The 57319-nt window shown below is 65.3% G+C and carries 50 protein-coding genes and 1 pseudogene (2 of these 51 running past the window's edge); 14 read left to right on the top strand and 37 right to left on the bottom strand.

Going from position 1 to position 57319, the window contains the following annotated elements:
- The 4 genes from VSR34_RS01415 to VSR34_RS01430 all read left to right on the top strand — a co-directional run.
- Window positions 1–450, top strand: the 3' portion of a protein-coding gene (locus VSR34_RS01415) for a tetratricopeptide repeat protein (protein WP_028210006.1). Its footprint begins 264 nt before the window's first position; 450 of the gene's 714 nt are visible here — the last part of the coding sequence; its start codon lies beyond the left edge, outside the window; the stop codon is at window positions 448–450.
- A 61-nt stretch (window positions 451–511) separates the two neighbouring features.
- Entirely contained in the window at window positions 512–1096 is a 585-nt protein-coding gene (locus VSR34_RS01420; protein ID WP_028210007.1) for a peptidylprolyl isomerase, read from the top strand.
- Window positions 1097–1281: 185 nt separating this feature from the next.
- Window positions 1282–1776: a peptidylprolyl isomerase gene (locus VSR34_RS01425; RefSeq protein ID WP_342961694.1), complete on the top strand. Its 495-nt coding sequence runs from the start codon at window positions 1282–1284 to the stop codon at window positions 1774–1776.
- 31 nt (window positions 1777–1807) lie between these two features.
- Window positions 1808–2605, top strand: coding sequence for a UDP-2,3-diacylglucosamine diphosphatase (locus VSR34_RS01430; RefSeq protein ID WP_028210009.1), 798 nt, complete (start codon window positions 1808–1810; stop codon window positions 2603–2605).
- 94 nt (window positions 2606–2699) lie between these two features.
- On the opposite strand, the gene cysE is transcribed toward VSR34_RS01430, so the two are convergent.
- The gene (gene cysE, locus VSR34_RS01435) at window positions 2700–3521 is read right to left on the bottom strand and encodes a serine O-acetyltransferase (RefSeq protein WP_042289004.1); all 822 of its coding nucleotides are present in this window, start codon (window positions 3519–3521) and stop codon (window positions 2700–2702) included.
- A 210-nt stretch (window positions 3522–3731) separates the two neighbouring features.
- Window positions 3732–4517, bottom strand: a complete 786-nt coding sequence (locus VSR34_RS01440; RefSeq protein WP_238327614.1) for an RNA methyltransferase — start codon at window positions 4515–4517, stop codon at window positions 3732–3734.
- Window positions 4518–4980: 463 nt separating this feature from the next.
- Between VSR34_RS01440 and VSR34_RS01445 the strand changes: the two genes are divergently transcribed.
- The 4 genes from VSR34_RS01445 (at window position 4981) to VSR34_RS01460 (ending at window position 11451) form a co-directional block, all read left to right on the top strand.
- The gene (locus VSR34_RS01445) at window positions 4981–5781 is read left to right on the top strand and encodes an inositol monophosphatase family protein (RefSeq protein WP_028210011.1); all 801 of its coding nucleotides are present in this window, start codon (window positions 4981–4983) and stop codon (window positions 5779–5781) included.
- Between the two features lie 131 nt (window positions 5782–5912).
- Window positions 5913–7211 (top strand): lysophospholipid transporter LplT, encoded by a 1299-nt coding sequence (lplT, locus tag VSR34_RS01450; RefSeq protein ID WP_028210012.1) that lies wholly within the window; start codon window positions 5913–5915, stop codon window positions 7209–7211.
- 108 nt (window positions 7212–7319) lie between these two features.
- Window positions 7320–10004 (top strand): DNA mismatch repair protein MutS, encoded by a 2685-nt coding sequence (gene mutS / locus VSR34_RS01455; protein WP_342961695.1) that lies wholly within the window; start codon window positions 7320–7322, stop codon window positions 10002–10004.
- Between the two features lie 100 nt (window positions 10005–10104).
- Entirely contained in the window at window positions 10105–11451 is a 1347-nt protein-coding gene (locus tag VSR34_RS01460) for a hypothetical protein (RefSeq protein ID WP_342961696.1), read from the top strand.
- A gap of 10 nt (window positions 11452–11461) precedes the next feature.
- Here VSR34_RS01460 and VSR34_RS01465 read toward each other — a convergent pair whose 3' ends face one another.
- Window positions 11462–12007: a peptidylprolyl isomerase gene (locus VSR34_RS01465; RefSeq protein ID WP_028210014.1), complete on the bottom strand. Its 546-nt coding sequence runs from the start codon at window positions 12005–12007 to the stop codon at window positions 11462–11464.
- 31 nt (window positions 12008–12038) lie between these two features.
- On the opposite strand from VSR34_RS01465, the gene VSR34_RS01470 reads away from it, so the two are divergent.
- On the top strand, window positions 12039–13271 hold the full coding sequence (locus VSR34_RS01470; protein WP_342961697.1) for a cupin domain-containing protein: 1233 nt from the start codon (window positions 12039–12041) through the stop codon (window positions 13269–13271).
- Between the two features lie 665 nt (window positions 13272–13936).
- Here the strand turns inward: VSR34_RS01470 and VSR34_RS01475 are convergent.
- From VSR34_RS01475 to VSR34_RS01485, 3 genes are all read right to left on the bottom strand, one after another.
- Window positions 13937–16201 carry an ATP-dependent DNA helicase gene (locus VSR34_RS01475; protein ID WP_342961698.1) on the bottom strand — a complete coding sequence of 755 codons (2265 nt, stop codon included), beginning with the start codon at window positions 16199–16201 and terminating at the stop codon, window positions 13937–13939.
- Between the two features lie 73 nt (window positions 16202–16274).
- On the bottom strand, window positions 16275–16508 hold the full coding sequence (locus VSR34_RS01480) for a DUF465 domain-containing protein (RefSeq protein WP_028210017.1): 234 nt from the start codon (window positions 16506–16508) through the stop codon (window positions 16275–16277).
- Window positions 16509–16595: 87 nt separating this feature from the next.
- Entirely contained in the window at window positions 16596–17615 is a 1020-nt protein-coding gene (locus VSR34_RS01485; protein ID WP_028230462.1) for a hypothetical protein, read from the bottom strand.
- Between the two features lie 187 nt (window positions 17616–17802).
- Between VSR34_RS01485 and VSR34_RS01490 the strand changes: the two genes are divergently transcribed.
- Complete coding sequence (locus VSR34_RS01490) at window positions 17803–20172, top strand: Tex family protein (protein WP_028210019.1); 2370 nt, start codon at window positions 17803–17805, stop codon at window positions 20170–20172.
- 102 nt (window positions 20173–20274) lie between these two features.
- Here VSR34_RS01490 and VSR34_RS01495 read toward each other — a convergent pair whose 3' ends face one another.
- From VSR34_RS01495 to ndk, 17 genes and pseudogenes are all read right to left on the bottom strand, one after another.
- Window positions 20275–22161 carry a potassium transporter Kup gene (locus VSR34_RS01495; RefSeq protein ID WP_028210020.1) on the bottom strand — a complete coding sequence of 629 codons (1887 nt, stop codon included), beginning with the start codon at window positions 22159–22161 and terminating at the stop codon, window positions 20275–20277.
- A 311-nt stretch (window positions 22162–22472) separates the two neighbouring features.
- On the bottom strand, window positions 22473–23042 hold the full coding sequence (locus VSR34_RS01500) for a phosphoribosyltransferase (RefSeq protein WP_028210021.1): 570 nt from the start codon (window positions 23040–23042) through the stop codon (window positions 22473–22475).
- A 30-nt stretch (window positions 23043–23072) separates the two neighbouring features.
- On the bottom strand, window positions 23073–24419 hold the full coding sequence (locus VSR34_RS01505) for an adenylosuccinate synthase (protein ID WP_028210022.1): 1347 nt from the start codon (window positions 24417–24419) through the stop codon (window positions 23073–23075).
- Window positions 24420–24598: 179 nt separating this feature from the next.
- Entirely contained in the window at window positions 24599–25750 is a 1152-nt protein-coding gene (locus VSR34_RS01510; RefSeq protein WP_028210023.1) for an ATP phosphoribosyltransferase regulatory subunit, read from the bottom strand.
- Window positions 25751–25873: 123 nt separating this feature from the next.
- Window positions 25874–26065, bottom strand: coding sequence for a DUF2065 domain-containing protein (locus VSR34_RS01515; RefSeq protein ID WP_028210024.1), 192 nt, complete (start codon window positions 26063–26065; stop codon window positions 25874–25876).
- A 47-nt stretch (window positions 26066–26112) separates the two neighbouring features.
- Complete coding sequence (locus VSR34_RS01520) at window positions 26113–27027, bottom strand: protease modulator HflC (protein WP_342961699.1); 915 nt, start codon at window positions 27025–27027, stop codon at window positions 26113–26115.
- A gap of 13 nt (window positions 27028–27040) precedes the next feature.
- A complete protein-coding gene (hflK, locus tag VSR34_RS01525; RefSeq protein ID WP_028210026.1) occupies window positions 27041–28495 on the bottom strand; it encodes an FtsH protease activity modulator HflK in 1455 nt (484 codons plus the stop codon).
- Between the two features lie 180 nt (window positions 28496–28675).
- Window positions 28676–29779: pseudogene (hflX, locus tag VSR34_RS01530) on the bottom strand (GTPase HflX); the annotation flags it as partial.
- Window positions 29780–29838: 59 nt separating this feature from the next.
- Window positions 29839–30075, bottom strand: a complete 237-nt coding sequence (gene hfq, locus VSR34_RS01535; protein WP_028210028.1) for an RNA chaperone Hfq — start codon at window positions 30073–30075, stop codon at window positions 29839–29841.
- A 162-nt stretch (window positions 30076–30237) separates the two neighbouring features.
- Window positions 30238–31575 (bottom strand): ribosome biogenesis GTPase Der, encoded by a 1338-nt coding sequence (gene der, locus VSR34_RS01540; protein ID WP_028210029.1) that lies wholly within the window; start codon window positions 31573–31575, stop codon window positions 30238–30240.
- Between the two features lie 416 nt (window positions 31576–31991).
- Entirely contained in the window at window positions 31992–33137 is a 1146-nt protein-coding gene (gene bamB, locus VSR34_RS01545) for an outer membrane protein assembly factor BamB (RefSeq protein WP_028210030.1), read from the bottom strand.
- Window positions 33138–33231: 94 nt separating this feature from the next.
- Window positions 33232–33861 carry a tetratricopeptide repeat protein gene (locus tag VSR34_RS01550; RefSeq protein ID WP_028210031.1) on the bottom strand — a complete coding sequence of 210 codons (630 nt, stop codon included), beginning with the start codon at window positions 33859–33861 and terminating at the stop codon, window positions 33232–33234.
- A 78-nt stretch (window positions 33862–33939) separates the two neighbouring features.
- Window positions 33940–35277, bottom strand: coding sequence for a histidine--tRNA ligase (gene hisS, locus VSR34_RS01555; RefSeq protein ID WP_028210032.1), 1338 nt, complete (start codon window positions 35275–35277; stop codon window positions 33940–33942).
- Window positions 35278–35381: 104 nt separating this feature from the next.
- A complete protein-coding gene (ispG, locus tag VSR34_RS01560; RefSeq protein WP_028210033.1) occupies window positions 35382–36689 on the bottom strand; it encodes a flavodoxin-dependent (E)-4-hydroxy-3-methylbut-2-enyl-diphosphate synthase in 1308 nt (435 codons plus the stop codon).
- A 125-nt stretch (window positions 36690–36814) separates the two neighbouring features.
- Window positions 36815–38062 (bottom strand): helix-turn-helix domain-containing protein, encoded by a 1248-nt coding sequence (locus VSR34_RS01565; protein ID WP_342961700.1) that lies wholly within the window; start codon window positions 38060–38062, stop codon window positions 36815–36817.
- A gap of 211 nt (window positions 38063–38273) precedes the next feature.
- Window positions 38274–39437 carry a 23S rRNA (adenine(2503)-C(2))-methyltransferase RlmN gene (rlmN, locus tag VSR34_RS01570; RefSeq protein WP_342961701.1) on the bottom strand — a complete coding sequence of 388 codons (1164 nt, stop codon included), beginning with the start codon at window positions 39435–39437 and terminating at the stop codon, window positions 38274–38276.
- A gap of 147 nt (window positions 39438–39584) precedes the next feature.
- Complete coding sequence (ndk, locus tag VSR34_RS01575) at window positions 39585–40010, bottom strand: nucleoside-diphosphate kinase (protein WP_028210036.1); 426 nt, start codon at window positions 40008–40010, stop codon at window positions 39585–39587.
- A gap of 302 nt (window positions 40011–40312) precedes the next feature.
- Between ndk and VSR34_RS01580 the strand changes: the two genes are divergently transcribed.
- Window positions 40313–41011, top strand: a complete 699-nt coding sequence (locus VSR34_RS01580; protein WP_028210037.1) for a Bax inhibitor-1/YccA family protein — start codon at window positions 40313–40315, stop codon at window positions 41009–41011.
- A gap of 131 nt (window positions 41012–41142) precedes the next feature.
- Here VSR34_RS01580 and VSR34_RS01585 read toward each other — a convergent pair whose 3' ends face one another.
- From VSR34_RS01585 to VSR34_RS01630, 10 genes are all read right to left on the bottom strand, one after another.
- Window positions 41143–41916 (bottom strand): MBL fold metallo-hydrolase, encoded by a 774-nt coding sequence (locus VSR34_RS01585; RefSeq protein ID WP_342961702.1) that lies wholly within the window; start codon window positions 41914–41916, stop codon window positions 41143–41145.
- Window positions 41917–41927: 11 nt separating this feature from the next.
- Complete coding sequence (gene bamC / locus VSR34_RS01590; RefSeq protein ID WP_028210039.1) at window positions 41928–43067, bottom strand: outer membrane protein assembly factor BamC; 1140 nt, start codon at window positions 43065–43067, stop codon at window positions 41928–41930.
- Between the two features lie 126 nt (window positions 43068–43193).
- On the bottom strand, window positions 43194–44099 hold the full coding sequence (gene dapA, locus VSR34_RS01595) for a 4-hydroxy-tetrahydrodipicolinate synthase (protein WP_342961703.1): 906 nt from the start codon (window positions 44097–44099) through the stop codon (window positions 43194–43196).
- A 42-nt stretch (window positions 44100–44141) separates the two neighbouring features.
- Window positions 44142–44777 (bottom strand): methyltransferase domain-containing protein, encoded by a 636-nt coding sequence (locus tag VSR34_RS01600; protein ID WP_342961704.1) that lies wholly within the window; start codon window positions 44775–44777, stop codon window positions 44142–44144.
- Complete coding sequence (locus tag VSR34_RS01605) at window positions 44777–45979, bottom strand: tryptophan--tRNA ligase (RefSeq protein WP_028210041.1); 1203 nt, start codon at window positions 45977–45979, stop codon at window positions 44777–44779. The genes VSR34_RS01600 and VSR34_RS01605 overlap by 1 nt, the downstream gene beginning before the upstream one ends.
- 4 nt (window positions 45980–45983) lie before the next feature.
- A complete protein-coding gene (locus VSR34_RS01610) occupies window positions 45984–46649 on the bottom strand; it encodes a site-2 protease family protein (RefSeq protein WP_028210042.1) in 666 nt (221 codons plus the stop codon).
- 52 nt (window positions 46650–46701) lie between these two features.
- Window positions 46702–47340, bottom strand: coding sequence for an L-threonylcarbamoyladenylate synthase (locus VSR34_RS01615; protein WP_028210043.1), 639 nt, complete (start codon window positions 47338–47340; stop codon window positions 46702–46704).
- A 234-nt stretch (window positions 47341–47574) separates the two neighbouring features.
- Complete coding sequence (locus tag VSR34_RS01620; RefSeq protein WP_342961705.1) at window positions 47575–48405, bottom strand: 3',5'-nucleoside bisphosphate phosphatase; 831 nt, start codon at window positions 48403–48405, stop codon at window positions 47575–47577.
- Window positions 48406–48549: 144 nt separating this feature from the next.
- Window positions 48550–49443: an alpha/beta hydrolase gene (locus tag VSR34_RS01625; RefSeq protein ID WP_342961706.1), complete on the bottom strand. Its 894-nt coding sequence runs from the start codon at window positions 49441–49443 to the stop codon at window positions 48550–48552.
- A 60-nt stretch (window positions 49444–49503) separates the two neighbouring features.
- Entirely contained in the window at window positions 49504–50424 is a 921-nt protein-coding gene (locus tag VSR34_RS01630; RefSeq protein WP_342961707.1) for a ferritin-like domain-containing protein, read from the bottom strand.
- Window positions 50425–50600: 176 nt separating this feature from the next.
- Between VSR34_RS01630 and VSR34_RS01635 the strand changes: the two genes are divergently transcribed.
- The 3 genes from VSR34_RS01635 to VSR34_RS01645 all read left to right on the top strand — a co-directional run bounded on the left by VSR34_RS01635 (window position 50601) and on the right by VSR34_RS01645 (window position 52766).
- Window positions 50601–51125, top strand: a complete 525-nt coding sequence (locus VSR34_RS01635) for a gamma carbonic anhydrase family protein (protein WP_028210046.1) — start codon at window positions 50601–50603, stop codon at window positions 51123–51125.
- A gap of 83 nt (window positions 51126–51208) precedes the next feature.
- Window positions 51209–52171, top strand: coding sequence for an Hsp33 family molecular chaperone HslO (gene hslO, locus VSR34_RS01640; RefSeq protein ID WP_028230464.1), 963 nt, complete (start codon window positions 51209–51211; stop codon window positions 52169–52171).
- 253 nt (window positions 52172–52424) lie between these two features.
- Window positions 52425–52766: a hypothetical protein gene (locus VSR34_RS01645; RefSeq protein WP_342961775.1), complete on the top strand. Its 342-nt coding sequence runs from the start codon at window positions 52425–52427 to the stop codon at window positions 52764–52766.
- 101 nt (window positions 52767–52867) lie between these two features.
- On the opposite strand, the gene ftsB is transcribed toward VSR34_RS01645, so the two are convergent.
- The 4 genes from ftsB to VSR34_RS01665 form a co-directional block, all read right to left on the bottom strand.
- A complete protein-coding gene (gene ftsB, locus VSR34_RS01650; RefSeq protein ID WP_028210049.1) occupies window positions 52868–53290 on the bottom strand; it encodes a cell division protein FtsB in 423 nt (140 codons plus the stop codon).
- A gap of 99 nt (window positions 53291–53389) precedes the next feature.
- A complete protein-coding gene (gene eno / locus VSR34_RS01655) occupies window positions 53390–54673 on the bottom strand; it encodes a phosphopyruvate hydratase (protein WP_028216897.1) in 1284 nt (427 codons plus the stop codon).
- 356 nt (window positions 54674–55029) lie between these two features.
- A complete protein-coding gene (gene kdsA / locus VSR34_RS01660; protein ID WP_028210051.1) occupies window positions 55030–55884 on the bottom strand; it encodes a 3-deoxy-8-phosphooctulonate synthase in 855 nt (284 codons plus the stop codon).
- Window positions 55881–57319, bottom strand: partial view of a CTP synthase gene (locus VSR34_RS01665; protein WP_028210052.1) — the 3' portion only. The gene runs 223 nt beyond the window's last position; the window shows 1439 of its 1662 coding nt (coding positions 224–1662); the start codon falls outside the window, past its right edge; its stop codon occupies window positions 55881–55883. The genes kdsA and VSR34_RS01665 overlap by 4 nt, the downstream gene beginning before the upstream one ends.

Consider the following 57319-nt stretch of genomic DNA (forward strand, 5'->3'; position numbering starts at 1 on the left):
CGCGACGACGACGCGATCGAGGCCTTCACCGAACTCACGCAGCTCTACCCCGAACTGCCCGAGCCCTACAACAATCTTGCCGCACTCTATGCGAAGCACGGCCGCTACGACGAGGCGCGTGTCGCGCTCGAAACGGCCGTGAAGGCGAACCCTTCGTACGGGCTCGCTTGGGAGAATCTCGGCGACCTGTACCTGCGCCTCGCCGACACGTCATACCGCCGCGCGCAAACGCTCGGCCACGCGAGCGGCACCACGCCGCAGCGTCTCGCCGACATCGAGAAGATCATTTCGCCGCCGCCCGCGCAAAAGAAGCCGCGCGCCGCGTCGGCCGAAGCCGGGTCCGAAGCGAACTCGTCGCATCTCGTGCCCGCGCTCACCAACCCCGCGTACCAGTTCGGCGGCCCGACCGGTTCGCTGGCGATGCCGCCGTTCGTGGCGCCGTCGAACTAAGCCGCGGCGCGCGAAGCCTAGCGCGCCGCGACACGTATTTCCCGCACTTCCGAGGATACTCATGAAATGGTTGATGTTGGCGCTCGGCAGCGCCGCCCTGATCGCGAACGCACCCGCCTTTGCGCAAAACGGCCAGCCGGCCGCCGCGCATCCGCAGGTACTCTTCAAGACCAGTGAAGGCGACATTCGCGTCGAACTCTATCCCGAGAAGGCGCCGAAGACCGTCGACAACTTCCTCCAGTACGTGAAAGCCGGCCAGTACAACGGCACGATCTTTCATCGCGTGATCCGCGGCTTCATGATCCAGGGCGGCGGCTATACGCAAAGCTTCGTCGAGAAGCCCACGCGCGCGCCCATTGCGCTCGAAAGCCGCAATGGCCTCAAGAACCTCACGGGCACCATCGCGATGGCGCGCACGAGCGACCCGAACTCGGCCACCGCGCAATTCTTCATCAACACCGTCGACAACGCCGGCCTCGACTATCCGAATCCGGACGGCAACGGCTATGCCGTGTTCGGCAAGGTCACCCAGGGCATGGATGTCGTGAAGAAGATCGAAGCGGCGCCCACCACCTCGCGCGGCCCGATGAGCGATGTGCCGCAAAAGGAAATCGTGATCCAGTCGGCCACGGTCGTCGGCAAGTAAGCGGCCGCGAGAAGCGTCCACAATACGGCGACAGCAGCACGAAGGTCGTCATCGACTAGCCGGGCGGCAACGCCGCCCTCATTCCCGTCGCGCGTCGCGGCGCCGGCACACGCGAGACAGCACGCCTCGCCTCGTGCCGTGGCGGCGACGTTCACTCCCCCAGCCACATGGCAAAGGATTCCATCATGGTCGAACTGCACACGAACCACGGCGTCATCAAGCTCGAACTGAACGCCGAGAAGGCCCCGAAGACGGTCGCAAACTTCCTCAACTATGTGAAGAACGGCCACTATGACGGCACGGTGTTCCACCGCGTCATCGACGGGTTCATGATCCAGGGCGGCGGCTTCGAAGCCGGCATGAAGCAAAAGCCCACGGAAGCGCCGATCGAGAACGAAGCGAACAACGGCCTGAAGAACGAGCGCGGCTCGATCGCCATGGCGCGCACCAACGACCCGCATTCGGCGAGCGCGCAGTTCTTCATCAACGTCGCCGACAACGACTTCCTGAACCACTCGTCGCCCACGCCGCAAGGCTGGGGCTACGCCGTGTTCGGCAAGGTCGCCGAGGGCCTCGAAGTGGTCGACAAGATCAAGAAGGTCAAGACCGGCTCGAAGGGCTTCCATCAGGACGTGCCGGTCGACGACGTCGTGATCGAGAAGGCCGTCGTCGTCGAATAAGTTTCACAACCATCACGCGCGAACTTCATCGATGCTGCAGGAAAAGGCTTTACGACACGCTGCTGCGGGCGTACCCGGCGAGGGCAAGCGCCCGCACGCGGCGCGCCCGTTCCTGTTCGTTTCCGATGTGCATCTGAATGAAGGCATTCCGCGTACGGTCGCCGCGTTCGAACGATTCATCCGGGTCACGGCCGATCAGGCCGACTCGGTGTTCATACTCGGCGACCTCTTCGAATACTGGATCGGCGACGACATGCTCGCCGATCCGTTCGTCGCGCGCATGACCGCGCTGATGCATACGCTCTCCGAGCGCGGCATCGCGCTCTACATCATGCATGGCAACCGCGACTTCCTGATGGGCAAGCGCTTCATGAAAGCGGCGGGCGCAATCTGGCTGCCCGACCCCATCGCCATCACCGCGTTCGGCACGCGCCTTGCGCTCGCGCACGGCGACGCGCTGTGCACCGACGATCGCGGCTATCAGCTCTTTCGCAAGCTCGCGCGCAACCGCCTCGTCCAGCTGCTCTTTCTCGCGTGGCCGTTTCGCTGGCGCCGCGCCATCGCCGAGCGGGCGCGCCGCGCGAGCGAGGACAAGCGCGGCGGGCCGCGCCTGCCGAAGTACGACGTCACCGCGAAAGGCGTCGCAACGCTCTTCAAGCGGGCACGCGCGAACACCATCGTGCACGGCCACACGCACCGGCCCGCGCGCCACCAGGAGCCTGGCGGCACACGCTGGGTCTTGCCCGACTGGGATCTCGATCACGGCAAGCCGCGCGGCGGCTACCTGCGGGTGGATGCCGAGGGATTCAGGTCATTGCCGCTGGACTGAAAGCGCGGTGCTAAAGAAGCGCCCCGCGCGTGGCGCGATGCGAACGCATCCAGCAGCCAGCGCCGCCTGGCTTGCGTCGTCGTAACACCGCGCATCAAGCACGCGCAGGCGCGCTCTCTTCGTGGATCGCGCCCTCGCCCTGCGGCGCGTCGCACTCCAGCCCCTCCGAGAGGCGCCGCAATTGCGCGAGTGCGGCATCGGCGCCATGCAGCGCCTCGAGCCGCGTCCCGAGCCGCTCCAACGCCACGACGATGGCATCGACGCGCTGCGTTTGCGTAGCCGCGTGATCGATCAGGCCATGGATGGCGAGCGAAACCGGATCGTCGGCGTTGGGCGTGATGCCGTATGCGCAGAAGCCCTCGCGCGCCGAGGCCGGTTTTTCCTGTACCGGCGAACGCTTCGCGGGCGCAACGATGCGCGCGGGGTTGCCCACCGCCGTCGCCCCTTCGGGCACCGGCTTCACGACCACGGCGTTGGAGCCGATCTTCGCCCCTGCGCCCACGGTGAAACCGCCGAGCACTTTGGCGCCAGCACCCACGATTACACCGGGGCCGAGCGTCGGGTGGCGCTTCGCGCCGCGCGTGAGCGAGGTGCCGCCGAGCGTGACGCCCTGGTAGATGGTGCAGTCGTCGCCGACCTCGGCCGTCTCGCCGATCACGACGCCCATCCCGTGATCGATGAACACGCGCCGCCCGATGGTCGCGCCCGGATGGATCTCGATACCGGTGAGAAATCGCGCGACCTGCGAGACATAACGCGCAAGCCAGCGACGTTTCGCACGCCAGCATGCATGCGCGAAGCGATGCAGCACGAGCGCATGCAGACCCGGATAACAGGTCAGGACTTCCCACGCGCTGCGGGCGGCGGGATCGCGCTCGCGGATCGTGGCGATGTCTTCGCGAAGTCTCTTGAACATGGCAGTCACGCTAAAAAAACGGATGAAACATGGGAGGAAGGCCATACGCCGCGGCGACATGAGGCACCCGCCGGGCGGCCTTTGCAGCCACGCGCATTTGCTTATGATGTTTTGGCCGGTTTTCAGGCGATTGTAGGCGCAAAGCCGCTTTGAGGCGGGATGCCCTCGTCGGCGGCAAGGTTGGTGCGCGGGCTAGCGCCGCCGCGCGGCTCAGCTTTTTTCGCCGCCTTTGCCCTTGAGCATCAGGATGTGCTTCGCAATGCCGCGCACGATATTGACTTCCTCGCGCTCGAGCCCCGAGCGCGCGAAGAGCCGTCGCAGGCGCGACATCAGTTTCTTCGGATTGGCGGGGTCGAGAAAGTCGAGCGCAATGAGCGCGTTCTCGAGGTGCACGTACATGCGTTCGATGTCGTCGCTCGTCGCGAGAGGCGAACCGGCGCCCGGCGCAACGGCGGCCGCCGCCGGAAATGCCGCGGCCGGCGCGCTCTCGCCCAGGTAGGCAAGACGGAGTTCGTAGGCGAGCACCTGCACCGCCTGGGCGAGGTTGAGCGAGCTATAGGCCGGATTTGCCGGGATATGCGCGAGTGCGCTGCAGCGCTCGACGTCATCGTTCGCGAGACCGGTGCGCTCGTTTCCGAAGACGAGCGCGATATCGCCGCCGTGCGCCACCTGGCGGCAGGCGTCCTGCACCGCAACGCGTGGCGCGCTGGGGGGCGGTCCGTACTCGCGCGTGCGCGCCGTGAGCGCGAGCGACCACTGGACGCCGGCCAGCGCGTCGGCGAGCGTCGGCACGATGTGGGCGGCCGCGAGCACGTCGTCGGCGCCACTCGCCATCGCCACCGCCTCGGGGTCGCAATGGACCTGGGGCACACGCGGCGCCACCAGCACGAGACGCGAGAAGCCCATTGTCTTGAGCGCGCGCGCGGCCGCGCCGACATTTCCGGGGTGGCTCGGCTCGACGAGGACGAAGCGGGTGGACGTGAAACCGCCGCGCAGCGGCTCGTGAGCGTCGCCGGCGGCGGCCGCGGTTGCCGCACCGGCGCGGGCAACGGGTGAATCGGGGTGCACCAAGATGAGTCTCTGACGCGAACGTAAGGAAAGGCTCTATGTTAGCGCGCCTCGTTCCCCAGTAGCCACGGGAAAGCGGTGCGCCGCCAGCCGAAGCGGGCCGGTCTCGGGTAAAATGGCGGTTTCGCGCGCGCTGGGCGCAGCGCCGAGCCGCTTTATGGCTTGCGTAGCGTCCGGCAGGCAACTGGCAAGCTGACACGTTCACAATCAGCGAGCGCCGCCGCGCCCCGCTCTTATCCAATTCGTCTCCGTTGGCGGGACAGGTTCCGCAGGCGCTACCCAGGGCCCGCGCCCTGTCCAATCGTTAGACGCTTTTATCTTCTGCACCACCGGCGCGCCGCACGTTCGAGGCTATTCGAGCGCGAGTGCCGGACAACAAGGATCCTGGCTCATGCATCCCATGCTCAACATCGCTGTCAAGGCCGCGCGCCGCGCCGGACAGATCATCAACCGCGCGTCGCTCGACCTCGACCTCGTGCAGGTCGCGAAGAAGCAGCACAACGATTTCGTCACGGAAGTCGACAAGGCGGCCGAATCCGCCATCATCGAAACGCTCAGGACCGCCTACCCCGACCACGCCATCCTGGCCGAGGAATCGGGCGAATCGGTGAACGAGTCCGAATACCAGTGGATCATCGATCCGCTCGACGGCACCACCAATTTCATCCACGGCTTCCAGTACTACTGTGTCTCGATCGCGCTCGTGCACAAGGGCATCGTCACGCAGGCCGTCGTCTACGATCCGACCCGCAACGATCTCTTTACCGCCTCGCGCGGCCGCGGTGCGTTCCTCAACGACCGCCGCATCCGCGTGGGCCGCCGCGACCGTCTCGCCGACGGCCTGATCGGCACCGGCTTCCCGTTCCGCGAGAAGGACGGCCTCGCGAGCTACTGCGACCTGTTCGCCGAGATGACCAACGCATGCGCGGGCCTGCGCCGCCCGGGCGCCGCCGCGCTCGATCTGGCGAACGTCGCCGCGGGCCGCATGGACGGCTTCTTCGAGCAAGGCCTCAACCCGTGGGATGTCGCAGCGGGCGCCCTGCTCGTCACCGAAGCCGGCGGTCTGATCGGCAACTACACGGGCGATTCCGACTTCCTGCACGAGGGTGAAATCGTCGCGGGCAATCCGAAGATCTACGCGCAGATGGTGCCGATCCTCTCGAAGTACACGCGCGTCAACAAGGCTGCATAAGCGCCCATGAGCGTCGCGGCCAGGGCACGCGCCGGGTCCACCCCGCGCTTCGCATGCGCATCGAGCGGCTCCGGCCGCTTTTTTGTTTGCGCCGCTTGCGCTGCGCCGCGAGCGAACCCCGCACGCATCCGATGAAGAAAGGCTTCTATACGATCATCGCCGCGCAGTTCGTGTCGTCGCTCGCCGACAACGCGCTCCTCATCGCGGCGATTGCGCTGCTCACGGTCATCTCGTCGCCCGCCTGGGTCACACCGCTGCTGCAGATCTTTTTCACGATCTCCTACGTACTACTCGCGCCCTTCGTCGGCGCGTTCGCCGACGCCCTGCAAAAGCGCCACGTGATGTTCATCTCGAACGCGCTGAAGGCAGGCGGCTGCCTGCTGATGGTTGCGGGCGTGCATCCGATGATCGCCTACGGCGTGGTCGGTTTCGGCGCGGCTGCGTACTCGCCCGCAAAGTATGGAATCCTGACTGAATTGCTGCCGGCAGAAAAGCTGATCGCCGCGAATGCGTGGCTCGAATCGGCCACGGTGCTCTCCACCATCGTCGGCACGATGCTGGGCGGCGCGCTCGTGTCGACTTACGCCGACCGCTTCGTGACGCGCCATCCGCTGCCATTCGTCCATTCCGCCGCCGGTCTGGCGATGATCGCCGTCATGATCACGTATGCGCTCGCCGCGTTCATCAACATCGGTATTCCCGACACGGGCGCGCGCTACGAGAACCGGCTCAAGGAGCCCGCGCGGCTCGTAGGGGAGTTCACCCGCTGCTTCAACGTGCTCTGGGCGGACAAGCTCGCGCAGATCGCGCTCTGGGTCACCACGCTGATGTGGGGTGCGGCAGTCACGCTGCAACTGCTCGTGCTGAAATGGGCCGATGCGAACCTCGGCCTCTCGCTCTCCAAAGCCGCCGTGATGCAGGGCGTAACAGGCCTCGGCATTGCGCTCGGCGCGGGCGCCGCGGCCGCGTGGGTGTCGCTGCGCGCTTCGCTGCGCGTGCTGCCCGTGGGCGTGCTCTGCGGCGCGGTGGCGGTGGGCATGGCGTTCTATAGCAAGGGCCTCTTTCCACACGGTGTCGGCGTGCGCTTCGGCACACTCTTCGTGCCGTTCTATCTGCTTTTCGCGTATCCATTGATGGTGCTGCTCGGCGTACTCGCGGGTTTCTTCATTGTGCCGATGAACGCCTTGCTTCAGCATCGGGGCGCGACGCTCCTTTCGGCGGGCCATTCCATCGCTGTGCAGAACTTCAACCAGAACCTCGCGGTGCTGCTCATGCTCGGTGCGTATGCGCTGCTGCTCACCGCAAAGGTGCCCGTGCAATGGATCATCGTCGTCTTCGGCGTGTTCGTCGGCACGATGATCTGGCTCGCCATGCGGCGCAGTGCGGCAAACGCGCGCGCCGTGAACCTTCAGGCGCTGGTCGACGAATGACGCAAGCGCCTGCGGCATCACCTGCGATGGCGTTAGCCGAAAGGCTGGCTTTACATGCAATCGGCGCGCGTTAAACTCACGCCCTGAACCCCTAGCAAGACACCGAGGATGGCTACAGACACCGCCGGCGCAGCCGACATCGCGCAACACACCCCCATGATGCAGCAGTACCTGCGCATCAAGGCCGACCATCCGGGCACGCTCCTGTTCTACCGGATGGGTGACTTCTACGAACTGTTCTTCGAAGACGCCGAGAAAGCCGCGCGCCTGCTCGACCTCGCGCTCACGCAGCGTGGCGCCTCGGCGGGTAATCCGATCAAGATGGCCGGCGTGCCGCATCACGCGGTCGAGCAATATCTCGCGAAGCTCGTGAAACTGGGCGAGTCGGTGGCGATCTGCGAGCAGATCGGCGATCCGGCCACCTCGAAGGGCCCGGTCGAGCGCAAGGTGGTGCGCGTCGTCACGCCCGGCACGCTGACGGACGCCGCCCTGCTTTCCGACAAGAACGACGTCTACCTGATGGCCGTCTGCCCCGGTCACAACCGGCGCGGCGCGACCGTCAACGTCGGGCTCGCATGGCTCAATCTCGCAAGCGGCGCGCTGCGCCTCGCGGAACTCGCGCCGGAACAGGTCGCCACGGCATTCGAACGCATTCGTCCGGCCGAAATTCTCGTTGCGGAAATGCCTGCGGAAACGGCCGCGTGGGCTCCGCCTGCCGGCATCGGCGCGCTCACGCGTGTGCCCGCATGGCACTTCGATGTCAGCTCGGGCAAGCAACGTCTGTGCGATCAACTCGATGTGGCAAGCCTGGATGGCTTCGGCGCGCAAACGCTCACGAGCGCATGCGGCGCGGCGGGCGCGCTGCTGCTCTATGCGGCGGCCACGCAGGGCCAGCAACTGCGCCACGTGCGCAGCCTCAAGGTCGAAGTCGAATCGGAATACATCGGGCTCGATCCGGCTACCCGGCGCAACCTCGAACTCACCGAAACGCTGCGCGGCACCGAATCGCCCACGCTCTGCTCGCTGCTCGACACTTGCAGCACGGCCATGGGCAGCCGCCTGCTGCGGCACTGGCTCCACCACCCGCCGCGCGCAGCGGCAATCGCGCAATTGCGCCAGCAAGCCATCGGCGCGCTGCTCGAAGCGCCGCCGCAAGCGAGCGTCGACACCTTGCGCGCCGCCTTGCGCCAGATCGCCGACGTCGAGCGCATCACCGGGCGGCTAGCGCTGCTTTCCGCGCGCCCGCGCGATCTTTCCAGCCTGCGCGACACCTTCGCCGCGCTGCCCGCGCTGCGCGAACAGGTCGCGGCCGCAAGCGGCTCAGCGACGTCGCTCGCGCACATCGCCGCGGCGCTCGAACCGCCCCCCGAGTGCGCAGCGCTGCTGCAGCGCGCGGTCGCGCCCGAACCCGCGGCAATGGTGCGTGACGGCGGCGTGATTGCACGCGGCTACGATGCGGAACTCGACGAACTGCGCGATATCTCCGAAAACTGCGGCCAGTTCCTGCTCGACCTCGAAACGCGCGAGCGCGCGCGCACCGGCATCGGCAATCTGCGCGTCGAGTACAACAAGGTGCACGGCTTCTATATCGAAGTCACGCGCGGCCAGACCGACAAGGTCCCCGACGACTATCGCCGCCGACAGACGCTCAAGAACGCCGAGCGCTACATCACGCCCGAACTCAAGACATTCGAGGACAAGGCGCTCTCGGCGCAGGAGCGCGCGCTCTCACGCGAGAAGGCACTCTATGACGCGCTGCTGCAGGCGCTGCTGCCGTTCATTCCCGATTGCCAGCGCGTGGCCTCGGCGCTCGCGGAACTGGACCTGCTGGCTGCATTCGCGGAACGCGCGCGGGCGCTCGACTGGAACGCGCCCACGTTTTCGGAGACGCCCGGCATCGAGATCGAGCAAGGCCGCCATCCGGTCGTCGAGGCTCAGGTCGAGCAGTTCATCGCCAATGACTGCCTGCTTGCCCCGGAACGCAAGCTGCTGCTCATCACCGGCCCGAACATGGGCGGCAAATCGACCTTCATGCGACAGACCGCGCTCATCGCGCTGCTGGCCTACGTAGGCAGCTACGTGCCGGCGAAACGTGCGCGTTTCGGGCCGATCGATCGCATCTTCACGCGCATCGGTGCCGCCGACGACCTCGCGGGCGGCCGTTCGACCTTCATGGTCGAAATGACCGAAGCCGCGGCCATTCTCAACGACGCCACGCCGCAAAGCCTCGTGCTGATGGACGAGATAGGACGCGGCACGTCGACGTTCGACGGCCTCGCGCTCGCGTGGGCCATCGCGCGGCACCTGCTCGCGAACAACGGCTGCCACACGCTCTTCGCCACCCACTATTTCGAGCTCACGCAACTGCCCGCCGAATTCGCGCAGGCGGCGAACGTGCATCTGTCGGCCGTCGAGCATGGTCACGGCATCGTCTTTCTGCACGCGGTGCAGGAAGGGCCGGCCAACCAGAGCTATGGCCTGCAGGTCGCGCAGCTCGCCGGTGTGCCGGCCGCCGTGATCCGCGCCGCGCGCAGGCATCTCGTGCATCTGGAGCAGCAATCGGCGGGACAGCCCGCACCGCAGCTCGATCTTTTTGCAGCGCCGGCCAGCGTGTACGACGACGAAGGGCCGCACGTGGAAGACCGCGCCGCGCCGGCCGAGGAGGATCGCGGGGCGTCACTCGTCGCACAACGGCTGCGCGAGCTCGATCCAAACGAGCTGCGTCCCCGCGATGCGCTCGATCTGTTGTACGAACTGCATGAACTGGCCACCGCGCCGGACGCGAAACGCTGAGCGTCGCCTCGCGACGCCGCCGCGGCCACTGCAACCGGCGGGCCGCGGCTGTCGCCGTTCGCGCTATCTGAAAATGATGCGCCGTGTGGCATGCGCGTTGATGCTGGTGTCCTCGCTTGGCTCGCCACTCGCGGCACATGCCCAGCCGGCGCGCTATGCCTTCGCGGTCGTGGCGAACGCACTGACTTCGCAGCCGGACGAAGCGTCGGCGCAGCGCCTCGTCGACGCCATCGGGCGCGATCCGCAAATCGCGTTCACCGTCTACGACGGCAATCTCAAAGGCGCGCACGAGAGCTGCGCCGATCAACTCTATGAGCGGCGTCATGACATCCTCGACGCGTCACGTGTGCCGCTCGTTTTCGTGCCCGGCGAGCACGACTGGGCCACGTGCGGCATGAGCGGCTCGGGCGCCTACGACCCTGCGGAGCGGCTCGATTTCCTGCGCCAGGAGTTCTTTGCCGATTCGAACTCGCTCGGGCAAAACCGCTTGACGCTCACACGGGAAAGCGAAGTCTCGCGCTTCCGCCCGTATCGTGAGAACGTGCGCTGGCAGCTTGGCGACACCGTCTTCATCGGGCTGAACGTGCCCGACGGGAACAATCACTACCTCAATGCCGGCGGGCGCAATGGCGAGTTCGAAGATCGTGTGATCGCCAATGGTTTCTGGCTCGAACATGCGGCCGAATATGCGAGGCGCCGCAACGCGCGCGCCATCGTCATCTTCATGCAGGGCAATGCGATGCCCGAACATAGCGAGCGCCCCGACCGCTTTGCCTGGCTACGCTTTCATCGCGCGCCGCGCGACGGCTATGTCGAATTGCGCCGCAGCCTCGTGAGGCTCGCGCAAGCCTTTCGCGGCCCCGTGATCATCGTAAGTTCCGACGACGCAAAGCTCGCGCACGGCTTCACGATCGATCAGCCGTTGCGCAACGAGAAAGGCACAAGGATAGAAAACGTCACGCGCATCGCCTTCTCCTTGCGCGATCCGCTCACGCAGTGGCTGCAGGTGGACGCCGACATGACACGCAACACGCCACTGCGCGTGAGCGTGCGCGACGTGCCGAAGCATCTCCCGCTGCTACCTGGACAACCGTCGCCGACTCAGCCGGGAGCCGGACAGTCGCCAGCGATGCCGGAAATGCCCGAAGTTTCGTCGATGCCCGATGTGACCGAAATTCCCGGCATGCCTCAATCACCCGACGTCGCTCCAGTGATACCGGGTGCATCCGGTACCGCGGTGCCGCCAGTCGGAAATGGCGTGTTGATGCCAGCCTGGCCCGCGCAGGGCGGCCAGAACGGGCTAAGCGGTCAGAATCGAGGGAGTGGCCAGAACGGCCCGGACGGTGGATCCAGCGCAAGCAGTGGCGGCACGGGTCGCGGGAGCAATCCATCGCCTGAGATTCCGCAACCGCCCGGCGCACCGGCGTCGGGCGGCTTTGTGCACTGATCAGCGCGAATCAGTGCAGCGTGGGCTTCGAAGCACCTTCGTCGCCGTCGTCTTCTTCATCTTCGTCGACGATTTCGAGGCCGTCCGCACCGTGCGCGTGCTCATGCTCGATCTCGTCTTCGGTGGCGACGCGAACTTCCTTGACCGTGAGCGCGAAACGCAGCGCCATGCCCGCGAGCGGATGATTCCCGTCGAGCACGACCTTGTCTTCCGCGACGTCTGTGACGGTGTAGACGAGCGTGTCGAGGTCTTCGTCGCCTTCTTCGGGCGTGCCTTCGAATTGCATGCCGACTTCAAGCGGCTCGGGAAAACGGTTGCGTGGCTCGATCTTCACGAGCTCGGGATCGTACTCGCCAAAGGCGTCCTGCGGTTCAAGCTGGATCTGGGTCTCGAAGCCCGGCTCCTGCCCGTCCAGCACTTCCTCGATCTTGGGGAACGTGCCATCATAGCCGCCGTGCAGATAGACCATCGGCTCGTCGCTTTCCTCTATCAGATTGCCCTGCGCATCCGATAGCTTGTAAGCGACCGACACGACGGTGTCCTTTGCAATTTTCATTCGTTCCTCCAGTTACAGCTCACATTATACGATGCCGACGCGGTCCACAGACCACCCGGTGGGCGCGCGCAAGCGGCGCGCCTCCCTCCCCCTGGCATGCCCCGCGCCCGATGTTGCCACGCCGCTCCTGGGCGGCCTGACTCCGGCGCAGTTCATGCGCAAATACTGGCAGAAAAAGCCGCTTTTGATCCGCCAGGCGATTCCCGACATCGAAGCGCCGCTGTCGCGCGACGAGCTCTTCGAGCTTGCGGACAGCGACGACGTGGAGTCGCGACTGATCACGCATTTTCGCCGCCGCTGGGCACTCGAGCACGGCCCCTTCTCGCCCGACGAACTGCCCACACCGAAGACCCGCAACTGGACGCTGCTCGTGCAAGGCGCCGACCTGCACGACGACCGCGCACGCGCCCTGCTCGAGCGCTTTCGCTTCGCGCCGGATGCGCGCCTCGACGATCTCATGATCTCGTACGCGTCGGACGGTGGCGGCGTCGGCCCCCACTTCGATTCGTATGATGTGTTTTTGCTGCAGGTTCACGGCAAGCGCCGCTGGCGTATCGGCGCGCAGCGCGATCTCTCGCTCAAGGATGGCCTGCCGCTCAAGGTCCTCGCGAACTTCGAACCCGAGGAAGAATGGGTGCTGGAGCCGGGCGACATGCTGTACCTGCCGCCGCATATCGCGCACGACGGTATCGCCGAAGGCGAATGCATGACTTGTTCGGTCGGCTTTCGCTCGCCTTCCACGAGCGAGCTGACGAGCCAGTTCCTTTACTGGCTCGCCGAGCGCGGCGCCGACCACGGCGAGCGCAAGCCCGCGCTTTACCGCGACCCGGACCAGCCGGCCGTGGCGCATCCCGCGCAGCTTCCGCCGGCACTCGTGGAGCGTGTTGCCGGTGTGCTTGCCAAAGTGCGCTGGACCGATGCCGATGTCGCTTCGTTCGTTGGCTCCTGGCTGTCGGAACCGAAAGCCAATGTCGTGTTCGATGCCCCCGAAAAGCCGCTCGACGAAGCCCGTTTCGTTGCGCAAGCGGTAAAAGATGGGATAACACTCGACCGCAGGACGATCCTGCTTTACGATTCGCGGTCGTATTACCTGAACGGGGAACAGTGCTTGCTCAAAGAGGCAAGAAAGTGGTTGCCGGCACTGGCCGACAGGCGCTCTATTGACGGGAAACGCTTTGTAACACTCTCACACGATTCATGTGTGACAGCGTTGCTACACGAGTGGTATCGTGCGGGCTGGATTCGGACCGGGGTGCTTGCCTAAGCGCTTCGGACTGTTATACCGTATTAAAATAGTGCTTGTATGAGAAAGACAACGTATTGTCCCCGGATTTGTCGACGGTCGATACGAAAATGCCTATAATTCCCGGCCAGGCCGTAGGGAAGATTCACGCTCTTGCAGTGCGTCTCCACCAGCGGCTCAGGTCGGTGTTGGGGCACATTACCGGTATTATTTGCGCTGTTGCTTACCTTTAACCATAAAAGGACGTGATCATGAAGAAATCCCTCCTCGTAGCATCCCTGCTGGCAGCCGTTGCACTTGCTGCGTGCAACAAGAGCAGCGACCAAGCTGCTGCGCCGGCTAGCGATGCTGCTGCCGCTTCGGCACCGGCTGCTGCCGCTTCGGACGCAGGCGCATCGGCTCCGGCTGCTGCTGCGAGCGAAGCTGCTCCTGCAGCTACGGCCCCGGCTTCGGACGCTGGCGCTGCCGCTTCGGAGGCATCGGCTCCGGCTGCAGCTTCGGGCGCAAGCCAGTAAGTTGCATTCGCGCGAAGCTCGCCGGCGCCTCGGTCCCGGCGGGCATCGAAGCGAACCGTCGTATGGTCTGTCGCTTGCGCCAGCCGCGCCTCAGACATACGACGGGCAAGCAAAAAAGCCACGAACTCACGTTCGTGGCTTTTTTGTTATGCAGTGGGCATGAGTGTCGCGCTAGACGCCCTGCTCTCCTGCCTGAGCGTCCTTTTCTTCGAAGAATGCCTTCACGACCTCGATCTCCCGCGTCCGTCTGAACGGCGGCAGGCTTTGCCAGATTCGGCGCCCATACGGCTTGTCGACGAGACGCGTATCGCAGATCATCAGCACGCCGCGGTCCGTCTCCGCACGAATCAGACGCCCCGCACCCTGCTTGAGCGTGATCACGGCCTGCGGCAACTGGTGGACCGCGAACGGGCTCAGCCCTTTCTTCGCCAGCGCGTCGAGGCGCGCAGCCAGCACCGGGTCGTCGGGCGGCGCGAACGGCAGCTTGTCGATGACCACGAGCGAGAGCGCATCGCCACGTACGTCCACGCCTTCCCAGAAGCTCTGGCTACCCACGAGAATCGCATTGCCATAGGCGCGAAAGCGCTCGAGCAGTTCCGTGCGGCTCGCGTCGCCCTGCACGAGCAGCGGCGTATTCCAGCCGCGCGCTTCGATCGTGTCGCGTAGCTTCGCGGCAATGCGGTCGACCGCGCGCAACGTCGTGCATAGCATGAAGACGCCGCCGCCCGACGCCTCGATGGCAGGCAACGCCGCATCGAACACCGCGTCTGTGAACTGCGGCGACGACGGCTGCGGCATATTGCGCGGCACGTAGAGCAGCCCTTGCGTGGGGTAGTCGAACGGGCTTGGCAGCGTCATCGAACGGCGCGAGCTCAAGCCCATCTGCGCCGCGTAGTGCGTGAAGTCGCCGCGCACCGAAAGGGTCGCCGAGGTGAAGATCCATGTGCGCGGCACGCCGGCGCGTTGCTTGGCGAAGATCGGAGCAACCGATAGCGGTGTTTCGTGCAATTGCACCGTGTGCGAAAACACCTCGACCCAGCGGACTTTCTCGTCGGCGTCGTCGGCTGCGTGCGCATCTTCATCGTTGCCGCCCACATCTGCCTTGCGCGCCTCTTGCCAGGGCGCGGCACCTTGCGCGACAGTCCAGCCTGCAAGGATGCCCTGCAGCTCGCGCGCGCGCCGCAGGCACGCGCCTAGCGACTCCGCACGCTCGGCCTGGCCGGCAAGCGCCGTGGCGAGCACGCCCAGCTCGGTCTGCAACGCATGGAGCGCGTCGAAGAGCGGGTGGTCCTCGGGCAACTGCGCGATCGACAGCCGCAGCGAATCTTCCTTGAACGCCAGCCGCACGTCACGCGCGGCGCGCTCCAGCGCCGCACCGAGCTTGACCCACTCCACGGCGTCGCGCGCGTGAGAAAGGCCTTCTGCGACGCAATCGCGCGCGAGCTCGAGAAATTGTGCCGTCGAGAGCGTTTCGCCGAAGAAGAGTGTCGCCGTTTCGGGCAATTGGTGCGCTTCGTCGAAAATGATCGTGTTCGCGCTCGGCAGCAGCTCGGCCATGCCGGTGTCGCGAAGCATGATGTCGGCGAAGAACAGGTGGTGATTCACGACCACGATGTCGGCCTGCTGCGCCTCGCGGCGCGCCTGCATTACGAAGCAGTCCTTGTAATGGGGGCACTCCTGGCCAAGACAGTTATCGCGGGTCGAGGTCACCATCGACCATACCGCCGCGGTCTCGGGCACGCTTGCGAGCTCCGCCTTGTCGCCCGAGCGTGTGATCTTCGCGAAACGCACGATTTCCTGGAGGTACGCGGTTTCCTGCCGCGACGGCAGGCGCCCGTTGTCGGCCGTGCGCTGCAGGTAGTAATGGCACAGGTAGTTGGCGCGACCCTTGAGCATGGCCACGCTCACGGGCACTGCCAGCGCGTCGCGCACGGTGGGAATGTCGCGCGCGAAGAGCTGATCCTGCAGATGCTTCGTGCCGGTCGAGACGACCACCTTGCCGCCCCACAGCATGGCCGGCACGAGGTACGCGTAGGTCTTGCCGGTGCCCGTGCCCGCCTCGACGATCAGCGTGTTGTCGCCCGCTTCGGCGGCGGCACTCACCGCTTCCTGGGCGCCCGGCTGCGCCGGCGCGCCGCGCTCGAGCCGCCGCGCGGGGCGCGACTGAGCTTCGAACATCGCGGGTTCAGGCAGCGATTGCGCGGCGGCTTCCATTGCGGCCGCGACCGCGCGCGCCATCTCGATCTGCGCAGCGCGCGGGCGATAGCCGTCGATCTCCCGCGCGAGCAACCCGTCGGCAGCGAAGAGCTCCTCGAGTTCTGCCACGCGGCGCGCGCTCAATACCGGCGCGGCGGCAGTTTGCGTGGCGCGCGCGTCAGCCTCCGGCGCGCCGCTTTCGCGCGCGGGCCGGGAACGGGAAACGGTCGTTGAATTCAAGGCAAGCGGTTCCTGCTCGGTCCGGAAGGGCGCTGGCCGACTGCCGCGCCCCGGCGCCTGCCAGGACCCGGAATCAGGCGTGCCCGTCCGAAGTCTTCGTTGAATCGGGGTCCAGCTGCAGTTGCAGCAAGATGATGTTGTCCTTGACCTTGAGCTTGCGCTTCTTCAACCTTTGCAGCTCGAGATCATCGTAGTCCGCGGTGCCGGACATCCGGTCTATCAGGCGGTCCAGATCGCCATGTTCCGATTCCAGTTGCAGAATGCGGTCACGAAGGACCTCGGCCTTGACTTCACGATGCTCGCGCATGCTCGCCTCCTCGACATATGCGGCGCGCGCTTGCGAAGGACGACGCGCCTGAGGTTGCTGTCCGGCTCAAAAAGCGTGCTACTCGTACTACTGGTCCTGCTGCTGCCTTTGCTGCTGATCTGATTGTTGCTGTTGTTGCTGTTGTTGCTGTTTTTGCTGTGCCTTCCCGGCCGCCTGCTTCTGACGTTCTTCGACGTCAGCCTTATGCTTCGCTGCGTCTTCCTGCTTCTGCTCGAAGCGCTGGGCCTTCCCGGCACGTTCCTGCGCCTTCTGTTCACCCTGGCGATGCGCTTCGTCCAGTTGCTTCTGGTAGTTCGCCTGCTTCTGGTCGTACGCTGCCTGGTTCGCGTTGCGCTGCGACTGCTCACCAGCACGCTGAGCCTGCGCCAGCGCATGCTGGCGCTGCTTTTCCTGATACGACTGCTCGTTCGCCGCGCGCTGCGGCGCCTCGGCCTGGCGCTGCGCCTGATCGAGCGCGTGTTGCTGCTGCTTCTGCTCGTACGCCTGGGCGCTCGCCGCTTCGTTCGCGGCTCGCTGCGGCGCGTTGGCTTCGTCCTGCGCGCGCCGCAATGCAGCCTGCTGGTCGCGCTCCTGGGCATGCGCCGCACGCCGCTCTTCGTCGAGCGCCAGTTGCTCGCGCCGGATATCTGCCTGCACGACACGCATTTGGTCCCGTGCACGGCCAATGCAATGATTCACGAAGAACGTGCTGTAGCAGTTGTGTTCAGCAACGCCAAAACGATAGTTGTTCTCCGCCGTACGACGGTCCAGCACCTGTTGCCGCGCGTCGAAATCGCTCTGCCGCGACGCCTGCGCTCCAGGCGCGCCTGCCGCATCGGACGCCGCCAGCGGCACGTTGCCCGAAGCCCCCTGTTGCGCGACCGGCGCGACCGGCGCGCTCGCCGCACGCTGCTGCTCCAGCGGCCCGGACACCCCGACCGCTTGCGCAAGGGCCGGAACGCTCGCTCCAAGGCTCAACGCGACGGCGCAGATTGCGCCGCGAAGGGGCAACCGCCGAATGGCGCCAGCAGGCGCGTGAAACCGGGCAAGATGCGAAACGGAAAACAAGCGGAAGGTCGTCAACGTCTTCTGTGGGCAGCGGAACATGGCTGAAATTCTAACACCCCCCGGGTTGAGCGCTCCGGCATTTATGGCAAAATGCCCCGCTCCAACGGCCAGTGCGCGCACCGGGCCAACGCCCGGAGCGCCGGGGCCAGCCGAACGCTGAAGCCCGCACCGAGCGCCGGAATGCAACCCGGACCGCAACCGATCCTCGCAGGAATATCCAGACCCTATGACGGAAACCGTAGCACTGAAAATCGTCCAGCGTATCGCCAACGAGCTGACCGTGCAGCCGCGCCAGGTCGCAGCCGCCGTGCAGCTACTCGACGAAGGAGCGACCGTTCCGTTCATCGCCCGTTATCGCAAGGAAGTCACGGGCAATCTCGACGATACGCAACTGCGCACGCTCGAAGAGCGCCTGCTCTACTTGCGCGAACTCGAAGACCGCCGCGCCGCGATCCTCGCGAGCATCGAAGAGCAAGGCAAGCTCACCGACGAGCTGCGCGCCGCCATCGAAAATGCCGACAGCAAGCAGGTTCTCGAAGACCTCTATCTGCCGTACAAGCCCAAGCGCCGCACGCGTGCGCAAATCGCACGCGAAGCCGGCCTGCAGCCGCTCGCCGACGCGCTGCTCGCAAACCCGCTCCTCGACCCCCAAACGGAAGCCGCGCAGTACGTGGATGCCGAGAAGGGCGTGGCCGACGTAAAGGCCGCGCTCGACGGCGCGCGCGACATTCTCTCGGAGCAGTTCGGAGAGACGGCCGAATTGCTCGGCAAACTGCGTGACTGGCTGCACAACCAGGGCGTGGTGATGTCGAGCGTGGTCGAAGGCAAGGAAAACGAGGAAGGCGAGAAGTTCCGCGATTACTACGACTACGCCGAGACCATCAAGACGGTGCCGTCGCACCGGGCGCTCGCGCTCTTTCGCGGCCGCAACGCCGGTGTGCTGATGGTCAAGCTCGGCCTTGGCGGCGAGCTGGACGCGCAGGTGCCGCACCCGGGCGAAGCGATGATCGCGCGTCACTTCGGCATCGCGAACCAGAACCGCCCGGCCGACAAATGGCTATCCGACGTATGCCGCTGGTGCTGGCGCGTGAAGGTGCAGCCGCACCTCGAAAACGAGTTGCTCACGAGCCTGCGCGAGCAGGCGGAGAACGAAGCGATCCGCGTGTTCGCGCGAAATCTCAAGGATTTGCTGCTTGCCGCGCCGGCGGGCCCGAAGGCCGTGATCGGCCTCGACCCGGGGCTGCGCACGGGCGTGAAGGTGGCCGTGGTCGACCGCACGGGCAAGGTGCTCGCCACCGACACGATTTACCCGCACGAGCCCCGCCGCGACTGGGACGGCTCGCTCGCGAAGCTCGCACGCATCGCCGCGCAAACGCAGGCGGAGCTCATCAGCATCGGCAACGGCACGGCTTCGCGCGAAACCGACAAGCTCGCGAGCGAGCTGATTTCCAGGCATCCCGAGCTGAAGCTGCAGAAGATCGTGGTTTCCGAGGCAGGGGCGTCGGTTTATTCGGCGTCCGAACTGGCCGCCAAAGAATTCCCCGAGCTGGACGTCTCGCTGCGTGGCGCCGTTTCCATCGCGCGGCGCCTGCAGGATCCGCTCGCCGAACTCGTGAAGATCGAGCCGAAGGCGATCGGCGTGGGCCAGTATCAGCACGACGTGAACCAGCGCGAACTCGCGCGCTCGCTCGACGCCGTCGTCGAGGACTGCGTGAACGCCGTGGGCGTCGACGCCAATACGGCCTCCGTCGCCCTGCTTGCGCGCGTGTCGGGCCTGAATTCGACGCTTGCGCGCAATATCGTCGATTACCGCGATGCCAACGGCCCCTTCCCTTCACGCGAGCATCTGAAGAAGGTGCCGCGTCTGGGCGACAAGACCTTCGAACAGGCCGCGGGCTTCCTGCGCATCAACGGCGGCGAGAATCCGCTCGACCGCTCCTCGGTGCACCCGGAAGCGTATCCCGTCGTCGAGCGCATGCTGGCGAAGATCAAGCGCGCGATCGGCGACGTGCTTGGCAACCGCCAGGCCCTGTCGGAGCTCTCGCCCACCGAGTTCGTCGACGAACGCTTCGGTCTGCCAACGGTGCGCGACATCCTGAGCGAGCTGGAAAAACCGGGCCGCGATCCGCGCCCCGAGTTCAAGACCGCGACGTTCCGTGACGGCGTCGAGAAGGTGTCCGACCTCGTGCCGGGCATGCTGCTAGAAGGCGTCGTGACGAACGTGGCCGCGTTCGGCGCGTTCATCGACGTGGGCGTGCACCAGGATGGGCTCGTGCACGTCTCGGCCATGTCGACGAAGTTCATCAAAGACCCGCATGAAGTGGTCAAGGCTGGCCAGGTCGTCAAGGTCAAGGTGCTCGATGTCGACGTGAAGCGTCAGCGCATTGCGCTCACGATGCGTCTGGACGACGAACCGGCAAGCGCGGGCGCGTCACGCAGTGGCGGCAGCGCGGGCGGTGCGGGCGGTGCGGGCCAACCAGGCAACCGTGACAGCCGCGGCGGCGGCAATCGCGAATACCGTGGCGGTCAACGTTCGCGCGACGCAGAGCCGGCCGGCGCCATGGCCGCGGCATTCGCGAAGCTCAAACAGCGCTGAGCCCCGCACGACACGACGTGAGCCTCAGCCGCTCACGTTGTGTACGCAACAAAAAAGGCACTCGTGAGTGCCTTTTTTTCTTTGCGTGTAGAAACGCAGCAATCAGATCTCGATCTTCGTCCCGAGTTCGACCACCCGGTTGGCCGGAATGCTGAAGAAGTCGGTGGGTTTCGCCGCGTTTTGATGCATCCACGCGAATATACGTTCACGGAAGATCGACATGCCGGGAAGTTGCGTCGGCACGACCGTCTCGCGCGCGAGGAAGAACGACGTGTCCATCATCTCGAACCTCATGTTGTGCGTGCGGGAAATTTCCTCGAGCACGGCCTGCACATCGGGCGTTTCGTTGAACCCGTAATCGGCCTTCACGAGATAGAGCCCGCCGCCGATATCCCTCACCGTCACGCGCTCGGCATCGGCCACATAGGGGATGTCGCGGATCACGAACGTGAGGAAGATGGTGCGCTCATGCAGCACCTTGTTGTGCTTGAGGTTGTGCAACAGGCTCACCGGCACGAGCGCCTCGCTGCCCGTGAGATAGATGGCCGTACCCGAGACGCGGTGCGGCGGGTGCGCAAGCAGCCCCTGCAGGAAAGGCATGAGCGGGATACCGTCGGCGGCCGTGCGCTCCTTGACGATCATGCGGCCTTTGAACCACGTCATCAGCAGGAAGAACAGCAGCGCCCCGATGCCGAGCGGCAGCCAGCCGCCCTCTTCGACCTTGAGCAGGTTCGCGCCGAAGAAGCCCAGGTCGACGGCCAGCAGCACCGAAATGATGCAGGCGACGAGCGCCTTGTTCCACTTCCACACCTTCGTCATCACGACGGCGACGAGCACCGTGGTGATCACCATCGTCGCGGTCACGGCGATACCGTATGCGGCGGCCAGATTGTCCGAACTCTTGAAGGCGACGACGATGCACAGAATGATGAAGAGCAGCATCCAGTTCACGACCGGCACGTAGATCTGGCCGATGGCGAGATCCGAGGTATGCAGCACCTTCATGCGCGGCACGTAGCCGAGCAGGATCGCCTGGCTCGTGAGCGAGTAGGCACCCGAAATCACGGCCTGCGAGGCGATCACCGTGGCGATGGTCGAGAGCACGACGAGCGGCAGCAGCGCCCACTCTGGCGCGAGCAGGAAGAACGGGTTTTCGATCGCGCGATGGTCCTGCATCAGCAGCGCGCCCTGCCCGAAGTAGTTGAGCACGAGCGAGGGCATCACGAGCGCGTACCAGGCGTAGCGGATCGGCTTCGCGCCGAAGTGGCCCATGTCGGCGTAGAGCGCTTCCGCGCCGGTCAGCACCAGCACGACGGAGCCGAGCACGACATAGGCCTGCAGCATATGCGCGCCCATGAAGGCGACCGCATAGTACGGATTGAACGCCGCGAGGACGCCAGGCGCCTGCACGATGCGCGACACGCCGAGTATGCCGATCGTCACGAACCACAGCACCATGATCGGCCCGAACAGCCGGCCGACGAGGGCGGTTCCGTGCCGCTGGATCCAGAAGAGCGCGATCAGGATCACCATCGTGAGCGGAAGCACGAGGTGCGAAAGCTTGGGCGCGGCGATCTCGAGACCCTCCACCGCCGAAATCACCGAGATGGCGGGCGTAATCACCGCGTCGCCATAGAACATGCACGCGCCGAAGATGCCGAGCGCCGTGATCAGCGCGGCCGACTTGCTCTTGCGGCTGAACGAGCGCATGGCGAGCGCCATCAGCGCGAGCACGCCGCCCTCGCCGTTGTTGTCGGCGCGCATCACGAAAAGGACGTATTTGACGCTCACGACGATCACGATCGCCCAGAACAGGAGCGAAATGACGCCGAGTATGGAGGTCTCGTTGAGCGGAATGCCGTGAGATGGGCTGAACGCCTCTTTCAGGGAATACAGCGGGCTCGTGCCGATGTCGCCGAACACCACGCCGATGGCCGCTACGGCGAGAGAAGGTAGCGGCTGCTTGGCCACGTGTGTGCTAGTTGTCATATACGCGGTAATCCGTTGCGAGGCGGAAAAAACGAGCGCTATTCTAAACCGGGCCGCGGCAGAAACCGAGCACCCGTCGCAGCACAGCGACACCCCTTGTCCCCGCGCAGTTTAGCACCGGCCCCAAATGCCGTCTGCCCAGGTGCGCCCGGCGCGCGCATGGCGGCCGAAGGGAATGTGATGTGCCAACAACCGCCTCGAAGCGCTGTGCACTTCGCACGCCAGGCAAAAAAAAAACGGAGCCTTGAAAGCTCCGTCGCTGGATCTGGCCGCCGCTGGACCGAAAGCCCTTGCAGCAGTTCAGCCCTGGATTACTTCTGCTCGTCCTGCGCTTGCTGCAGGCCACGCTTGATCCACGCACCGAGATTGTGCGGCCGCACCGTATCCCACTCCTCGAACGGCTGATGGATCCACGGATTGGTCGGCAGATGCTGGACGAAATAGTCCGGCTTCACTTTCGAGCAGCCTTTGTACCAGAGCACCGCCGAACGCACGCCGGTCACCGCCGGATAGCGCTCCTTGAGGTGCTCCTGCACGCGCGCGAGCGTGACGCCCGAATCGACGAGGTCGTCGACGAGCAGCACATTGCCTTCCAGGTGACCGCGCGTCATCGTGATGTACTGCGCGATGTCGAGATCGCCCTGCTGCGTGCCTGCCGCTTCGCGGTACGAACTCGTGGCAAGAATGGCGAGCGGCAGGTCATAGATGCGCGAAAGCTGGTCGCCCACGCGCAGGCCGCCGCGCGCGAGACACAGGATCTGATCGAATTTCCAGCGCGATTCGTGCACCTGCAGGGCGAGCAATTCGATCAGCCGGTGATACTCGTCCCAGCCGACCCACAGGTGCTTGTCGTCGTTGCGCGGATCCGTCATTTGAATCATTTGTGCTTCTACCTCGTTGCTTCTTGTTCTTTACACCTTGAACGGATGACGCAGCAGGATCGTTTCGTCACGATCCGGACCGGTCGACACCATGTCGATCGGCACGCCGGCGACTTCCTGCACGCGCGAGAGGTAAGCCTGGGCGCTCTTCGGCAGCGCGTCCCATTGCGTGATGCCGATGGTGCTTTCGTTCCAGCCTTCAAAGGTCTCGTAGACCGGCTCGCACGCGGCCACCTGCGACGCACCGCGCGGCAGGATGTCGACGTCCTTGCCGTCGACCTTGTAGCCGACGCACAGCTTCACTTCGTCGAGGCCATCCAGCACGTCGAGCTTCGTGATGCACAGGCCCGTCACGCCGTTGATCTGGATCGAGCGGCGCAGCGCGGCGGCGTCGAGCCAGCCGGTGCGGCGCGGGCGGCCCGTGACCGAACCGAATTCCTTGCCCACCTTCGCGAGCGTGAGGCCCACTTCTTCCTGGCGGTCGGCGTTGTCGGCGTCGTACAGCTCGCTCGGGAACGGGCCCGAGCCCACGCGCGTGCAATACGCCTTGGTGATGCCGAGCACGTAGTTGAGCTTTTGCGGACCGACGCCCGCGCCCGCCGAAGCCGCGCCCGCGACGCAGTTGCTCGACGTGACGAACGGATAGGTGCCGTGGTCGATGTCGAGGAGCGTGCCTTGCGCGCCTTCGAACAGCAGGTTGCCGCCCTGGTGGTTCACGTCGTACAGACGTCGCGAAACATCCGTGACCATGGGCTTCAGACGCTCCGCGTACGAGAGCATCGTGTCGAGCGTTTGCTGGTAGTCCACCGGCGCCGCGCCCAGGTACTGCGTGAGCACGAAGTTGTGATAGTCGAGATTCTCGCGCAGACGCTCGGCGAACACTTCCGGCTCGAACAGGTCCTGCACGCGCAGACCACGGCGCGCGACCTTGTCTTCGTAGGCCGGACCGATGCCGCGACCCGTCGTACCGATCTTCGCCGCGCCGCGCTTCGCTTCGCGCGCCTGATCGATGGCGATGTGGTACGGGAGGATCAGCGTAGTCGCTTCGGAGATGAAAAGGCGCTTCTGGACGTCGATACCGGCTTCTTCGAGTTCGCCGATTTCCTTGAAGAGCGCCTCGGGCGAGAGCACCACGCCGTTGCCGATGTAGCAGGCGACGCCGGCGCGCATGATGCCCGAGGGGATCAGCCGGAGAATGGTCTTCTTGCCGCCGATGATGAGCGTATGGCCGGCGTTGTGACCGCCCTGGAAACGCACCACGCCTTGCGCGTGGTCCGTCAGCCAGTCGACGATCTTGCCCTTGCCCTCATCGCCCCATTGGGTGCCCACGACGACGACATTGCGCCCCGGGGTTACATTCACTGCGCTGGCAGACATGGTGTTTCGTTAGCTGGTTAAAAACGTATTTTACCTGGGTTCGGCGACAAGGCCGCCTTTTTTTCCGGAGATTCGCGGAATTTCCTTTTGCGCTCAACGGCATGCACGCTGCGAAGCGTGCTTCGGCGAGCGTGTGCGGCGGCGTTGCGGGCGGTATCAATGACCGCCCCGGTACCGCATCAGGCGCGCTGCTCGACGACCCAGACGCCGTCGCGCTCGACGAGCACGCGGTCGCACGCGAACTCGTCCATGTCGTGTTCGTGCCCCGGCAGCGCCTGGATCACGACCTCGCCCGCGTCGCGCAGCGCGGCGACGGCGGCGCGCAGCGCCTCGTCGTGACGCCACGGCGCGAGAATCGCGCTGCTGCGTGCTTCGACGGGCGAAATGCGCGCCACTTCGCGCAAGTCGAGCGAAAAACCCGTCGCCGCGCGAGCCCGGCCGTAGGCCACGCCCACCTTGTCGTAACGGCCGCCGCGCGCCACGGCGTTCGGCACGCCGTCCACGTAAGCCGAGAACATCACGCCGCTGTGGTACGCGTAGCCGCCGAGATCGGCGAGATCGATCATCAGTTCCGCGCCCTTGACCTCGCGAGCGAGGAACGCGAGGTCGTCGAGCGCACGGGCGATGCCGGCCAGCGCCGGCAGACGCGTGCGCGCCTCGTCGATCACACTGGCGTCGCCGTAGAGCGACGGCAGCGCACGCAGCGCGTCGCGCGACGCGGCTTCGAGGTTTTGCGTGAGTTCCGCGAGGCGCGGGACATCCTTGCCGGCGAGCGCCTCATACAATGCGTCGCCGAGCGCGGCCGCAGCCGGATCCGCCTCGAAGATCGCGGCGAGCACGCCCGCATGCGACAGGTCGAGGCGCACCTTCGCGAGACCCGCGAGGCGCAACGCGTCGAGCATCAGCTGCTGGATTTCGAGGTCGGCTTCGAGCCCTGCATGGCCGTACATTTCTGCGCCGATCTGGATCTGCTCGCGCGTCGCATGCAGGCCGCGCGGGAGCGTGTGCAGCACGTTGCCCGCGTAGCACAGGCGCGTCACGCCCTGGCGGTTCAGCAGATGTGCGTCGATGCGCGCGACCTGCGGCGTCATGTCGGCGCGCAGGCCGAGCGTGCGGCCCGAGAGCTGATCGACGAGCTTGAACGTGCGCAGGTTCAGGTCGCGGCCGCTGCCCACGAGCAGCGACTCGAGATACTCGAGCAGCGGCGGCATGACCATCTCGTAGCCATAGGCGCGGAAGCGGTCCAGCAGGCGGCGGCGCAGCTCTTCGATCTTGCGCGCTTCGGACGGCAGCACGTCCGCAATGTTCTCGGGAAGTAACCAGGTCGACATCGGTTGAGTCCTACGACAATGAGGGCCGTGCGCGGCAAGGCGCCACGCGGGCCGAAAATCCGGAATCCGGCGAAAAAACGCAACGGCGCACGACGGCAGCCAACCGCGCCGGTCGGCGATCCATCAGGTCGCCAGCATCAGCAGCACGAGGCCGAGTCCCATCACGATGAGCCCGCCGATCCGGATGTGATGCGGCGGCCGTTCCGCGATTTTACGAAATGTGTCGCGCCACGCCGTCGGAAAGACGAAGGGGAACATGCCCTCGATAATCAGCATCAACGCGATCGCGAGCAACAGGGAGCCAGCTATGTCCATGCGAAGAAATGCGCCGCGCAGTGCGCGGCGCGAGCGTCTCGTGTTGTCTAGTGTTTGCGCGGCGTGGCGGGAGCGGCCGATGTATCACCGCTATTGGCACCACCGTTAGGACCACGCATGAAGCGGAAGAACTCGCTCGACGAATCGACCACGATGACGTCGCCGGGCCGGAAGCTCTCGCGGTACGCCAGCATGCTCCGATAGAACCGGTAGAAGTCCGGGTCGCGCCCGAACGCCTCGGCGGCGATCGCGGCGGCCTTGCCGTCGCCCTCGCCCTTGATGGCTTGCGCCTCGCCGTAAGCGTCGGCCACCACGCCCTGCTGCTTGCGCTGTGCATCGTCCTTGATCTGCTGCGCCTCGGCCGCGCCCTTGGCGCGGATATCGGCAGCGGCCTGCTCGCGCGCAGCGCTCATCCGCTTGAAGACCGTTTCGGCCTGTTCGGGCGTGTAATCGACGCGCGTGAGCTCGATCGCGATCACGTCGATGCCGAGCGGCGCCGCGGCTTGCCTGAGCGCGTCGCGCGCGCCGCCGGCGATGGCTTCCTGCTGCGCGAGCGCCTCGGTGAGCGTGACTTTCGATATCGCATCGCCGATCGCGTCGCGCGAAAGCGAGGCGAGACGGTCGGAAAGCGTCTGCGCATCGCCCTTCGTGGCAGCAAAGAGCTTGAGCGGATCGGCAATGCGATAGCGCACGACCGGGTTCACGAGCAGCTCGATCTTGTCCGAGGTCGTGTGGCGATCGGCATCGGGTGCGTCGAAGGCCTGGATGCGCGTATCGATGAAGGTGACGGTCTGGAACGGCGGCGGCAGCTTCACGTGCAGCCCGGGACCCGCGAGCGTGGCATTGGCCCCACCCGACGAGGAAACGATGGCCACGTGGCGCGGATCCACCATGAAGACGGCGGACGAGGCGACCAGCGCCACAACCACGACGGCGACGACGAGCGCAATAATCTTGTTCATGTTGGCGCTCCCGTTATTGCGCGTCGTCTTCGCGGCCGCGCGAGCGGAACGCGTCGCGCGAACGGAAGGCGTCGCTCGCGGCGGCTGCCGCGTCACTGGCCGTGGCGGCGGGCGTCGCGCCTTGCTGCTGCGCGCCTTGCGGTTGGGTACCCTGTTGGGTACCCTGCTGCGTGCCCTGCTGCTGCACGCCTTGCTGCGACTCGCTGCCGACTGCGGGCGCGGAAGCGGCGCCAGCCGCCGACGCGGCGCTGGCCGAAGCCGCAGCCGCGCCCGCAGCGCCGGTCGCCGCGGCGGCGCGTTGACGCGTCTCGTCGACCAGCTTGTCGAGCGGGAGATAGATCACGTTGTTGCCCGACTTGTTGTCGACGAACACCTTCGTCGCATTCGCGTAGATGTTCTGCATCGTGTCGAGATACATGCGCTCGCGAATCACCGCGGGCGCCTTCGCGTATTGCTCGTAGACCCGCGTGAAGCGTTGCGCGTCGCCCTGCGCCTGCGCGACCACGCGCTCGCTGTACGCCTTGGCGTCGTCGATGAGACGCGCTGCGTCGGCCTGTGCGCGCGGCAACAGCTGGTCGGCATAGGCCTGCGCGTCGCGCTTCGCGCGATCGCGCTCCTGGCGCGCCTTCGCCTCGTCGTCGAGTGCGGCCTGCACCTGGTCCGGCGCCGAAACGCCCTGGATCGCCACGCCGGTCACGCCGAGGCCCGTCTTGTATTCATCGAGCGCATGCTGGATCGTATCGGCGAGTTGCGCGCGGATCGGCTCGCGGTCCGCATAGAGCAGATCGCTCGTGCTGCGTGCGCCCGCCACGGTGCGCACCGCCGCCTGCGCCGCCTGTGTGACGGCGAGGTCGGGATCGACGCTGCGAAAGAGATAGTCGGTTGGCTGCTTCACCTGGTACTGCACGGTGAAGCGCACGTTGAGAATGTCGCCATCGTGCGTAATGACTGCGGCGTCCTTCACGTTGGCCGCACGCACGAGGTTGCTGCGGCCGATTTCGATGGTGCGGATCTGACCGATATTGACGATTTCATGAGTCTGGAACGGATACGGCATGCGCCAGTGCACGCCCTGGCCGACCGTATGGCGGTACTGGCCGAACTGAAGCACCACGCCCGCCTGCCCTTCCTGAACCACGAACACGCCGCTGCCCACGTAGATCGCGATCAGCACGCCGAGCACGATGCCCACGCCAATGCGCGCACCGTGCCCATTGTCGGGACGCGGCCCAAAGCCGCCGGGGCCCTTGCCCTTGCGCCCGAAGAAAGCAGACATGCGGCGGTTGAAGTCCCGCCACATTTCATCGAGATCCGGCGGACCGTCCCCCTTGTCGCCGTTGTTGCCAGGCGGGCGACGCCCGTCATCAGAACGCTGGCCATTGCCCTCGCCTCGCCCCCAACGCGGGTCGTTCAGCGAGAAAATGGCGCGCGCGCGCTGCCAGCCAGTCCGCTTGTTGTAATCGTTCACCTGTGTTCGTTCACCAGAGTAGACAGCGGGTCAATTGCGTGCGGAATCGATCGGGAGCCGCTGGGCCGGCCTTGCGTGCAAGGGCGGTGCGGGCGCGCTTCAGCGCTCGTGCTCGGGTTCCCAGCGAGGCTCTTGCTGCGCCGCATGCCAGTCGGAGGCCAGTGGCTGCGACGCGTCGACTAGCGGCTCGGCAGTCGCGATTTCGGCGATGACGGAGCGCAGCGCATCCAGTCCGACACCCGTGCGTGCGCTCAAAAAGACGCGCGAAATATTACCATATTCATCGCGCTCGACCGTTCCGCCGCGGGCCGCCAGTTCAGGCACGGCGTCGATCTTGTTGAAGACGAGCACCTGGCGGATCGTGTCGGCGCCGATATCTCGCAGCACCTCGTTCACCTGATCGATCTGGTCGAGGCGCACGGCGCTCGATGCATCCACCACATGCAGCAGCAGGTCGGCCTGAACCGTTTCCTGCAGCGTTGCGCGAAACGCGGCGACGAGCTGGTGAGGCAGCTCACGGATGAACCCCACCGTATCCGAGAGCACGATCTGACCGACTTCATCGCCGAGCCAGACGCGCCGCGAGGTCGTATCGAGCGTGGCGAACAGCTGGTCGGCAGCGTAGGCCTGCGCCTTCGTGAGTGCATTGAAGAGCGTGGACTTGCCGGCGTTGGTGTAGCCCACGAGCGAAACCGACATCGTGCGGTTGCGCTCGCGCTGGCGCCGTTGCGTGCCGTGCTGGCGACGCAGCTTCGCGAGCTTGCCCTGCAGCATCTTGATGCGCTCGCCGATGAGCCGGCGGTCGGTCTCGAGCTGCGTTTCACCGGGGCCGCGCAGGCCGATACCGCCCTTTTGGCGCTCGAGGTGAGTCCAGGCGCGCACAAGACGCGTGGCAAGGTACTGCAATTGCGCGAGCTCGACCTGCAGCTTGCCTTCGTGGCTGCGCGCGCGCTGCGCGAAGATATCGAGAATGAGGCTCGTGCGGTCGATCACGCGGCGATCGAGCGCACGCTCCAGGTTCCGTTGCTGGGCCGGCGACAGTGCGTGATTGAAAATGACGATTTCGATGTCGTTGGCTTCGCAGGCGAGACGCAGCTCGTCTGCCTTGCCGCTGCCGATGAACATGGCAGCATCGGGGCTGGCGCGACGACCGGTGAGCGTGACGGCAGGATGTGCGCCCGCGCTTTTGGCGAGCAGGCTGAGTTCTTCGAGACTGGCTTCGAAGTCGGTCTTGCCGAAGTCGATGCCGACGAGTGCGGCGTTGATCAAATTAGCGGATGTCAAAATGAAAGCGGCCGGACCCGAGCAGCCTGTGACGCGCCCCGGGCCGACCGCGTCATGGGTCAGGACGCTTCCGCATCCGGGTGGAAGTTCACCGGACGTGCCGGGACCACCGTGGAAATGGCGTGCTTGTAAACCATTTGCGTAACCGTATTACGGAGCAACACGACGTACTGGTCGAACGATTCGATGTTCCCTTGAAGCTTGATGCCGTTGACCAGATAGATCGAAACAGGCACGTGCTCCTTGCGCAGCGCGTTCAGAAACGGGTCTTGTAACAATTGCCCTTTGTTGCTCATAGCAAACTCCGTATTTTTTTGCAGGTTTAACTTATATTGGGATGAAGAAAAAGAAATCCACCACCAATCGCTACACTATAGCTGATTCTCGTTCCCCCGCGCGGTTCCTGGCGGTTCGGCCAGGAGGGCTGCGAGGGGTAGCGAACGCTACTCAGCCAGAGTCTAGTTTTTTTCTGTATAGGGATTCGTCGACGAGCGAAACTCTATGCGCAATGGAGTGCCCGTGAGCGAGAAAGTTTCGCGGAAACGGTTTTCCAGATAGCGCTTGTAGGTGTCCGTCACGGCGTCGAGCGCATTGCCGTGAATGACGATGATCGGCGGGTTCTGTCCCCCCTGGTGCGCGTAGCGCAGCTTCGGACGCACCGGGCCGCGGCGGCGCGGCTGCTGGAATTCCACCGCTTCGATGAGCGCGCGCGTGAGCTTGGGCGTGGGCAGCTTCGCCATGGCGGCGGCGTAGGCGTCATCGACCGAGCGCATGAGCGCGCCGATGCCGAACTTCTCCGTCGCCGAAATGAAGTGCATCTTCGCGAAGTCGAGGAACTTGAGCTTGCGTTGCAGGTGATGCTTGGTGCGATCGCGCGCATGATCGTCCATGCCGTCCCACTTGTTCACGCCCACCACGAGTGCGCGGCCCTGTTCCACCACGAAGCCCGCGATATGGGCGTCCTGGTCCGAAACTTCCTGCTGCGCATCGAGCAGCAGGATCACCACGTTGGCGTCGGCGATCGACTGCAGCGTCTTGACCACCGAGAACTTCTCGATCGCCTCGAAGACCTTGCCGCGGCGGCGCAGGCCGGCCGTATCGATCAGCGTGTACTTCTTGCCGTTGCGCTCGAAATCGACATAAATCGAATCGCGCGTGGTGCCCGGCATGTCGAAGGCGATCACGCGGTCTTCGCCGATCAGCGTATTGACGAGCGTGGACTTGCCGACGTTCGGGCGGCCCACGATCGCAATCTTCACGCCGTGCTTCGCGGCGTCTTCTTCGCTTTCCTCGGGGTGGTCTGCGTAGGCCTTCTCGAGCGCCTCGTTGATCATCTCCGTCACGCCGTCGCCGTGCGCGGCGGAAATCGCGCGCGGATCGCCGAGACCGAGTTCGTAGAAGTCGGCCGCCACTGCGCTGTACTTCATGCCCTCGGCCTTGTTGACGACGAGGAAGATCGGCCGGCCGGTCTTGCGCAGGTAATCGGCGATGTGCTTGTCCTGCGGCGCGAGGCCGTTGCGGCCGTCGCAAATGAACACGACGATATCGGCCTCTTCCACGGCCTGGCGCGTCTGGCGCGCCATCTCGTGCAGGATGCCGTCCTTCGCGACCGGCTCGAAGCCGCCGGTGTCGACCACGAGATACGCGCGATCGCCCACGCGCCCTTCACCGTAGTGGCGGTCGCGCGTGAGGCCCGGCAGGTCGGCCACCAGCGCATCGCGCGAACGCGTGAGCCGGTTGAACAGCGTGGATTTCCCCACATTGGGGCGCCCGACGAGGGCGATTACGGGTTTCATCTGATCTTTTCTACAGTAAGGCGCGGCGCCGGAAAAGTCCGGCGCGCTGCGCGGCAAGTCCCGCGCCTGCGGGGTTGCGTCAGTTGCAAATTATCACGAAATTCACGAGCGGAGCCGCGGCCCCGAGCTGAAAGTGCGAAGCGACGGGGGCCGGTCGCCGCGCATCCGCCAGGCGGCGGAACGGTGGACGGCAGGCTCGCTGTTCGCCGCCGTGAAATGCGCTCGGCCGGCTCGAGCCGGCCTGTGTAAAAGGCGCCGGACCCAGGCCTCGTCGACGGCATGCATCAGACTGCCGCTCGCGAGATGCGGTCACTGCATCTGCATGCCACGCGAGTGTGCTGGTTCACGCGCCAGCCGCAGGGGCTGGCATGCAATGGACGGCGACCATCCGGGCAGCCACTCCCGGCAGACGATGCTTAATGCGGACGCAGACCGTACAGGTCGCCGTCCTTCGTCTGCACGACCAGCGTGTTGCCGGCGAGTACGGGGGCCGCCGTAATCGGGCTGCCGTCGGTCTTCACGCGCGAGACGAAGCTGCCGTCATCGAGTGAGAGGAAATGGACGTAGCCCTCGAAGTCGCCGAGCACGACCGCGTGGCCCAGCAAGGCAGGCACGCTCACGTCGCGGCTCTTGAGCTTTTCATTGGTCCAGGTCGGCTGGCCGCTCGAAACGCTGAAGGCCTTCACGACCGACCAGTCGTCGCCACCCACCACCGTCGTTTCGTCCTGGGCGATACCGCTCGTGCTCGAGAACGCCTTTTGCCACATCGGTCGGCCCGAGTTCGCATCGAAACAGCCAAGCTGCCCCTGGAACGTCACCGCGCAGGTCGTCGCGCCGACGAGCGTGGGGGGACCGCTCACGTCGTTGATCCGCTCGACTTCCGTCACGCCCTTCGGGTACGAAACCGGGGTCTCCCAGAACGCGTCGCCGCTCGCCAGGTTGATCGCAGCGAACGAGCCACCCGGGAAGCCCGCCAAGACCGCCTGATCGCCCGCGAACGTCATACCCGAAGAAACGCGCAGATTCAGCGGCACGGCGCGATTACGGTAGATCCATTTCTGCTCGCCCGTTTGCCCGTTGAAGGCGACGATCTGGCCGTCGATCGTGCGCACGATCACGAGGCCGTTACCCACGAGCGGCGGCGAGATGATCTCGCCAGGCGCCCTGGCCTGCCACGAGAGCTTGCCGTTCGCGTCGAGCACGTACACGTCGCCCTTCAGGCCGCCGACAGCCGTGAGATTGCCGTCGCTGCCCACGCCCGCCGAAATGTCGTCCTTGAGCTTCGTGCGCCAGATGTCCTTGCCCGACGCCGCGTCGATCTTCGCGACCGAGCCGTTCTCGCCCGCCGCGTAGACGGTGTCGCCCACGGCGACCGGCGAGAACAGGTAGCGACCGGCCTTGCCGACGCTCGTCTTCCACACCTGCTGGACGTCCAGCGCCGGCTTGAACTCCGTCAGCGGCACCGGCACGCGGCGCACGTCTTTCGTCGATGAACAGGCTGCGAGAGCCAGGACGGTCATCGCGAAAGCGACGGGCACAACGGTTCGTTTCAGCAGATTCATCGGTGAACGACGCATGAATGAAGTTTCTTTTGAATGGTTTCGCAATGCCACGCACGCATTGGGCGCGATCGGCACGATGATCACGACCGGCCGCTTAGCCGCCCAGCGCGTCCAGCTTGAACTGGATCAACTGGCGCTCGGAAGCGTCGCTCTTCGGCAGGCTGTCGAGCGCGAGCTTGTAGGCCGCACGCGCTTCGTCGCGCTTGCCGGCGGCCGCGAGCAGGTCGCCCCGGCCGTCTGCCACGATGCCCTTGAACGGACCCGAATCCGGCTGCGGAATCAGCGCAAGGCCCTGATCGTAGGCCTTCTCGTCGAGCAGGAGCGAAGCGAGGCGCAGCTTTGCGACCTGGCGGAATTCGTCGTCCTTAGCGTGGTCGGCGGCCCACTGCAGCTGCGCCTTCGCGCCGGCCGTGTCGCCCGCCATATAGAGCGCCTTGGCCACGGCCAGCGCTGTCATCTGCGCGTAGGCGGTGCCGCCGAAGCGGTCTTCCATGTCGGACCCGATGCGCGTGAGCATCGCCTTGTCGCTGCTGTTCGCGGCCTGCTGCACCTGGTCGTACAGCACGGCAGCTTCGGCCGCCTGGCGGCGCTGCCAGAAGTTCCAGCCATTCCATGCGGCGAGCGCGAGCAGAACGATCAGCACGACCCACGTAGTGGCGTTACCCCACTGCGCCCACCATGCCTTGAAGCTCTCGATCGATTCCTGTTCGTCGTGGTAACTCATCGCGTAGCGATTCCTCGTTTATTCTCAAGCCTGTTTTCGAATGCGCCGCGACCCCGGCGGCCCGCCTGGGCGGCCGCTTCAGTCCTCGCCGTCTTCGGCGGATGCAACCATCGCATTGATCAGATATTCGGTCAAGTCCTCAAGCGCTACCGTTTGTTGCTCGCTGCGAGCCTCCTCAGCGGTACCGCGCAGCGCCTTCACACCGGCCTCGCCCTTCGCCACTTCGTCCTCGCCGAGCACCACGGCGAACGCCGCGCCGCTCGCATCCGCGCGCTTCATCTGCGACTTGAAGCTCGCGCTCTGGCCATCGGCACTGCAATGCAGGATCACGTCGAGGCCCGTGTCGCGCAGGCGCTCGGCCACGATGAACGCCTTCTCGCGCGCGGCTTCGCCCTGGTGAACGACGTAGACATCGCAACCTTCTTCCTGCGGCACGAGATCCTCTTCCTTGAGCAGTTCGAGAATGCGCTCGATGCCCATGGCCCAGCCGCACGCGGCCGTCGGCTTGCCGCCCAGCTGCTCGATCAGCGGATCGTAGCGGCCGCCCGCCGCGACGGTGCCCTGCGCGCCGAGCTTGTCGGTCACCCATTCGAACACGGTCAGATTGTAGTAATCGAGACCGCGCACGAGACGCGGATTGATCGTGAACGGAATGTTGTTCGACTTGAGGATGCGCTGCAGCCCTTCGAAGTGCGCGCGCGAGGCCTCACCGAGGAAATCGATCAGCTTCGGCGCCTTGTTCGCGATCTCCTGCAGCGCGGGATTCTTCGTGTCGAGCACGCGCAGCGGGTTCGTGTAGAGGCGGCGCTTGCCGTCTTCGTCGAGCAGATCGACGTGCTGCTCGAGATACTTGATGAGCTCGACGCGATGCGCCGCGCGCTCTTCGGCCACGCCGAGGGAATTGATCTCGAGCTTGATGCCGGTGAGGCCGAGATCGTCCCAGAGCCGCTGGCACATCAGGATGATTTCCGCGTCCGCATCGGGACCCGCGAAACCCAGCGCCTCGACGCCCACCTGATGGAACTGACGATAGCGGCCGCGCTGCGGACGCTCGTGACGGAACATCGGGCCGATGTACCACAGGCGCTTCGGGCCGTCATAGAGCATGTTGTGCTCGATCGTCGCGCGCACGGCCGCCGCCGTGCCTTCGGGGCGCAGCGTGAGGTTCTCGCCGTTGAGCGCGTCGGTGAAGCTGTACATCTCTTTTTCGACGATGTCGGTCACTTCGCCGATGCCGCGCGTGAAGAGCTGCGTATGCTCGACGATCGGCGTGCGCAGATTTTGATAGCCGTACGAACGAAGCATGGACTTCACCGTGGTTTCGAAGAATTCCCACAGCCCTGCCTCCTGCGGCAGGATGTCGTTCATGCCCTTCACGCCCGTGAGCTTTTCGGGCTTGCGTTTTTGTTCAGTCATTGCGTTGCGGATGGACTTTCCGTGTATGCGTACGTGATCGTGCGTGGCTGGTCGTGCGAGTCGTGCAAGGGGCCGTGTCTGGCCGCGCGGATTGATCCGCGCGCTCAGTTCGTCACTTCGGCCTTGCCGTACTTGCGCGCGACGTAGTCGCTCACGATCTGCTGGAATTCTTCGGCAATGCGCTCACCGCGCAGCGTCTTCACCTTCTCGCCGTCGATGAACACCGGCGCAGCGGGATTCTCGCCCGAGCCCGGCAGGCTGATGCCGATGTTCGCGTGCTTCGATTCGCCCGGGCCGTTCACGATGCAACCCATGACGGCCACGTTCATCGTCTCGACGCCCGGATATTCATCGCGCCAGAGCGGCATTTGCGCGCGCAGATAGTTCTGGATCTGCGAAGCAAGTTCCTGGAACAGCGTGCTCGTGGTGCGGCCGCAGCCGGGGCACGCGATGACCATCGGCGTGAACGAACGCAAGCCCATGGTCTGCAGGATTTCCTGGCCGACCACCACTTCACCCGTGCGCGAGGCGCCCGGCTCCGGCGTGAGCGAGATACGGATCGTGTCGCCAATGCCCTGCTGGAGCAGGACCGAAAGCGCGGCCGTCGAAGCGACGATGCCCTTCGATCCCATGCCCGCTTCGGTGAGCCCCAGGTGCAGCGCGAAATCGCAACGCTTCGCGAGTTGCTGGTAGACGGCGATCAAGTCCTGCACGCCGCTCACCTTGCACGAGAGAATGATCTTGTCGCGGCCAAGCCCGAGTTCGACCGCGCGCTCCGCCGAGCCGATGGCCGACTGGATGAGCGCTTCGTACATCACGCTCTGCGCTTCCCACGGCTCCCTGCGCGCGCCGTTCTCGTCCATCATGCGCGCGAGCAGGTCCTGGTCGAGGCTGCCCCAGTTCACGCCGATGCGCACCGGCTTGTCGTACTTGATGGCCGCTTCGATCATCTGCGCGTACTGCGTATCGCGTTTCGCACCCTGGCCGACGTTGCCCGGGTTGATGCGGTATTTCGAGAGGGCTTCCGCGCATGCGGGGTAGTCACGCAGCAGCAGGTGTCCGTTGTAGTGAAAGTCGCCGACGAGCGGCACCGTCACGCCCATGCGGTCGAGCTGCTCGCGGACGTGCGGCACGGCCGCCGCCGCTTCGGGCGTGTTGACCGTGATGCGCACGAGCTCCGAGCCGGCTTGCGCGAGTTCCTTGATCTGGATCGCGGTGCCGATCGCGTCGGCGGTGTCCGTGTTGGTCATCGACTGCACGCGCACCGGCGCGTCGCCGCCGATCGTCACCAGCTGGCCGCCCCAGCGCACATGCACGGCGTGCGACTTGCGGCGCGGCGCGTGGCCGCCGAGGATCGGCTCGTTCGAGCAGATCTGACTGTTGCTGGTCGAGGATTGCGTTTCGCTTTGCATCGAAAAACCCATTTACGCCTCACGCGCACCGGGGCTGACTAGTCAGCGGCGGCACAGCATGAATTGAAAAAGCGTCGCGGCCGGCAACTGGTACTTGCCTCACCGCGACGCATGCCATGTTGCAATCAGGGCAGCACGAAGCGCGCGACATTGCCCCGCGCCGACGCGTACTTCGCCGCGTCGACCGGCTGACCATCGATCGTCATCGACTCGATGCCGGCCTTGTTGCCCACGGTGACCTTGAGCGGCTCCGTACCGGTGATCTCACGGGCGTCGCTGCCGTGGATCATGCCCGAGAACACTTCCTTCCCGTCCTTCTGGCGCACGCTCACCCAGGTGTCCTGCGTCACGCGGATCGCGAATGTCGAGGTGTCCGCGCCGCTGTCCGCGTTGGTGACGGCAGTCGTGCCTGGTGCAGCCTCCGTTGCCTTGGCGGCCGGTGCGCTCGCCGCCTGTGCGTGTGCTGCGCTGGCCACGCTGGCCGGCGCGGCCGCCGGCGCAGCGCTCGCAGCAGCAGGACGCGCGACTTGTGGCGCGGGCTGTTGCGCGGCCTGCGCCGCCGGTTGCGGCATGGCCTGCGGGGCCGGTTGCTGCGTAGTCTGCTGAGCAGCCTGCGGCGCGCTTGCCGCAGCGCCTTGATCGGGGGCTGCGCTGCCGTTGTCACCCGCGTAGCTTGGGGCCGCATCGCTTGCATCGCCACTTGCCGGCGTGGCCGACGGGTCCACGCCCTGAACGGCCGATGCGCCAGCGGAGCCGGTCGCCTCGCCTTGCGTCACCGTGGGCGACGAGCTGCCCGACTGTACGCTCGCGCCATTCGCCATTGCCTTCATGCGCGCAAACCAGGCCGACGATTCGCCGCTGTTTGTGTGCCACATGGAAAGGGCGAGCACCGCGATCGCGATGATCGCCACGCCCCACAGCCACGAAGCGCGACGGCGCGGCGCCCGTGCGCCGCTGCCCCCAAGCGAGAGCGACACCCGTCCGCGCGGCAGATCGGAGCCGGCCGACGCGGGCATCGACAGATCCGGCTGCGCGATGCCGCGCTCGCGGCGCAGCGCCTGTGTGAACGGCGTGGAGTCCGTGCCAAGCAGCTTCGCGTAGGCCCGCACGACGCCCAGTGCGAATGTCGTATCCGGCAGATGACTGATGTCGCCGGCTTCGAGTTCGCGCAGCTTCGACACCGACACCTTCAGACGCGCCGAGACGTCCTCGATGGCCCAGCCCTTCGACTCGCGCAACTGCGCGAGTCGCGCGCCGGCCGCGGCCAGCGTATCGGGGACCGCCTGCACCGGCGAGGGCGTCGCGCCCTGTACCGAACGATCAGCGTTGCTGTCAGTTCCGTCTGTACCGAAAGGGTGCTGCGGCTCGCTCATCCCAAAGTCCTTGCGTCGATTCTTTTCAATACTGGAACCGGTGGGCCGCCTTTAGCCCCGCCTCAACCCGATTCGCAGACCGTTTATAACAAAATGCGCGGCTCGTCGTCAGTCCACTCGCCGCTTCCGATCGCTTCTGCAACGTCTATTTCGATACTGCCAACGACCGCGCGTTTCCCCGCACGCCGCCGTGGGCCCTCCTCATGCCGGATCAGTGCTGAACCGGCCGCACCTCGATGATCTTGCCCCCTGCCCGGCCCGTCCGTTCAGCAAGGCGCGTACGGTCCTTCACCTCGCCGGCGAGCTGACCGCAGGCCGCGTCGATGTCGTCGCCGCGCGTCTTGCGCACGGTGGTGACGACGCCCGCATCCATCAGGATCTGCGCAAAGCGCTTGATCTGCTCCGATTTCGAGCGCAGCAGACCCGATTCCGGAAACGGATTGAACGGGATCAAGTTGAACTTGCAGGGCACGTCGCGCGTTACGGCGAGCAATTCGCGCGCGTGCTTTTCGGTGTCGTTCACGCCGTCGAGCATGCAGTACTCGAACGTGATGAAATCGCGCGGTGCGACTTCGAGATAACGCTGGCACGCCGCCATCAACTCGCGCAGCGGGTACTTGCGGTTGAGCGGCACGAGTTCGTCGCGCAGCGCGTCGTTCGGCGCGTGCAGTGAAACGGCGAGCGCCACGGGCAAGTCAGCCCCGAGGCGGTCCATCATCGGGACCACGCCCGAGGTGGAGAGCGTGACGCGCCGGCGCGACAGGCCGTAGGCGTTGTCGTCGAGCATCAGACGCATGGCGGGTACCACGGCGTCGTAGTTCAGGAGCGGCTCACCCATGCCCATCATCACGACGTTCGTGATGACGCGTTCGCCCTTGCCATCCCCGCCGGTCGCGCGCCCGCCTGCCTCGCCACGCAGCGAAGCGCGCAAGGCGAATTCCGCCATGCGCAACTGGCCGATGATCTCGGCGGTGGTGAGGTTGCGTGAGAAACCTTGCTTGCCGGTCGAGCAGAACCGGCAGTTGACCGCGCATCCCGCCTGCGATGACACGCACAGCGTGCCGCGATTGTCTTCGGGGATGAACACGGTTTCGACCGCGTTGCCGTTGCCGACGTCCACGAGCCATTTGCGCGTGCCATCGGAGGAAACGTTGTCGCTGATGATGCCGGGCATGCCGATGATGGCGCGCCCTTTCAGCTTCTCGCGCAGCGATTTGGCCAGATCGGTCATGCCGTCGAAGTCGGCGGCGTTGTACTGATGGATCCAGCGCTGAAGCTGTTTGGCGCGAAACGGCTTCTCGCCCAGGCTTTCGCAATATGCGACGAGCCCTTGGGCGTCGAGATCGAGAAGGTTGACGGTGGAACTGCTCGTCATGTCGAATCCTGCCATTTCAGTGCGAGAGCGCGCCCACCGACCGCATTACCCGGGAACCTGCGCACTTGCGCGGCACCCCGAACCGGACGGTGAGCGTCATTGCCGTTCGCGACCCTATGCTACTACTGCAGTCTGCTCGCGCCGTGCTTAGCGCGAGTAGACGTTGACTTGCGGGAAGAAAAACGCGATTTCCACGGCAGCCGTTTCAGCAGCGTCCGAACCGTGCACGGCGTTCGCATCGATGCTGTCGGCGAAGTCGGCGCGGATCGTGCCGGCCTCTGCCTTCTTCGGGTCGGTCGCGCCCATCAGTTCGCGGTTCTTCAGGATGGCGTTCTCGCCTTCCAGCGCCTGAACCATCACCGGGCCGGAAACCATGAAGTCCACGAGGTCCTTGAAGAACGGACGCGCTGCGTGAACAGCATAGAACTTCTCTGCGTCAGCGCGCGAGAGGTGAACCATGCGAGCGGCAACGATCTTCAGACCAGCGTTTTCGAAGCGGCTGTAGATCTGGCCGATCACGTTCTTTGCCACTGCGTCCGGCTTGATAATCGACAGGGTGCGTTCGATCGCCATAAAAACTCCAGAAAATTAAGAGGTTACAGATTCAAATGAATCCGCAATTGTAGCATGTTCCCATGTATGATTGCGATTGAACCCTCTTAGCCGATCAAATCCGGGCAAACGGGTGCAGACCTCCGCAACCGCCGCGCTGCCACACGATTCAGAGAGGCTTAAGATTGGTGGCCTACGCTTTGTCACCATAACGGAAACTGTGTGGCAGCCCGTTGAAACTCCGGGTCGGCGCACTTATCTTACGAGGGAGCGGACCGCGCACCTGCGCGCCCTCACTCACGCGTCTCACGCAAGGAGAAAGCATGAACGAGTATCCCTACAACTTCGGCCGCGGCGGCGCCGTCACTTCGGCCGAGACCCGCAACCGCGTACTGCGCAACACCTACTGGCTGCTCGCGCTGTCGATGGTGCCGACGGTGCTCGGCGCGTGGGTGGGCGTCGCGACCGGCTTCTCGCTCTTCGCCGCTACGAGCCCGGCCATGAGCCTGCTCGCATTCTTCGCGATCGCGTTTGGCTTCATGTTCGCCATCGAGCGCACCAAGAACAGCTCGGTGGGCGTGTTCGTGCTGCTCGGCTTCACGTTCTTCATGGGCTTGATGCTCTCGCGCCTGCTGTCGTTCATCCTCGGCTTTTCGAACGGCCCGTCGCTGATCATGCTCGCGTTCGGCGGCACCGGCATCATCTTCGCCACCATGGCCACGGTCGCCACCGTCAGCAAGCGCGACTTTTCGGGGCTCGGCAAGTGGCTATTCATGGGCGTGATCGTGATCCTGCTCGCCGGCGTCGCGAACGTGTTCCTGCAACTGCCCGCGCTGATGCTCACGGTGTCGGTGCTCGCGATCGCGATTTTCTCGGCGTACATGCTGTTCGACGTGCAGCGCGTCGTGAACGGCGGCGAGACGAATTACATCTCGGCCACGCTCGCGATCTACCTGGACCTGTACAACGTGTTCACGAACCTGCTCGCCATCCTCGGGATCTTCGGCGGCAATCGCAACTAAGGCTTAAGTGAGACCTCACTGGGCCGGATCGTTCGATACCGGCTTCCGCGAACACTTCGTCGAACAAAAAGCCCATGACTTTCGTCATGGGCTTTTTTTCGTTTGTTGACCTTCCGCGAACAAGCGGCGGCTCAGAGCGCAATCCAGTCGAAGCCCTCCGCTTGCGAAGCGACCCCGATTTGCGTCAGCGCATTGCCGAGGACCGCCGCGACGGCTGCGCGCGCGAGCACTGGCGTATTGTTCTGCTGGCTCAGATGCGCCGCGATGAGATGCCGCAGCTTCGCGCGATCGAGCCCCGCGAGGATGCCGCCTGCGGCCTCGTTGCTCAGGTGCCCATGCGACCCGCCGATGCGCGCCTTGAGCGACGCGGGATAGCGGCTCGTCGCGAGCATCTCGAGATCGTGATTGCATTCGAGCACGAGCGCATCGCAACCGCCGAGCACATTGCCGATGTGCGGCGTCGATTCGCCCACGTCGGTGAGCACGCCAAGCCGGCAAGCGCCGTCGCTGAACACGAACTGCAGGGGCTCGCGCGCATCGTGCGGCACCGTGTAAGGCAACACGGCGAGTTCCCCGATTTCGACGGTCTCGTCGCCCCACAACACATTTAGATCGACATCGGCGTCGTCGGCGCCCACGGCCTGCGCCGTACCCCAGCTCATGTACAGGGGAATCGACCAGCGGCGCGCCAGTGTGAGCGCGCTGCCGATATGGTCGCTGTGTTCGTGGGTAACGAGAATCGCGGTGAGAGAGTCGGCGGCCAGCCCCGCGCGCGCGAGGCGCCGCTCGACTTCCTTCGCTGAGAATCCGCAGTCGAGCAGCAAGCGCGTGGGCGTCGCGCCGCCCCCTGCTTCTACGACCAGTGCGTTGCCCTCGCTGCCGCTGCCGAGGCTCGCAAATCGCATATCAGCGCACGTCAGTTCAGCTGCGCGTGCAGGGCGGAGACGATCCGTTGCGCGTCGGACGAGGTGTCGATGCGGCCGTTCTGGTCCACCACGGCAACCTGGGTCGAATTGCCAGTCGCCCGCACCGCGACGAGGAATTCCGGACCCTGATCCTTCGCAGCCTTCTTCGGATTGTAGAAGAGCTTGCCGAGCAGACCGTCGCCCTTGAGTTCCTGCATCGAGTCCGCGTAACGCACGTAGTAGAGGCCCTTCTCGCGGTCGCGGTTGTCGACCGTGAAGTTCGTGCGGTCGAGCGCGAGACCCACGCGCAACCACGCGGTGTCGAACGCCTCGGGCAGATCGAGCGTCGTGCCGTCGGGACCCGCGGCGACCTTTACAGGCGCCGTAGCAGGACGCGCGTCGGTCAGCAGTTGTTTCGACTGGGCGTCGGTCAGACCGAACTTCTGCATGATCTTCGAGAGGAACGCCGCTTCGAGTGCCGGATCGCGCGGGCGCTCAACCCACTTGGACCCCGTCTTGTCCTGCCCCGTCAGCACTTCTTCCATCGCGTTATGCGTGATGGAAATATCGGTTTGACCGTCCGCGCCGCGCGAAACCAGCACGCGGAAGCGATCGCGCGTGCCCGACGAGTACGCGAAATCGATCACGCGTCCAATCGTACGACGGAACCAGTCGTCCGGAATATTGGCGCGGTTTTCGGCCCAGTCGGTCGTCATGATGCCCGTCGACGGCGAGTCGGTGGTCAGCGTAAAGCCGTTTTCGGTCCAGAATTCCTGCAACTGGGGCCAGACGTCGTCAGGCGTGCGGCCGTCCACCACGAGCCAGCGGCGGTTGCCGTCGCGCTCGACGTGCATGCCGAACGGGTCCTGCGAGTTCGGCACGCCGAGCGTGGCGTTGCCGGCCGGCGTGACCGTGCGCTGCGCTGCGCCACCGAGCGTGACCGTGGGCGGCGGCGCGACATACTTCTGGTCGCTCGGCGCCGACGAAAGGTCGTGCGGCACGTTCAGTGGCGGAGCAGTCGGCGTGTCCTTGTAATTGACGCGATCCGACGCGAACATGTCGTTCAGCGATTCGCAACCTGCGAGCGAGCCGAGGGCAACTGCCAGCACCGCCATGCGCGTTGCGTGGAGGGAAAAAGCGGAACGTTTCATGTGGACCTTCGTGATACGGGAACGCTGAGCCTTGCTCTGCCAGATCGTCCGTTGATGATCTGCCAGTGATTGGGCGGCTGGGCCGTGGCGGCGTCGGTTGAAAAAACGGCGACTGCGCTGAACGGATCAGCGAGCCAGACCGGCCTCGCGCAACGCGGCGCGCACCACGTCGTGGTAGCGCGCGTCGAGCGGCGTGAGCGGCAGACGGATGCCGCCTTCGATGCGGCCGAGTTCCTGCAGCGCCCACTTCACGGGAATCGGATTCGATTCGATGAACAGGTTCTTGTGCAGCGACAGCAACTTCATATGAATCGCGCGAGCGGTCTTTGCGTCGCCTGCGAGCGCGGCCTTGCACAGGTCGCTCATCTGGCGCGGCGCGACGTTCGCGGTCACCGAAATATTGCCGTGGCCGCCGAGCAGCATCAGCGCGATCGCCGTGGGGTCGTCGCCGCTGAAAATCTTGAAGCCGGCCGGCGCGTGCTTGATGAGATGCGCGGCGCGGTCGATGTTGCCCGTCGCTTCCTTCACCGCCACGATGCCCGGCACTTCGGCCAGACGCAGGATGGTCTCGTTCGCCATGTCCGCGACCGTACGGCCCGGCACGTTGTACAGAATGACCGGCAGGTCCACCGATTCCGCGATCTTCGCGAAATGGCGGTACATGCCTTCCTGGGTCGGCTTGTTGTAATAGGGCACGACCTGGAGCGACGCCTGCGCGCCGACTTCCTTCGCATGCTTCGTGAGTTCGATCGCCTCGGCGGTGGAATTGCCGCCGGCGCCCGCGATGATCGGCATGCGGCCCGCAGCGTGCTCGACCGCCGTCCTGATCATCAGGATGTGTTCTTCGACGTTCAGCGTGGCGGACTCCCCGCTCGTACCGACGACGACGAGGGCATCCGTCCCCTCTTCCACATGCCAGTCGATCAGTTTGCGGAATGCCGGCAGGTCGAGACTGCCGTCCTCATGCATGGGGGTGACGATCGCGGGAATGCTGCCTTGCAGCGTAATGCCGTCCTGAGTGCCGTTAGCCATGAAACGTCAGAAATGAGTCGGTTAAACCGCGATTGTAGCGGATTAGCCGGTCAGATCGTATCGCGCTACGGGTAGTACCTGGTTCTCAGGCACATTACCGGCGCTTTCGGGGGACAGTGAGGTCGATTTTTCGCGTACGGCGCAGATGCGCTGAATATACGCTTCGCGCGGCTGGGAGAGAAACCCGTCCTGGTAAGCAATGACGCGCAAGGACGGCGTAAAGCTGGCGAGCAGTTCGCCGGGAGCGAGCAGGAACGCGGGGTTCGACGGCTTGCCGACGGTCTCGTTGCCTTGCGCGAAGGTCTCGTAGAGGAGGACGCCGCCCGGCGCCAGCGCGTCGATGAGACGCGGCATGAGCGGCCGGTGCAGGTAGTTGGTGACGACCACGCCGGCAAAGCGAGCGTCGGCAGCCAGCGGCCAAGGTGCGCCTTCGAGGTCGCAGACCAACGTCTCGACGCCTGCCACGTCTTGCAGCGTAGCGAGCGCCGCGGCGTCGCGATCGAGTGCCGTGACCGGATGGCCCCGGCCGGCGAGCCAGCGCGCGTGCCGGCCCGAGCCCGCGGCGACGTCGAGTACCGCGCCGCCCGGTGCGATCAGATGCGCCCAGCGGCGCACCCAGCGCGAGGGCTCGGCGAGCCCAGCGTGTGGCAGCGAACCGCGGGCAGCTTCACAAGCCATCAGCTGTATGAGAGGCCCATGGCCTCGCGCACGTCGCGCATCGTCTCGTTGGCGAACTTGCGCGCCTTGTCGCAGCCGTCCGCGACAATCGCACGCAGCAGCGAAGGATCGTCCATATACTTCTGCGCGCGCTCGAGCATGGGCTGCTGCTCGCGCAGGATGCCCTCGATCACCGGCTGCTTGCACTCCAGACAGCCGATACCGGCCGAACGGCAGCCCTTCTGCACCCAGTCGTGCGTCGCTTCGTCCGTGTAGACCTGGTGCAGCTGCCACACCGGGCATTTGTCCGGATCGCCCGGATCGGTGCGGCGCACGCGCGCCGGGTCGGTCGGCATGGTGCGGACCTTCTTCGTGATCGACTCCGCGTCTTCGCGCAGGCCGATGGTGTTGCCGTACGACTTCGACATCTTCTGGCCGTCGAGGCCCGGCATGCGCGAGGCCTCGGTCAGCAGCACCTGCGGCTCCGGCAGGATGATCTTGCGCGAGCCTTCGAGATAGCCGAAAAGGCGCTCGCGATCGTTCATCGAGAGGCTTTGCGACTCCGAGAGCATTGCACGGGCCTGTTCGAGCGCTTCTTCATTGCCTTCCTGCTGGTAGGCATTGCGCAGCTCGTGATAGAGCTTCGAGCGCTTGCCGCCCAGCTTCTTCGCGGCTTCGTTGGCCTTTTCCTCGAAGCCCGGCTCGCGGCCGTACATGTAGTTGAAGCGGCGTGCCATTTCGCGCGCCATCTCGACGTGCGGCACCTGGTCCTCGCCCACCGGCACGAGCGACGCGCGGTACAGCAGGATGTCGGCGGCCATCAGCACCGGATAGCCGAGGAAGCCGTAAGTGCCGAGATCCTTGTCGCGCAGCTTCTCGATCTGCTCCTTGTAGGTCGGCACGCGTTCCAGCCACGATAGCGGCGTGCTCATGCCGAGCAGGAGCGCCAGTTCGGCGTGCTCGGGCACGCGGCTCTGGATGAAGAGCGTTGCCTGGTTCGGGTCGATGCCCGAAGCGAGCCAGTCGATCAGCACGTCCCAGACGTTCTTCTCGATGACCTCCGGCGTTTCGTAGTGCGTGGTGAGCGCATGCCAGTCGACCACGCAGAAGAAGCACGGGTACTCGGACTGCAGGCGCACCCAGTTTTTCAGCACGCCGTGATAGTGGCCGAGGTGCAGCGACCCGGTGGGCCGCATGCCGGAGAAGATACGGTCTGGGAACATGATGTTATGAAAAGAGCGACACAAGAGGGGTAAGGATGGCCGTGACCGCGTCGTAACCGAGACTCACGAGGGGGCGCAGCCAGAATCGCGTGAAGATGCCACTCACGAGCAACCCCATCACGATGATGAAACCATAGGGCTCGATACGGGCGAGCGCAATGCTCGCGCGCGTGGGCAGCAGCGCCCCGAGCACGCGGCCGCCGTCGAGCGGCGGCAGCGGAAAGAGGTTCAGCACGCCGAGCACGAGGTTCACGCCCACGCCGGCGGCGGCCATGCGCGTGAAGAACGGCTCGTCCACAGTGAGCACCGCCAGCGCCACGCCGAACACGCCCCACACGATGGCCTGCACGAAGTTGCACAGCGGCCCGGCCGCTGCGACCCACAGCGTGCCCCAGCGCGGATTGCGCAGGTTGCTGAAGGCGATGGGCACCGGCTTTGCGTAGCCGAACACGAACGCGCCATTCGTCAGGAAATACAGCACGAGCGGCATGGCGATGGTGCCGATCGGGTCGATGTGGCGCATCGGGTTGAACGACACGCGGCCGAGCACGTAGGCGGTGTTGTCGCCGAGCATGCGCGCGACGTAGCCATGCGCGGCTTCGTGCAGCGTGATCGCGAAGATGACCGGCAAGGCGTAGACGACGATCGTCTGAATCAGGTTGGCTTCCATGGCGGGCTATTGTATCAATGCGTCACTGCGCGCTGGCCGCGATTCATGCCGCTCATGTCTCTTCCTCCTCGATGCCGAACGGCGCCAGCGCGCCCCGCCCCGGCCGCACGAGCACCGGCTCTTCCCCGGTGAGGTCGATGACGGTGGAGGGTTCGCACGGACACGCCCCGCCGTCTATCACGAGATCGAGCTGCTTTTCGAGGCGCTCACGAATCTCCTCGGGATCGTTCAGGGGCTCGGTGTCGGGCGGCAGGATCAGCGTGGAGGCGAGCAGCGGCTCGCCGAGCGCTTCGAGGATCGCGAGCGGAATCGGGTGGCCCGGCACGCGCAGTCCTATGGTCTTGCGCGACGGATGAGAAAGGCGCCGGGGCACCTCCTTGGTCGCCACCAGCACGAACACATACGGGCCCGGCGTCACCGACTTGATGAGCCGGTACTGGCGGTTATCCACCATGGCGAAGTTCGCGAGTTCGGACAAATCTCGCACCATTAGCGAGAGCAGCGCCTTTTCGTCGAGGCCGCGGATGCGGCGCAGGCGCTCCGCTGCATGCTTGTCGTCGATGCGCGCGGCAAGCGCGTAGCTCGAATCCGTGGGCAGCGCGATCACCCCACCGTCGCGGATGATCTCGGCCGCTTGCTTGACGAGGCGCGGCTGTGGATTTTCTGGATGAAGCCGAAAAAACTGGGACATGGCAGTAGTCAGCTAACGATAGACGAACGGGTGACGACGGAAAAGACCGGCCTTACGCGCAAGACAGCAAGAGTCGAGCGAGAACGTCAAGCAAGAACCGGCGGCGGCCGGGCACTGCGATGGAGGGCTAAGCGGCCGCAAACCAGGTTCTGCCTGTTGAAACGCCTTGCGGCGGGCTGCCCGGCGGCAGGAGTGGCAAGGGGTCGAGGTTGTGGGCCGCGCGCCGTGCGCGGCCTAAAGCCATCGCTCCCAGACAGGCTTGAGATCGGAAGGAAGCGGCGGCAGCATGCCCGGCGCGATCGAGTCGTCCCCGGGGGCATGGAAATCCGAGCCGCGTGACGCCTCGAAACCAAAGCGCCTCGCGACCGCCGCATATTCGGCGTACTGGTCGGGCGTGTGGCTGCCCGTCACGACTTCGATCGCCTTGCCGCCCAGATCGATGAACTCGCCAAAGAGCGTGTCGAATTCGAGCTGCGTGTAGGCGTAGCGGCCAGGGTGGGCGATGATCGCCTCGCCGCCCGCGGCCTTGATCCACGATACGGCGTCGGCAAGCTTCGCCCAGCGGTGCGCAATGTAGCCGGGCTTGCCATCGCCGAGCCAGCGCGAAAACGCGTCCTGGGTGTTCTGTGCGCGGCCGCTTTCCACGAGAAAGCGCGCGAAATGCGTGCGCGAGATCAAATCGGGATTCGAAACATACCGGAGCGCGCCGGGGTAAGCGCCCGGAATGCCCAGCTCCGCGAGCCGCTCGCCCATCGCCTCCGCACGCGCCGCGCGGCCGTCACGCGTACGCGCAAGCCCCTCGACGAGCGCGGTGCACTCCGGATCCACATGCAGGCCGACGATGTGCACGGTACGCGACGCCCAGGTGACCGAAATCTCGACGCCGTTCAAATAGCGCATGCCGAGCGCCTCGGCCGTCTCGCGGGCTTCACGCTGACCGCCGAGCACGTCATGATCGGTCAGCGCCCACAGCGTCACGCCACCCGCCTTCGCCAGCCGCGCGACAGCAGCCGGGGCCAGTTGGCCGTCGGAGACAGTGGAGTGACAGTGGAGGTCGGCGTTCATTGCAGGCGGCAGAAGGATGAGCGCCTATTTTACTGCAATGCAGTGAAGTCGTCGGGCGGCCGCCGGAGCGCGGCGGGCGGGCGAAAGGGCACCCGGGCGAACCGTCGGTTGACCGCTCGTTTGGGCGCCCGACGCACCTGGCACTCAGGCGCAGAACGCCTCGATCAGGCGTGCGACTTCTTCCGGCTGATCGTGGTGCACCATGTGCCCCGCCCCGTCGACGATACGCTCGCGCCAGTCGGGAAACGCCTCGAAGCGTTTCTTGAATACGTCGATGGGCACCGCGCCCGCGAGCCGCGCGAGCGTCTCGGACCCGGCCGCTTCGACGTGCAACACTTTCGCGCTCACCTTCGACCAGATCGCCATCACCTCGTCGAGCTGGTACAGCAGCGGCCCGCGCATCTTGTGCGCCGGATCGCCGAGCAGCACGTAGCCGCCCTCGCCGTCCGGCTTCGACCAGTGCTTGGCGAGAAAACGCGCGCGTGGCGCGATCAGGCGGGGATTCGTCTTCACGAGCCGCGCGGCCACGGCGTCGAGCGACGCGTACGCGCGCAGTTGCGGCGGCGTGCGCACCGCGTCGAGCCACTCGCGCATCCGGCCGGGCGCCTGAGCCGGCGACGGAGCCGGCAGGCCGAAACCCTCGAGATCGACCACGCGCCGCACGCGCTCGGGCCGCACGCCCGCATACAGACAAACGATGTTGGCGCCCAGGCTGTGCCCGACGAGATCCACCTGGCCATTCGGCGCATAGTGCTCGAGCAGCGCGTCGAGATCGGCAAGGTAATCGGGGAACCAGTAGTTGCTGCCGCGGCCCTGTGCGACTGGCCAGTCCGACAGGCCGAAGCCGCGCAGGTCGGGCGCGATCACCTGCCAGTCGCCGCCGCGCGCACCCAGCGCGTCGACGACGAACTGGAATGACGCCGCCACATCCATCCACCCGTGCAGCATGAAGAGCATGGGTGCGTCCTCAGCGCCCCAGCGGCGCACATGCAGCCGGATGCCATTGACATCGACGAACTCGGATCGTGAGGGACTCATCTGCGCCGCCAGAAAAAGAATGATCGTTCGATTATATAAGCGCTCGGCAAGCCGCGTGGATCATTCGTTCGAGCGAGGCTCCGACGACTTCTGCGTGACGACGTGTTCGGCGGCGTCCTGGGCCGCGAGTGCATCGAGTTCGTCTTCGTCGAAGCCTGCCGAGCGGCGCGCCTCGAAGTTGAAGGGCCCGCGCATGCGTGGCGCCTGGTACTGCGCGGCTAGTGCGAGCCATGTCGCGTGGGGATCGAGGCCGCGCGCCCCGCACAGGTGGCGGAACCAGTGGTTGCCGATACGGACATGCCCTACTTCGTCGCGCAGGATGATGTCGAGGATCGCGGCCGATTCGATGTCGCCGGCCTGTTGCAGGCGTGCGCGAATGGGCGGCGAGGCGTCGAGGCCGCGCGCCTCCAGCACGCGCGGCACGAGCGCCATGCGGGCGAGCACGTCCGCGCTCGTGCGCTCGCACATCTCCCACAGGCCGTTGTGCGCGGGGAAGTCGCCGTAAGCATGGCCATGGTCGGCGAGTCGCGCTTGCAGCAGCGAGAAGTGATACGCCTCCTCGGCGGCGACCTTGAGCCAGTCGGCGTAGAACGCGTCGGGCATAGCGGCGAAGCGCCAGACCGCGTCGAGCGCGAGATTGATCGCGTTGAATTCGATGTGGGCCAACGCATGCAGCAGCACCACACGGCCCTGCGGCGTGCTCATGCTGCGGCGCCGCAGTTCGCGCGGTTCGACGAGTGGCGGCAGGGACGGGCGACCCGGCAGAGCCTCCGGCGTCGGGATGACGCGTTGGGGCTCCCACCGGACCTCACCGGCACTAGCCTGGGTTCGCGCGTGCAGCAGGCGCACCGCGTCGGCCTTGGCGATCGGGTCGCGCTCGCACAGAGCGTCGAGCGCGGCGAGGCGCCAGCAGGCAGGCTCGGCGCAGGAAGGCGCTTGATCGTCAGCCCTTGCGGGGGCGGCTGCGAAAACGGAATTCATCGGCGAAGGAAACAGGAGCGAAAACGAGGGCGAAATTGCCTGGCGCAAACGGCGCGAAGCGAGGCGTTCGCGCAACCGTTTACAATACGCGATTAACCTGCCCCGCGCCGCGGCCCCCGCTGCACGGCAACAGCAGGCCGGCAGCAGCCCCCGAAATTCACAGGAGACTCGACACCGTGGCCATCTACAAGCTAGGCGACGCCGCGCCGACCATTCACGAAAGCGTGTTCGTCGCGGACAACGCGACTGTCATCGGCAAGGTCGAACTGGCCGAAGACTCGAGCGTCTGGTTCGGCGCCACGCTGCGCGGCGACAACGAGCCGATCACGGTCGGCTCGCGCAGCAACGTGCAGGAAGGCGCGGTGCTGCACACGGACCCCGGCTACCCGCTCACACTCGAAGCGAACGTGACGGTCGGCCATCAGGCCATGCTGCACGGCTGCACGGTCAAGGAAGGCGCGCTGATCGGCATTCAGGCCGTGGTCTTGAATGGTGCGGTGATCGGCCGCAACTGTCTGGTTGGCGCGGGTGCGGTGGTCACGGAAGGCAAGGTGTTCCCCGACAACTCGCTGATTCTCGGCGCGCCGGCCAAAGTGGTGCGCGAGCTTACCGAAGCCGACATTGCCGGCCTCAAGCGCAACGCCGATGTCTACGCGCAGCGTCGTGAATATTTCAAGGCTCAGCTCGTGCGCATCGGCTGACCGGGCTGGGACGGCCGAGAGCCGCATGCTCTCGCCGTGCGCGACGCGGCCGTGCGGCCCCGATTGAAACGAAGGAAAAGATTGTGAACGACCAGTTGCAGAAATTCATGTTCAGCGCCGCTCCGGTGCGCGGTGAGATCGTCTCGTTGAGCAGTTCGTGGCAGGAAGTGCTCAAGCGCCGCCAGTATCCGGCGCCGGTGCGCACCGTGCTCGGCGAGATGATGGCGGCGTGCGCCCTGCTTTCGGCGAATCTCAAGTTCGAAGGCACGCTGATCATGCAGATCTTCGGCGACGGCCCGGTGAAGATGCTGGTCGTGCAGTGCGGGTCGGATCTGGCGATGCGCGCCACCGCGCGTCTCGGCGAAGATTTCACGGGCGCAAACGCCCTGCCGCTCGCCGACGAACTCACGTTCGCCGACCTCGTGAATCCGGACGGCCAGGGCCGCTGCGTGATCACGCTCGATCCCGCGAAGAAGCAGCCGGGCCAGCAGCCCTACCAGGGCATCGTGCCGCTGAACGGCGAAGACGGTCCGCTCAAGTCGATCGCCTCCGTGCTCGAGCATTACATGCATCACTCGGAGCAGCTCGACACGCGGCTGTGGCTGGCCGCCAACGACGAGCGCGCCGTCGGCATGCTGCTGCAGAAGCTGCCCGGCGACGGCGGCATCGTGCCGCACCAGGGCGAGCATGACCTCGATACCTGGGAGCGCGTCTGCACGCTCGGCGGGACGCTCGAGCGCGACGAAATGCTCAAGGAGGACGGCGAGACGCTGTTCCGCCGCCTCTTCTGGCAGGAGAACGTGCGCCACTTCGAGCCGCTCGCACCGCGCTTCCAGTGCTCGTGCTCGCGTGAGAAGGTGGGCGCGATGCTCAAGATGCTGGGCCGCGAGGAAGTCGATAGCGTGGTCGAGGAGCGGGGTCACGTCGAGATCCATTGCGACTACTGCAATCAGCGCTATGAGTTCGACCCCGTGGACGTCGCGCAACTTTTCGCGGTAACCGGGCTCTCGGAAAGCGTGAGCCCCGCAGCTGAGCGTCGCCACTGAGGGTATACCGGCGAGGGCGTACCGGCCGCCTCGCCATGGCCGGGGCGCCCACGCGGCCCGACAGGCGTTGTGCTGCCGCCATGCGCGGCAGCGCATCCACTACCTCAGGGAATCGAGTCGAACGCTGACCCACTCGCCGTCCGGGCATTGCTTAGGCGTCCGACAGATGGAGGGAAGCATGATCAATAGCAAACGCTTCGCGCGTCCGTTGCGCGACCGTGCGCCGCGCGTGAACGCCCTGGCCGCGCTCACGATGTTCGGCGTTGCCGTGACCGCCGTTACGCTCACGAGCGGCTGCACGATGGATCCTCCCGGACCTTCGCCCATCTTTAGTCGACTGCCCGCTGACCAGTCGGGCGTGGCCACGACGGCGCCGGCGCTCACGCCCGACGAACGGGCACGCTACGACGCGATCGACCGCCAGGTGCTCGCGGAGCAGGACCAGGCAATGGCCGCCGAGGCGGCCGCGCAAGCGTGGTCGCGTGCCTACGCGCCGCCAGTCACGGTGTTTGGGGGCTATTCCAGCGGCGGATGGGGCAGCGGCTGGGGCACGGGTATTGGCTACGGTTATCCTGGCTGGGGTTGGGGCTGGTAGCCACGCCGCGTCACGCGAAGCGCTATCCAACGCAAAAGGCGCGGATCGATGCCGCGCCTTTTGTTTTCCAGTACGCCGTCGGCTCTGCGCCCGCGCACCGTTTAGCCTGCCTTCTTCGCTTCCTTCGTGTGTCCGTGCTTCTTCTCAGGCACGCGTGAAACGGGGTTCGGCACCACCCTCACCGGCGCCGCCGACATCTGACCGCGCGTCGAGGTATTCGACGAACCGCTCGGCGTTGCCGGCGGCGTCTGGTTCGGCGAGACGAACTGCACGAAGACCTCGCTGTCCTTCACCATGCCCATCTCGTAGCGCGCGCGCTCCTCGACGGCTGCCGTGCCGTTCTGCAGATCCTGCACTTCGCCCGCAATGCGTTCATTGCGCAGTTTCTCGTCGTCGTTCTGCTTTTGCTGCTGCGTGAGTTGCTGCTCCAGTTCGTGGACACGCAGCCAGCCACCATGGCCCCACCACAGCGGATACTGAATCAGCACGAGCAGGATGATCAGAACGACAGTGACAAGCCGCATGAAAGGTGCCGGATAAATACACGCCGCCCTGCGCTAAACGCAGGGCGGCGGATAGATGACGAAGGGTGACAGCAAGGCCGCTGCCGGCGCAGGTTCCGCTTAGCGGAGGTTATAGAACGCCGACTTGCCCGGGTAGCTGGCGATATCACCGAGATCTTCCTCGATGCGCAGCAGCTGGTTGTACTTCGAGATGCGATCGCTGCGCGAGAGCGAGCCCGTCTTGATCTGGCCAGCATTGAGGCCGACGGCGATATCCGCGATCGTCGAGTCTTCGGTTTCGCCCGAGCGGTGCGAGATCACGGCCGTGTAACCGGCGCGCTTGGCCATCTCGATTGCCGCGAAGGTTTCCGTCAGCGTGCCGATCTGGTTGATCTTGATGAGGATCGAGTTGGCGATGCCCTTCTCGATACCTTCCTTGAGGATGCGCGTGTTGGTGACGAACAGGTCGTCGCCCACGAGCTGGACCTTCTTGCCGAGCTTGTCGGTCAGGAGCTTCCAGCCGGCCCAGTCGGACTCGTGCATGCCGTCTTCGATCGAGACGATCGGGAACTTGTCGGCAAGCGTTGCGAGGTAGTCGGCGAATTCGGCCGACGACAGTTGCAGGCCTTCGCCCGCGAGCTGGTACTTGCCGTCGTGATAGAACTCGCTGGCTGCGCAGTCGAGCGCGAGCAGGACGTCTTCACCGGCGCGATAGCCGGCCTTCTCGATGGCTTGCAGGATGGTCGAGAGGCATTCGTCGTTGCTGCCGAAGTTCGGTGCGAAGCCGCCTTCGTCGCCCACTGCCGTGCTCATGCCGCGATCCGAGAGGATCTTCTTGAGCGCGTGGAACACTTCCGCGCCGCAACGCAGCGCTTCGCGGAAGGTCGGCTGGCTCACCGGCACGATCATGAACTCCTGAATGTCGAGGCTGTTGTTCGCGTGCGCGCCGCCATTGACGATGTTCATCATCGGCACCGGCAGTTGCATTGCGCCCGAGCCGCCGAAGTAGCGGTACAGCGGCAGGCCGGCTTCTTCAGCGGCGGCCTTCGCGACGGCCATCGAAACGGCCAGCATGGCGTTCGCGCCCAGACGCGACTTGTTGTCCGTGCCGTCGAGTTCGAGCAGGGTCTTGTCGAGGAACGCTTGTTCCGACGCGTCGAGGCCCATGATCGCCTCGGAGATTTCGGTGTTGATGTGCTCGACGGCCTTGAGTACGCCCTTGCCGTTGTAGCGGCCGGCTTCGCCGTCGCGCAGTTCGATCGCTTCGCGCGAGCCCGTCGATGCGCCCGACGGCACCGCTGCGCGGCCCATCGTGCCCGATTCGAGCAGCACGTCGCATTCGACGGTGGGATTGCCGCGCGAATCCAGAATCTCGCGACCGATGATATCTACGATTGCACTCATGGTTTCCTCAGGAAATGACAGTAATTCTTGCGCGTACCTGCGCCGCCTGCTGCATTTGCCCCCGAGGCACAGTTTCTATGCTCGTTCGGGGCACACCGTCACATGGGACAGGCGGCGCGATCGCCAGGTTCAACTTGCCGCAGCGCGATGGTCATGTTCGCATGCCCGATCGGCTGCCACGCTGCCTTGTACATCGAACGCGGCGCGCTCGCCCCACCGCGTACAGCATGATGGCGTTTGGCGACATCTGCTGTGCGCACGGGCCTGCGCCGCGCTGCTCCTCCATCGCGCCGCTCATGCAATCGAAGCGGCGCGCAACTGCTTCACTACGCGTACTGCGCGGGACCTGCTTGCGCTCAGTTGAAGTCGCTTTCGAGGAACGGCGTGCGCTTGACCGCCTGGTCGAGCGTCACGAGCGTTTCCAGCAGCTCGGCCATGCGGTTCAGCGGCACGGCATTCGGGCCATCCGACTTCGCCTGTGCGGGGTTCGGGTGCGTTTCCATGAAAAGACCCGCCACACCCGTGGCCACGGCTGCGCGCGCGAGCACCGGCACGAATTCGCGCTGACCGCCCGAGCTCGTACCCTGGCCGCCCGGCAGCTGCACCGAGTGGGTCACGTCCATCACGACCGGTGCGCCGGTCTCGCGCATGATCGCGAGCGAGCGCATGTCCGAGACGAGGTTGTTGTAACCGAACGAAACACCGCGCTCGCAGGCGAGGAAGCGGTCTTCGGAAAGACCCGCTTCGCGCGCGGCATCGCGCGCCTTGTCGATCACGTTCTTCATGTCGTGCGGCGCGAGAAACTGGCCTTTCTTGATATTGACCGGTTTGCCCGAGCGTGCGCACGCGTGGATGAAGTCGGTCTGGCGGCACAGGAACGCCGGTGTCTGCAGGACGTCCACGACCGAGGCGACCGGCCCGATCTCCTCTTCCGTGTGCACGTCGGTCAGCACGGGCAGGCCGAGCTGGCGCTTCACTTCGGAGAGGATGCGCAGACCCTCGTCCATCCCGAGGCCGCGAAACGACTTGCCGCTCGAACGATTGGCCTTGTCGTAGGACGACTTGTAGATGAACGGAATGCCGAGCTTCGACGTGATTTCCTTCAGGCGGCCCGCGGTGTCGATCGTCATCTGTTCAGATTCGACGACACAGGTGCCCGCGATCAGGAAGAACGGCTTGGTGAGGCCAACTTCGAAACCGCACAGATTCATGCTTTCTCCTCGGCGCGCGCCTGCTGGTGCGCGACCGCTGCTTCGACATACGCCTTGAAGAGCGGATGGCCGTCGCGCGGCGTGGACGTGAATTCCGGATGGAACTGGACGCCGACGAACCACGGGTGCATATCGCGCGGCAGCTCCATCATCTCGGGCAGGTCCTCGGTAGGCGTACGGGCGCTGATGATAAGGCCGCCGGCTTCGAGCTTGGGCACGTAGCCGTTATTGACTTCATAACGATGGCGATGGCGCTCGTTGACGTCCTTGCCATAGATCTCTGCCGCGAGGGTGCCCGGCTTGATCGGGCAGCGCTGCGAGCCCAGGCGCATCGTGCCGCCGAGGTCCGAGTCTTCGGAACGCTTCTCGACCTTGCCTTCGCGGTCGGCCCATTCGGTGATGAGCGCGACGACGCGGTCCGGCGTGTCCGGATCGAATTCCGTGCTGTTCGCGTGCTTCAGGCCCACCACGTCGCGCGCGAATTCGATCACGGCGAGCTGCATGCCGAGGCAGATGCCGAGGTACGGCACCTTCGCTTCGCGGGCGTACTGGATCGCCTTGATCTTGCCTTCGGTGCCGCGACGGCCGAAACCGCCCGGCACGAGAATCGCGTCGAGATGCTTGAGGCTCTCGACACCTTCTTCGTCGATCTGCTCGGAATCGATGTACTCGATGTTGACCTTCGCCGAGGTCTTGATCGACGCGTGGCGCAGCGCCTCGATGAGCGACTTGTACGATTCGGTGAGGTCGACGTACTTGCCGACCATGCCGATCGTCACTTCGTGCTTCGGATGCTCGAGCTTCTCGACCATTTCCGCCCAGATCGACAGATCGGCGGGCTTGGCGGAAAGCTTCAGTTCGTCGCAGACGATCGAGTCGAGGCCCTGGTCGTGCAGCATCTGCGGAATCTTGTAGATGCTGTCGGCGTCCCACACCGAGATCACGGCGTCTTCCGGGACGTTCGAGAACATCGAGATCTTCGCGCGCTCGTCGTCGGGAATACGGCGGTCGGCGCGGCACAGCAGCACGTTCGGATAGATACCGATTTCGCGCAGCTTCTGCACGCTATGCTGCGTGGGCTTGGTCTTGAGCTCACCCGCCGTGGCGATGAACGGCACGAGCGTGAGGTGCACGAAGCACGCGCTGTTGCGGCCGAGGCGCAGGCTCATCTGACGCGCGGCTTCGAGGAACGGCAGCGATTCGATGTCGCCCACCGTGCCGCCGACTTCGACGATCGCGACATCCGGCTCCCCGCACGTCGCCGATGCGGCGCCGCGCTCGATGAACGCCTGGATCTCGTTGGTGATGTGCGGAATGACCTGCACGGTCTTGCCCAGATAATCGCCGCGGCGCTCCTTGCGGATCACCGATTCGTAGATCTGGCCCGTCGTGAAGTTGTTGGCCTTGCGCATCTTCGTGGTGATGAAGCGCTCAT

It is taken from the genome of Paraburkholderia sp. JHI2823, assembly GCF_038900695.1.
Lineage (GTDB): Bacteria > Pseudomonadota > Gammaproteobacteria > Burkholderiales > Burkholderiaceae > Paraburkholderia > Paraburkholderia mimosarum.

Bases quoted from the DNA above. Each gene is read 5' to 3' on its own strand.
- VSR34_RS01420 (WP_028210007.1), top strand. From the start codon at position 512: ATGAAATGGTTGATGTTGGCGCTCGGCAGCGCCGCCCTGATCGCGAAC.
- VSR34_RS01425 (WP_342961694.1), top strand. From the start codon at position 1,282: ATGGTCGAACTGCACACGAACCACGGCGTCATCAAGCTCGAACTGAAC.
- VSR34_RS01430 (WP_028210009.1), top strand. From the start codon at position 1,808: ATGCTGCAGGAAAAGGCTTTACGACACGCTGCTGCGGGCGTACCCGGC.
- cysE (WP_042289004.1), bottom strand. From the start codon at position 3,521: ATGTTCAAGAGACTTCGCGAAGACATCGCCACGATCCGCGAGCGCGAT.
- VSR34_RS01445 (WP_028210011.1), top strand. From the start codon at position 4,981: ATGCATCCCATGCTCAACATCGCTGTCAAGGCCGCGCGCCGCGCCGGA.
- lplT (WP_028210012.1), top strand. From the start codon at position 5,913: ATGAAGAAAGGCTTCTATACGATCATCGCCGCGCAGTTCGTGTCGTCG.
- mutS (WP_342961695.1), top strand. From the start codon at position 7,320: ATGGCTACAGACACCGCCGGCGCAGCCGACATCGCGCAACACACCCCC.
- VSR34_RS01460 (WP_342961696.1), top strand. From the start codon at position 10,105: ATGCTGGTGTCCTCGCTTGGCTCGCCACTCGCGGCACATGCCCAGCCG.
- VSR34_RS01465 (WP_028210014.1), bottom strand. From the start codon at position 12,007: ATGAAAATTGCAAAGGACACCGTCGTGTCGGTCGCTTACAAGCTATCG.
- VSR34_RS01470 (WP_342961697.1), top strand. From the start codon at position 12,039: ATGCCGACGCGGTCCACAGACCACCCGGTGGGCGCGCGCAAGCGGCGC.
- VSR34_RS01480 (WP_028210017.1), bottom strand. From the start codon at position 16,508: ATGCGCGAGCATCGTGAAGTCAAGGCCGAGGTCCTTCGTGACCGCATT.
- VSR34_RS01485 (WP_028230462.1), bottom strand. From the start codon at position 17,615: ATGTTCCGCTGCCCACAGAAGACGTTGACGACCTTCCGCTTGTTTTCC.
- VSR34_RS01490 (WP_028210019.1), top strand. From the start codon at position 17,803: ATGACGGAAACCGTAGCACTGAAAATCGTCCAGCGTATCGCCAACGAG.
- VSR34_RS01495 (WP_028210020.1), bottom strand. From the start codon at position 22,161: ATGACAACTAGCACACACGTGGCCAAGCAGCCGCTACCTTCTCTCGCC.
- VSR34_RS01500 (WP_028210021.1), bottom strand. From the start codon at position 23,042: ATGATTCAAATGACGGATCCGCGCAACGACGACAAGCACCTGTGGGTC.
- VSR34_RS01505 (WP_028210022.1), bottom strand. From the start codon at position 24,419: ATGTCTGCCAGCGCAGTGAATGTAACCCCGGGGCGCAATGTCGTCGTC.
- VSR34_RS01510 (WP_028210023.1), bottom strand. From the start codon at position 25,750: ATGTCGACCTGGTTACTTCCCGAGAACATTGCGGACGTGCTGCCGTCC.
- VSR34_RS01515 (WP_028210024.1), bottom strand. From the start codon at position 26,065: ATGGACATAGCTGGCTCCCTGTTGCTCGCGATCGCGTTGATGCTGATT.
- VSR34_RS01520 (WP_342961699.1), bottom strand. From the start codon at position 27,027: ATGAACAAGATTATTGCGCTCGTCGTCGCCGTCGTGGTTGTGGCGCTG.
- hfq (WP_028210028.1), bottom strand. From the start codon at position 30,075: ATGAGCAACAAAGGGCAATTGTTACAAGACCCGTTTCTGAACGCGCTG.
- der (WP_028210029.1), bottom strand. From the start codon at position 31,575: ATGAAACCCGTAATCGCCCTCGTCGGGCGCCCCAATGTGGGGAAATCC.
- bamB (WP_028210030.1), bottom strand. From the start codon at position 33,137: ATGAATCTGCTGAAACGAACCGTTGTGCCCGTCGCTTTCGCGATGACC.
- VSR34_RS01550 (WP_028210031.1), bottom strand. From the start codon at position 33,861: ATGAGTTACCACGACGAACAGGAATCGATCGAGAGCTTCAAGGCATGG.
- hisS (WP_028210032.1), bottom strand. From the start codon at position 35,277: ATGACTGAACAAAAACGCAAGCCCGAAAAGCTCACGGGCGTGAAGGGC.
- ispG (WP_028210033.1), bottom strand. From the start codon at position 36,689: ATGCAAAGCGAAACGCAATCCTCGACCAGCAACAGTCAGATCTGCTCG.
- VSR34_RS01565 (WP_342961700.1), bottom strand. From the start codon at position 38,062: ATGAGCGAGCCGCAGCACCCTTTCGGTACAGACGGAACTGACAGCAAC.
- rlmN (WP_342961701.1), bottom strand. From the start codon at position 39,437: ATGACGAGCAGTTCCACCGTCAACCTTCTCGATCTCGACGCCCAAGGG.
- ndk (WP_028210036.1), bottom strand. From the start codon at position 40,010: ATGGCGATCGAACGCACCCTGTCGATTATCAAGCCGGACGCAGTGGCA.
- VSR34_RS01580 (WP_028210037.1), top strand. From the start codon at position 40,313: ATGAACGAGTATCCCTACAACTTCGGCCGCGGCGGCGCCGTCACTTCG.
- VSR34_RS01585 (WP_342961702.1), bottom strand. From the start codon at position 41,916: ATGCGATTTGCGAGCCTCGGCAGCGGCAGCGAGGGCAACGCACTGGTC.
- bamC (WP_028210039.1), bottom strand. From the start codon at position 43,067: ATGAAACGTTCCGCTTTTTCCCTCCACGCAACGCGCATGGCGGTGCTG.
- dapA (WP_342961703.1), bottom strand. From the start codon at position 44,099: ATGGCTAACGGCACTCAGGACGGCATTACGCTGCAAGGCAGCATTCCC.
- VSR34_RS01600 (WP_342961704.1), bottom strand. From the start codon at position 44,777: ATGGCTTGTGAAGCTGCCCGCGGTTCGCTGCCACACGCTGGGCTCGCC.
- VSR34_RS01605 (WP_028210041.1), bottom strand. From the start codon at position 45,979: ATGTTCCCAGACCGTATCTTCTCCGGCATGCGGCCCACCGGGTCGCTG.
- VSR34_RS01610 (WP_028210042.1), bottom strand. From the start codon at position 46,649: ATGGAAGCCAACCTGATTCAGACGATCGTCGTCTACGCCTTGCCGGTC.
- VSR34_RS01615 (WP_028210043.1), bottom strand. From the start codon at position 47,340: ATGTCCCAGTTTTTTCGGCTTCATCCAGAAAATCCACAGCCGCGCCTC.
- VSR34_RS01620 (WP_342961705.1), bottom strand. From the start codon at position 48,405: ATGAACGCCGACCTCCACTGTCACTCCACTGTCTCCGACGGCCAACTG.
- VSR34_RS01625 (WP_342961706.1), bottom strand. From the start codon at position 49,443: ATGAGTCCCTCACGATCCGAGTTCGTCGATGTCAATGGCATCCGGCTG.
- VSR34_RS01630 (WP_342961707.1), bottom strand. From the start codon at position 50,424: ATGAATTCCGTTTTCGCAGCCGCCCCCGCAAGGGCTGACGATCAAGCG.
- VSR34_RS01645 (WP_342961775.1), top strand. From the start codon at position 52,425: ATGTTCGGCGTTGCCGTGACCGCCGTTACGCTCACGAGCGGCTGCACG.
- ftsB (WP_028210049.1), bottom strand. From the start codon at position 53,290: ATGCGGCTTGTCACTGTCGTTCTGATCATCCTGCTCGTGCTGATTCAG.
- eno (WP_028216897.1), bottom strand. From the start codon at position 54,673: ATGAGTGCAATCGTAGATATCATCGGTCGCGAGATTCTGGATTCGCGC.
- kdsA (WP_028210051.1), bottom strand. From the start codon at position 55,884: ATGAATCTGTGCGGTTTCGAAGTTGGCCTCACCAAGCCGTTCTTCCTG.